This window comes from Haloterrigena sp. KLK7, assembly GCF_037914945.1.
In the GTDB taxonomy this organism is placed as follows: Archaea; Halobacteriota; Halobacteria; order Halobacteriales; family Natrialbaceae; genus Haloterrigena; species Haloterrigena salinisoli.
Genome location: NZ_CP149789.1, coordinates 1 through 57,671 on the forward strand (window position 1 = coordinate 1; position 57,671 = coordinate 57,671).

Below are 57,671 nucleotides of genomic sequence, written 5' to 3' on the forward strand. Positions count from 1 at the left end.
TACTGTCGACCGAACGAAAACAGCGTTACAGCATGGTGAATGTTACAGATATATGTTACAGACATCAATTTCAAGAAACCTCATCATCCTGATCCAAAACCACAGGATGGCACCGAGACAGACAGCTGTTACAGATATATGTAACAGATTTCTGTATCAGAAATATATGGTAGGTGAGGGTTCCAGTTAGCTGAAACAGAGATATGTAATTGAGGACCGGGACAGCTGTTGATGATAACTGTTATCGTCTACTCCGAATCAGGTGGGGTGCCAAAACCACAGGCCAATGCCGTCACAGACAACTGTTACAGACATACGAAACAGGCTATTGTAACAGAAGGGCGTGACAGATTTACGTACCAGTCAATTGAAACAGATTTATGTGGTAGAAGACTGTAGCGTCTGTTGATGATAACTGCCGTCGTCTACTCCGAATCAGGCGGGACGTTCAAAACCACGACTACAGCGAACCTCGCGGTCAGTCTTGAGCGAATGGGGTTCGACGTGTGCGTGATCGACCTCGATCCCCAAGAGGGTAATTTAACAAGCCTGTTCGACGTGGGCGAACACCGAAGTGATCCAGACGCCGATAACTTCGTGAAACACATCCTCGAGATGCCCGACGGTGATTTCGAGGACCTCATCGAGACCTCGAGCGAGGGCGTCGACGTAATCCCGAGCCATGACATGCTCGGCGATTTCACGTCAAATCTCGAGCAGAAGATTGCCTATGAAACAGGCATGAAGAATATGTCCAAAGAGGAGTTCCCGCGGTTCGAGCTGCTATACGATCTGCTATGGAACGAACAGCAACTTCACAAACAGTATGACGCTGTCCTTATCGATCCGAACGCACGTGCCGAGGACCTGTTGTATAACGCCATCTACGCTATGCGGACACTCGTGGCCCCGGTCAAGCCTGCAGGGAAAGGAAACCTCAGTCTTGACGGACTCGAAGAACTCGTCACGAACATGAGCAACTATCTAGATATCGAGGTTGGCCTGTCATGTGTCGTTCCGTCCGGCGTTGGCCAGACGAACGCCCATCAGCAGTACTCCAAGCAGTTCCAAGACACTGACGAGTACGCAACGCCGGTCGCAATCCCCGCCCGAGAGAGTCTCATGGACACGATGTGGGAAGCCCGGGGATCTGCATATAAAGTGATCGAAGAACGGTGGAAGACGTTCGAGAAAGACGGCGAGATGGTCAGCGAGCCTGGACAACGCCGTATTCGCGACCGGGAGCTCGAGACCGCTCGTGACATCTACGAGCTGGCTGCGTTCATCGCAACTGAGACCTTCGACGCCGAGATCGATCCGACGCTCACGCTCGATATCGACGGCTATGACACGCGCACATTCGAGGTTTGTGACGACGCCGAACGCGAGGTGACGGCCTGATGCCGATGAAAAAGGGTTCAGGGAGCCTCGATTTCGGCGAAGACGGCGACGATTCGAACGATGAGTCCGATGACTCTGAACCGCGAACGGAGGACTTGAGCGAAGAGAGGTCAACCGACCAGAGCAACACAGAACAAACACCAACGCAACCAGAGAGCACTGAATCCGAACCGAAATCCGACGACGAAGCAGAATATCCGTACTTCGTCCGCCGGAGTAAGGTTGGCGACGAACGCGATGAGCGGATCGAAGTATATCTACGGACCGAGGTCAGCGACCAAGAGTCGGCGTTTCGAAGTGACCTCGCCGACGCACTCGAGACTGGCGAAGTTTCGAAAACAGACGCCCGCGAGTTCGCGTTGAAATATGCATTTGAGAATCCTGAGGGTGTCGCCGAATTGATGCGCGAAGAAGGTCACGGGATCACAGACTAATTTCTGCATCTTGCCGCTTCCTATCTAGCGTGCCTAGCTAAAGCCGTCTTGTATCACCCTTATCATCACCAACCCATCTCACAGACCATCCCAGTCATCATCAGAGTCACTTAGACCTCCTCTTCTTGTGCGATCCGCTCGCAGTTTTAGAGAGGTCTTGGTCTCTACAGATGCAAACCGATTACTAAAGCCTGCATCAAATCATATTTGCTTCCGGGTGATTATCGATCATTCGATTTGCCAAATTTGGATTTCCCAATTTGGGTGATCGGCCGTCGTTTGAATTTTTAAGCTACCTTCTATCCCGACATCGTTAGCTTCTGCTTCTTCTAAGATCGTTTGGAAAGCAGAACGAAGTGATTCGATGTCATCTACTGGTTGGATGTTTCCCATAAATTATTCTGTAATTATTGGCTGTACTGTTGCTTTACGTTCCGTCTAAATTAGAGACGTGAACATAATTGGCGGTCACCGCTACGCGATAATTTGCGTAAGTAAATTCCAGATACACTTCATCTGGATCCACTTCATCACTGGAGCGGGAGTGGAATAGAGTGTTCAGGGCATCAGGGTCAATATATTCGTAGAGCGGATCCAACTCAATCGGATCACGATTTGATGCCTCTGCAACAGCCTCGATAACTGCTTGACTGACGGGGCTATCCTCACTGCAGGTATACTCGATAGGGGAATCTATGCTTGACATCTATTCCTTATTGAGCGCTCCATATGTCTAAGTCTCCACAGTCACCATCTACGTGTTTAAGTCCCCTCCCGTTTCATTATCAACTATTGATATCCTCGGTGTCTGACCGGACCGTCTGTTCAATGAGAGTATCTAGTGCTCGCCGCAGCCGCCTCCCAAGCGCAGATGAGGTAACCTCAAACTCCTCAGCTAACTCTTCGAGCGTGATGCAGCGCGGTTGCTTAAAGTAGCCGCGTTCATGTGCTTCAACGAGTACATCATACTGAGCAGGAGTTAATTCGAACCGCTCAGCCGGGTTATCAGGCTTTTCCTGATAGAGACGGTGAAGGTGAAACGGAATTCCTTCCTCTTCGCAGGCTTCACGGTACGCTTTTAGCGCCTCCAAAGTTGGGATGCGAGCACGGAAGCGGGACCTCTCATGGGTAGTTGTAATATCGAGATACACTATATCATATTCAGCCGCTTTTGGATACAAAAACTCCTGTACAGCGTCTTCGGGGTACGTCACACGATATAAACGTCGATCGTCGAGTTCAGTGAGACAGGTATACTCTTTGGTGGTGGGGTCAGCTTGAAGTGCTGATTCGAAGGTGTCGAAATCGCCACCAGAAGCCCAGAAGACGTGTTTCCCCTCCCCCATCTGCGTCATATGTATATCCTCAGTGTAAAACATCATCTCTGGGACTTCTTCGGCTTCTCTCATCAGCGGAGAAACAATGCTGAACTCAGCGATCAAGCTCATTTTTCACCCTTGCGTCAGAACAACAGGATATTGATAGTTTAATCACGCTAGACAAAGGGGATGACAACTTCGGACTACATCTACCCCTTTCAATAACACCTGACTGTGTCAAGACCTCACTCAACAGATGCTTTTTCGTCATGAGGATTGCTTACCGAATATCACACCAAAGGTATTGAATCCCCACGAATCCTGTTAGACTGAGCACAGAACCATAACTAAGGCACTGTTTAGTTAGAAGGGTAATATAATTAATAGGTAGGGGAGTTTGTTTGTGAGACCGCTCACAGACCCGCTCAGCGAAAGCTATGTGGCGGAGTGTATTCTACTCATCTCGAGATTCTATCTCGAACTCGTCGTCCCTGTGCGTCGTCAGTGGTCTCTCGAGAGGTTGCGGCCGACGATGATGCTGTTCACAATCTTGAGTCCGTCAGAACGACGCCTACAGGTGGAGTCTCGGCGACCGACGACTAACTCTTTTATTAATGTGGTCCAAGGATACGTAGACGGGAATGAGTAATACTGACCGACAGATAGTAGTATCTCGGCCAAGTAGTACAACTTAGAATGTCGGGTAGTACTCGAGAGCCAGAAATTGTTCGCGTCTCTCAGAAAGGACAGACGACGATTCCGAAGTCGTTGCGCGAGAAATACGGGATCGACACACCTGGTGAGGTGTTCATCTATGAGGAAGGTGAGCGCATTGTCGTCGAGCCTGTCCCTTCGCTTGAGGAACTGGAAGGAATCCACGCGACTGGCGACCGCAACCCGGGCGATGTGATCGAGAAAGTCCGGGAGGTAAAGCGTGAGGAACGTCAACGCGAGAAAGAGCGTGCCGACCGTCTCCGACCGAAGGATGCTGCCAACGAATGACCGAGAGGTATGTATTCGACACTGAGGCGATTATCGCGTATCTCTACAACGAACCGGGGAAAGATGTCATTGCGAAGTACCTCATGGACGTCCGAAACGGTGCCGCCGACGGGCTGTTGACTGAGGCGAACGCCGCCGAGGTGTTCTATCTCGTTGCCCGCTTTGAAGGTGTAGACGACAAGCCGACTACCGACTCCCTTCGGACCGCCGATCGTGACGTCCGAGCACTCGAGCGGTGGGGGCTACAGCTTGAGTCTGCTGACTGGCGCGTAGCTGCTGAGGTGAAAGCAGACGGACAGATATCGCTAGCAGACGCTCATGCCGTCGCACTCGCCTCTGAGGCGGATGCTACTCTCGTTGCCGGCGCCGACGACGATTTCGACGAACTACCAATCGACATCGATATGATTCGGTTCCGCAACGAGGGTGTTTAGCTCCTCGATTCAGCTGAAAATCAGATTCACCGTTATCTGAAATCGAAAAATAACTTAAATGATTGGCTAGTAATAAAATTGATGACTGACAAACTAGTGGTCTGTCAAGTGTCGATTGATAGGCTCATCATTTAAGCAGTACCGGACGCCGAAGTTATTGTTGCCGCTGATCTCGCGGACACGAATTCGGTCTGAATCCGGGCTAACTTCTCTTGGTAGATAAGCAATCGATCATCGCGGGAGATATCGAAGAGAGCGATCTGCCTGACGTGACCCAACAGGTCGTAGTATGGACGTACGGGCAATTCGTGTTCGGATCGAATCGATCTCCGCACCGGTACGATCTGCTTCCGATGCGCTATCGAAGATACGGCTACCGACAGCGCCACCATCCAGGATAGCGAGAAACTGCGACACGTGAACTCGGGCAGCGGGACTCCAGAGACCGCGTAACGATAGCGACAGCGCGGCTGGAGGACAACAGCGGACAGTCTCTCCCGACGAAAGTGAGGACAGTCGGCGCTGTTGGAACCCTCAACTGGTGACAGGTTTGGCACCCTCAGCGATAAGTACAGGCGAAGTAATGATCGAACTCATGCTTCACAGCGAATATTGGTGGTCAGCTTTCAAACGGAAGATTTCCAAGGAACTCGTCACTCTGATAATCAAGATGATCTAATCGCGGACCGAGCAGCTCACGGGTCAGGACCACCAAGGGGTTGGTCGTTCCTTCACCAACCATTGCGATCTCCGTTCTCGTCCCATCAGCAGCTTCATCCCAGAGACCGACAACGACTTCCGCTCGATCAGCAACAATCAGCCGACTTACTTTGGGATAATTCGACTGTTCATACATCCAATCCATCTGGGGGTCCCATATCGTTGCTTCTGGAAGACGATCCCGGAAGAAATCTCGAGCGTCTCGGCTTTTTGTTCCGGCATGGAGTTCAACTCCTCGCTTGATAGCTCTCTCCGCATAGGGGAGACACTCTTCATCAAGTAGTTCGTTGGAAGCGTAAATCAGAAACAGTTCATCTTCGGCGTTATCAGCCAACCCCCGGCAGTAGTCGTACACCTCTTCGCGCCCTTCAAGTCGTCCAACAGTGCTTTCGTCCGTTCTGTGACCCGACCGGAACTGTGAGAGCAGGTCGTCGAGTACGTCTAGATCCATCCACTCGACGTCACTTGTCAAGTAGTTCGCGCCGGTGACGATGTTTTCATCGCGGTCGTAGTTGATTAGCCCTGCTTCGTCAAGTCGAGGAAGATGGTTGTGATGGAGAGAGATAACCGTCTGCTCGATGTTCTCGTCGTCCTCCGAAACGAGTTGTTCAGCAATCTCGGATACAGAAAGTCCGTGTGAAGTATCAGTGAGAAGAGTCAAAACCGCCCGATTAGTGGTATCTGTGAGTAGCCGAAGGAGTTCTTCGTTCTGCGAATCCATTACCATTGAATACTCCTGTTGGATAATAAAGAGAAGGTCTTAACCCACATACAATTCCTAAATATTTATATATTGATCATTGTTGAACTAATACTTCCCGCAACGATATTAATCGTCTCTCTGTAACAGCTGTTTCAGACAACATCGCGTCTGGAGAATAGGATTTCGATAGGGCTGGACCGTCCTCTTCTGCCGAAATAGGCCAACAAAGACGCAAAGCGTCAACGCGGGGGTGCCAGCCGGTGGGACCGGCATCTTGGGTGCCGACGTGAGCGACACAGGTTAATTCACCTCGTCTTGATGCACTGCCGGGGTGCCAACCGTACCACGCACGATTAGGGTGCCAGTGTGATGAGATGGGTGGTGACCAATGTAAACAGCACGAGAGCACAGTGGGGTGCCAGCATCAACGCGCCATCTGGGTGCCACCGTGACCGCACTAGTTGGGTGCCGTCTTGTGCGAACCACTACGGTTCCAGCAACAGCGGATCACGTGGACTCGAACTCACTCATGAACTCGACAGCAATGGGGACTGTCGATTGCGAGTTCCAGTTCAGTGAGACGCTGTTTACATTGCATCTATGAGAGACACAGCGCCGCGTCGGCCAACACGCGACAGGGGGATGTCAGTCCTGGCAGCAAGCGGATCACTGAACTCGAGCAACAACAAGTGACTGTCCATCTTGCTTGTTCCAGAGGGTGTTAGAGAACGATCCGCAGGACGTTCTTTTTACCCAATCTGGAGCGGACTATCCGTTCACTACACAGGCGGATGTGAGTAGAAAATGCAGAGCATGTATCTTCCGAGAACGCTGGCTGAATGAAGCTTTATCCGACCCACGTACCATACTATTGCGTGTATGAGTGAACCAGTCGGGTCTTCTGGTCCAATGTTCTGGGGAGACATCGATGACACAGAGGCCCTCCAGCGGTATCGGGCGCTCGTGACTGCGATCGACGATGGACTCTACCAACTCGACGCCGAAGATCGATTCATCGCGGTAAACGACGAAATCGTCGAGTTAACGGGATACGCACGTGAGGAACTTCTCGGCGAACACGTCTCTCTGCTACTCGACAATGACGACTCGACTATCGAACCGTCCCTCACGAATCTTACCGATCAAAGCGAACAACTCGAGTGCGCCGTACAGACTGCCGAGGGAGACCGCGTTCGTTGCGAAGTACGGGTCTCCCTACTCGAATCGGACGGCACGGTACAGGGAACCGTTGGTATCGTTCAAGATATTACCGACAGCAGTCGACCGGATCAGCCACTCGAAGAATCCGACCAGCGGCACAACCATGAATCGACCAACGAGTGCGAACCGAGGTTCCGTGAGACGAAAACTCAACTCGAAGTCGCCAAGGCCGCTGGGTCTGTCGGCACGTGGTCATGGGACATTCAAGAAAACACTGTAACTGCGGACGAATGTCTTGCTAAATCCCACGACACGGCCCCAGAGGAGGTCACTGCGGGCGTACCAATTGAGGAATTTTTCGCCTCGGTTCATGAGGTAGACCAAGAACGAGTATGGAACCAACTCGACGAGGCAGTTGAGGAGGCGGGTGAGTTCGAGGCCGAGTACCGCATTACTGACGCGGAGGGCGACACGCTGTGGGTGGCGTCCCGTGGCGAAGTCGAGTACGACGGCAACAGTGAGCCGTGCCGAATAATCGGTGCTACCGCTGACATCACTGAACGCAAGGAAGCGGGGACAGAGTTGAAGAGAGCGACCGCCGAGGAGCAAAACCGGCTCTACGAGACGATTATCTCCAGCACGCCTGATCTCATCTACGCCTTCGACCTTGATTACCGCTTCACGTTCGCCAACGATGCGGTGCTGGAGATGTGGGGCCAAACCCGTGAGGAAGCCATCGGGAAAACGCTGCGGGAGATTGGCTACGAACCGTGGCACGCGGAGATGCATGAGCGTGAAATCGACGAGGTCATCGAGACGAAAGAGCCCATTCGCGGTGAGGTTGCATTCCCACACGCCGAACGTGGCCGTCGCGTCTATGAGTATATCTTCGCACCTGTGCTCAACGACGACGATGAAGTCGAAACCATCGCCGGGACATCACGCGACGTCACCGAACGCAGGCAGGCCGAGGAGAACCTCCAGAAGAATAAAGAACGATTCCACGCGCTGGTCACTGCCAGTTCAGACGTGGTGTATCGCATGAGCCCTGATTGGAGCGAAATGCACGAGTTCACGGGCAAAGAGCTCCTCGCCGATACAGACGAACCGACCAGTGACTGGCTCGATAAATACATCCATCCGGACGAACAGCCGCGCGTCACGGAGGCTATCGACGAAGCAATCCAGACGAAGAGCACGTTCGAGTTGGAACACCGGGTGGAACAGGACGACGGGAGCACGGGCTGGACGTTCTCGCGTGCGGTACCGATGCTGAACGAGGACGGTGAGATCGAGGAATGGATCGGCATGGCGAGCGATATCACCGAGCGGAAACGACGCGAACAGGAACTCGAGCGGTCCGAGCAGCGCTACCGGACCCTTGCAGAGTACTTCCCGAACGGACTCGTCACGCTGTTTGACCACGACCTCGAGTACACGCTGGCGGCCGGCCAGGGCTTCGATCAAATCCCGTTCGAGCCCGACGATCTCGAGGGGCACAACTTCTACGACGTGTGGCCCGACGAAACAGTCGACGAATTCGAGCCGGCGATCCTGGCCGCGCTCGAGGGCGAGCAGCAGTCGGTCGAGTTCACATACGGCGGCCGCGAGTGGGTCCTCCACGCGGTCCCCATCACCGACGAACGCGGCGACGTCTTCGCCGGCATGACGATGGCTCAGGACATCACTGAGCAGAAGGAGCGCGAACAGTATCTCCAGGACGCTAAGTCCCAGCTCGAGGCGGCGACGGAGGCCGGCGCGGTCGGGACATGGGAGTGGGATGTCCAGAACGACGAGATGTGCGTCAGTCCGTCGTTCGCGCGGACGTTCGGCGTCGATCCGGACGCGGCCCAGCAGGGCGTCTCGCTTGACCGGTTCATCGACGGCATCCACGAGGACGATCGCGAGCGGGTGGTCGCCGCGATCGAGGACGCCGTCGAGACCTGTGACGAGTACAAATCAGAGTACCGTGTGTGGAACGCCGACGGCGAGCTCCGCTGGGTCGTCGCCCGTGGCCACGTTGAGTGCGACGACGGCGAACCGATCACCTTCCCTGGCGCGCTGACCGACATCACCGAGCGCAAGCGCGCCGAACTCGAGCGCCAGCGCAACAAGGAGCAACTCGAGACGCTGTTTGAGGTCCTGCCGATCGGCGTCGTGGTTGCCGACGCAGACGGGTCGCTGATCAGAGCTAATGACACGGCCAAGGAGATCTGGGGTGGCGACGTGTTCAACGCAGAGTCGGTCGCGGAGTACGACAAGTACCCCGCGGTATGGGCGGATACGGGCGAGCCGATCGCTCCGGACGACTGGACGATGTCCCAAGTTCTCCAGGGAACCGAGGTTACGGAGCCGAACATCTACGAGATCAGTGCATTCGATGGTGAACAGCGCATCATTATGGAGCACGGCATGCCGGTCAGAGACGAGTGCGGCGACGTGAGCCACGCCGTCATCACCCTGACGGATATTACCGAGCGCCGTGAGTACCAGCGTAAACTCGAGGAGTCCAACGAGCGGTTGGAGCAGTTCGCCTACGCGGCCTCCCACGACCTGCAAGAGCCCCTGCGGATGATCACGAGCTACCTCCAGCTACTCGAAAAGCGCTACGACGACGCCTTTGACGAGGACGGCGAGGAGTTTCTCGAGTACGCCGTCAATGGGGCTGAGCGTATGCGCGAGATGATCGATGCGTTACTCGAGTACTCGCGGATCGAAACGCAGGGTGATCCGTTCGAACCCGTCGACCTGAACGAGACTCTCGAGGACGTGCTCGCGGATCTCCAGGTCCAGATTGTGGAGAGCGGCGCCGAAGTTATGGTCGAGGACCTTCCCCACCTCGAGGGCGACGCCAGCCAGCTCCGACAGTTGTTCCAGAATTTGCTCGACAACGCGATCACGTATAGCGGCGACGAGCCGCCGCTGATCCACGTCGACGCAGATCGACGCGGCGACAAGTGGGTGATCTCGGTCGAAGACAACGGCATCGGTATCGAGCCCGACAAGCAAGAACGGGTATTCACGGTCTTCGATCGGCTCCACAGTCGCGAGGAGTACGACGGGACAGGCATCGGCCTCGCGCTCTGCCAGCGTATCGTCAAGCGCCACGGTGGTGAGATCTGGGTCGAGTCCGAGCCCGGCGAGGGAGCGACGTTCTCGTTCACGCTCCCAGCTGGAAGCGAACACGATCTATGAACAGCCTGTATTGACCGCTCACCGTTTACACCAGCTGAGCAGTTGAGTTGCTGAATACAGGACAGTATTCAGCACGCTTCTTTTGGCAGCTGTCGGAGAGATAGATAGTCGCTTCGGTAGCACCTTCATCTGTACTTACCGTTTGTTGGGTAGTCACAGAGAGGGTATGGGAACTTTTCTATGACAGCCCGTGTTCCAGCGTATCACTGAACTCGAGTTCATGCTTGAACTCCACATTAGTTGTTGAATTCTACATTTACCCGGTCTGACCCGCCTTCTTGACCTTGAGAACGTTATCTCGGAGGGACACTGCCTAGTTACGATTCTGACGCAAAACGGTGTTTCAGCGGCTGTTATCCCTCTTATGATGGGATCTGTGACTATCACCTCTCAGGCGATGTGGACTGAAGCAGTCGAATTTTCGCCGCTCAGAGAACAGCGCCCCTTTGTATCAGGTTCCCACGTCTTGCGGTTTCCCTTACCTAGACAGTGCGGCAGATGGAGCTGGATACTCAATCGCATCAGCTCGTGCGGTGTCGCCTCGCGGTCCACAATATCTAATTGAATGCCGCTACTAGAGCCGTTGAGCAGGTGAATTCTGGCCGGGGCACATAGAATTCTAACCACCTCGCTTTTCAGACCGTATCTGAACAGCGCCCAGATCCCAACGGACTTAAACGGATTACTCACCAAATATCAATATGTCATCGATCGATCTCACAGCGAGCCAGAAGAAGATTCTGCGTGCGCTGACGAACCTCCACAAGAAGTCCGAGGACACAGTCAAAGGTGAAGATATCGCTGAGCAGGTCGACCGTAACGTAGGGACGATTCGTAATCAGATGCAGAGTCTGAAGGCACTCCAACTAGTCGAGGGTGTTCCTGGACCGAAAGGTGGATACAAACCGACGGCGACAGCTTACGAGACTCTTGAAACCCAGCAGATGGATGAGCCCGCAGCTGTTCCTCTCGAGCACAAGGGCGAGCGCCTTGAGGATATTCTCATTGAAGAGATCGACCTCTCGAGTGTCCACCATCCTGAGCTGTGTCGAGCGGAAGTCCACATTCAGAGCTCGATCGATGCCTTTCACGAGGGTGACACGGTCACTGTCGGCCCGACTCCACTCTCAAAACTCACGGTTGAGGGCACCGTCGACGGCAAGGATGACACAAACAATATCCTCATTCTGAAGATCGACAATATGGCCACGCCGACCGAAGAATTGGCCCACTAAGACATCAGGCGCTACAGTTCTGTCTAGATAACAGGAACGCTTGTCGGCTTGAGGTCACTCTTCTACAATGGATTGTTTAAGCGTGAATCCGCACTCGAGATCGAGAAAGAGCACCTTTTGCTCGCTTCCGTAGCGATCTGAATCGTGGTCCCACAGTTTGGCGATCCCTTCCCGGAGTTCGCGTCGCTGGGTCGGTGAGATGTTTGCTGTTTCTTCGAGCGTACCTTCGGTCAGTTCTGTGCTCTCGATTGCATTGGTGATCGCTACTGAACTAGACAGTACCACCGATATTCTGCATAGTATATTTAAAATAAAGCTGTTCACTCTGGGTTAACAGGATTACAGAAGACAGGAGGAACAGAGGTGTTACTCGATGTTAAGGCTGTAGAGGCGCTTGCGGGCGTCCGAGAACGAGAATCGAGAGACGACGACGTTCTCATCGTCGAGCCGATTCAGGGCGTAGCGAACCGTCCGGGCTGGCAGAAGCGTTTCGTCGGCAATCTGTTGCTGGGTCATTGTATCGTTGTAGTCAAGGACTTTTGCGACGAGTTTGGCGCTCGGTGGGAGGTCGCGGATGTCGTCCCAGGACCCTTTTTGAGTAGTTTTCTGATGCAGCGGTTCTAACGTATCCATTCTATACACTCCATTCCAAATGCAGTGTGATAATATTTTCTATCTTCTTGTATACCCACCAGTTATAAAATAGGCACAAGCTCATCTATCTGAAACCCCGTGAAGCAGGACACTGCTAGGTTGAGGCTGAACTGAGTACGGTCACGAGCGGCGCGGAGGACGAAATGCGGCGAGCGGGGCGGACCGTCGAGAAACACCCGGCCATTCAGTTCCGACGCTCGATGACCCTCCCCACCTCCTAGTAGACTCAGAAAGGGCGAGGCCGTCTCGGTCGTCCCCTGGCCTCGTAAGCACCGAGCCACGAACGTCTGGGCGGCGACCCCGACGAGCGCTGGATCCGCACGTTCGATCTCGGATTCACCCTTCGTTGACGATATCGTCGTCATCGATCGTAAAGCGCTTGCCCCAGTCAATCTGCTCGAGCATCAGGGCGCAGCCTCCTGAACCACGTCTCGAGCGTCCGCTTGCAGGTGTCCGTTCTGGACCTCACAACTGTCCGAACAGAACCGGCCAGCGTATCCTGCCCGATCACGAGTGAGTGCCGAACAACTCGGCATCCGGCACGCGTTGCGCTCGGTCATCTGGCGATACCTCACTTCAGGGACTGAGTCGTCTCTGCGTCTGGCGATGTTGTTGCTACATCAGTTGTTCGCATGGGTTTCTGCGGTGGGCTTCAGTCGAACCCCCGTATGCCTCGCGGGGGCGACAAACCATCTTGAGCGACCGGCTGGTTCATCGCACAGTTTATCGATTGAACGTCCCATCCGGAGCGAGGATGATCCCAGTTCGGATCTCGATATCAACATGTCTGAGATGTTTGCAGCCACCGGCAGGCTGGCGTTGTTCATAATCCGGACAGGGGCACGTCTCTGCCTCGACATCGACCGTGTAGGTGTTCCCGCTTTCGCTGACGACCTCGTAGGTTGAACCCACACTGGCGAAGCGAACGTCCATATCCTCGCTCAGTGCCCGACGGGTTCGCGGCTCGTCGATCGAGTAGCCACCTGTCTTGAGCTGAGTCAGTGGATCTGGTGTCTCACAGTGGTCGCTGCACTCGCGACGACGAGTTCGTTCTTGGCCGCAGTTCCGGCAGTGCCAGTAGCGCATTCGGTACTCAAAACCATTGGTGAGGTCGATCTCATATAGTGTTGGTTCGGTTCCGGGTAGCCACTCGTCGACGGCAACGAGTTCGTACCCATTCAGTCGAGCGACGTCGCCGGAATACCGTCGCTCTCGGTCGCTGGTGTTGTTGCAGTCATGGCGGTGTTCTTGGTATTGCTCGCGCTGATCGGTCGATCTGTACTCATGGATAATCTCGAGCCACATGTGGTCGCGCTTCACCCCTTAGACGCGAAAAAACGATTCCCGAACTGGGCGATCGATAAGGGAGCGCAAGGACTGACTGGAAAGAAAGAGAGTCGTTCGTTCGAAAGTGCTTGTCGAGTCCGTTCGTTGCCCCGCGAAGCCGGTTCAACTCCCACAGTGGGGTATTCTTAAGCAACTCGATACTGAAGAATCCAGGTACGAAGACGAGATGAACGACAGCACTGATCCACGGCCGCCGCTGTCGGAGTGGATTTTAGACGCGTACGATGTCCTTTGCACGCACAGTCTCAATTCGGACGATCATGAAGATGTGCAGTCGGTCCCTCGAGAGCAAGCACTCGAGATCCTTCTTAGAACTAATGAACTGGCCCTTGAACCTGAAGAGGCGAACTATGCGCTCACTCGGCTGCTCGAGCGAGGCTACTTCTACGAGGTCGACGATGAACTCCGTGTGACGGCGCTGGAAAATTGAACAGTAGCTGAGGCTGATCGTCTCAATGCATGTGAGATTTCTAAGGCTGACTACAGGTCGGTATCGAATAGATATCTGATCACCTATAATAGGGCCACTGTGAGACGCCTCGAGGAAGACAGAATAAGCGATAAAGCGTTCGAAAGGCCCTATCTAACCCTCTTCGTCAATGGCATCAAATACGTTCTCAGAGGCTGGAAACACACCCTCTTGAACGTCATCCACGTAGGATTCTACCGCATCGCAGATCACCGAGTTTAAATCAGCATACTGTTTCGAGAGGCGGTATGATTCTTCGCTCAGACCCAGCACATCGGTGATCACGAGAACTTGGCCGTCCACATGTCTTCCTGCTCCGATACCAATCGTCGGAATATCAACTACTTCAGTGACTCGCTTTCCTGTCTCTTCGGTAACAGCTTCGAGAACGAGGGAAAATGCGCCGGCTTCTTCAATTTGTTCTGCTGTCTCAATAAGCGCCTCAATAGTGGCCGACTTCTCGTCGCCCCGTCCCTGCACGTATCCTCCACCGATTTGGTTCATACGTTGCGGAGTTAACCCGATATGTCCCATTACCGGGATCCCGAGTTCAGTAAGTCTATCGATTACCTTGATGGATGTTTTCCCAGACGGCGCCGTTTCCAATTTCACGGCATCAGCTCTTGCTTCCTTCATAAACCGACCGGCGTTCTTTACTGACTCTTCCATAGAACTACCATACGACAGAAATGGCAGGTCAGCGATCACCATCGCATTCTCAACGGCTCGATCGACAGATGCTGTGAGTGATAGTGCCTCGTCAACGGTGACGGGGATTGTGTCATTATACCCTAAATGGTTATCTCCAGCACTATCCCCGACGAGAATCATATCGACACCACCGTTATCAACTTGGCGAGCAATTGGCGCGTCGTATGCGGTCAGCATCGTTAGATTCTCCCCGTTTTCATACTTTTCACGAATATCTGGGATTGACATGCGGCTCATAGCAGGTAGTTTGTAGGGCTCGACTTTAAACCCGGCAGACTATTGGCTGTGACATTCGGTACGTGCTTCATCTGTACTGAGCGATCACTGCCCTTCGCAAATCGAGCCAAATTCGTGGGAGATTCGCGCTCTGTATTTAGCAGTTGCTGAGCCTTCTACTCGAATCCTGTCAGGAATTGCGTGCGAGATACAGAGCATGGATTCAGCATGACAGGAGTGATCGGACTACATCCGTTTGATCATGCTGTGTCCATGTCCAGCGTCTCTTGGAGAGGCTCGACACGAAACACGTAATCCGCGTAACTGCCATCAAGATTCGTGGGACTCTCTTCGTCGGCATGCTCTTGACAGAGAACGGCCTCTGCCTCAACGGCACCGTGCCCGGTTCTTCCTGATAGCGTTCGAGGACGACAAACGTCGCCATCTCGGTGCAGCCGCGACGGTGGCACTCAGGAAGCGAGTCTGGAACTCCGTCCTCACGTCGGTTCTCGTCGTCTGCTTGCTTCTCTCGTCCGTTTTCTGTGTCTGCCATCCTTGTTCCCTAGGGAAGCGAGCGGAATAATGCTGTGGTCGTTCGTGATCTCGTGCCGCATTCGCGCTGTGGGTTCAGCAGGGAAAGTCCAAACTACTCGACTCCTATCAGGAATAGCGTGACCGACTCAGAGAATGAGTCTAGCACGGTGAGAGCTATCTGTTCAAAAGTGTATGGTTGAATAATCCTCAGAACCATTATTTCTATAACTAATTACATATAAAATATAGCTATTAAAGCAAGGAAGAAGAGAAGTATTATGACTATTACCCAAGGGCTATCCGAGCCCTTACTCGACCCGTCGAGAGGAATAAACCCGCCACCTCCGTCCATACGAAATAATATATGGGATTTCTCTAATATGTTTCGGTTATTTCATTCTATTACGTCTGGGAATTACCTATATGAGACACTCGAACTGCCATACACTCGGTCGCTGCCCGCTTGGTCCAGAGGATCGACCGTCGTGGTGGACTCCGTGACTGCTATCAGCGACGCACTTCCTCCACTCCGTCGATGTCGGCCGCGATCATACACCGGCTCAGTTGGCTCACTGATTAGGGCTCGTTTTCCCGCAGCTGTTCGGAATCAGTATCCTCATTTGGGTGGGAATCGTAGGTTGACATGGTCGTTCTCTCCGGCCACGCTCGGGCGGTGCTGTAACACCGCTCGGACTTTTCCGAAACGTCCGATCGCGTAGCCTATGCCCTGTGACGGAACCAGCTGAGATATCACACCGAGCCCCGGTCCCCCGACCTACCGAACCAGCGAGCACCGAGGTGATCGACGACGTCTACCCCAGCCGAGACACTCGAGGTCAATCACACCGAACCATCAAACCTCTCTGTCAATCTGGTAGGTTCGATAAAGACAACCCAGAACAGCGTGCATTTTAGCGATCACGTATAAAGGCCGGCGGGAGAGCCAGCTGATCACACTTGACTTCCCTGTAATCAAGCGTGGTGATTCAGAGGCCGGGGATAGATGGTAACTGGTGGTGCAGTTATGTCCCGTGAGTGCGGTCAATCCCCGGCAGGAAAGCTACACTCGCCAACCAAATAAAACAACCACCCGTTCTCCCTGCTCGAACCCCTACCTTCGCGTATCTAAATCACGGCCATAGATACGTCTCTCCGGTCGATTATGGTCGAATGAAGGTGGATGGAGCGTGTGACAGGTTTCAACCATCAAGCCCCTCACTGTCCCTATTTCTATTATATTACTTAACTTCATATTCCCCTGCATCAAACAATAGGTGAGTTACCGATACTGAACACGAGTTTCATGGTCAAATCAGATAGCAGTTCCTTTCGTAGCATTGAAGCCGGACAGGGCCTGCAATTCGATACTATCTACACTTGATTTTCATGTGAGCAAGTGTGTTCTACCAATTGTAGATCTGCATTCCGGGGATCTGGTTCTCTCACACTGGAAACACTGTTTCAGTTACATAGTGTTTATTGATATCGAGTGACAATATATACTCGCAGGGATTGCCAGACATCTTCCGTTCCCCCTCCCTGCTTAGTGACAAGAAATGGGTTTGGCTGGTCCCTGCCGGCCACCATTCTCTAAAACAGGGACGACGAGATCGCAAAACGCATTGACGAAGACCCGCCGGACGCCGACGAATTTGAGCAATTAGACGACGATGAAGCCATACTACACCAACTGATCATCAAGAGACCAGAGGCGCTGACCGTCGCCCACAACCCTGCCTACCCAGCCCACGACGCGCTCGAGATATCTTCTTGTACGCGCCGACGCTGGGGAACGTGACTGAGCGTGATGGCGTATACGTCAAACGAATCATCGACAGTGAGCACTATCGTCTTCGCGTTCCTGAAGGGAACGATACCACGGGTAACGGCGGAAAGCCTCGAGACGCCTATCTTCCGAAGGACGTGGAAGGTGACCTCCACCGCTATCAGAACGCCAAAGATATCGATAGCGTGAACCGCTGGTCGATCTCACCGCGCGTGGTGTGCGAGCGTCATAAAGCGTACAGTAGAGCGCACAGCTGACGAGACGGATGACGGCGACTATCAGCACGTAAGCACTCACGATCTCCGACGCCAGTATGCAGAGCGGCTTCTCGTCGATAAGCAGGGAAACCCTCGAGTTGTCATGACGGTCGGTGGTTGGGACTCATTCCAAGCGATTGAGCGTACCTGAATGCTCCAACTGCCGATGTAGTCAATGAGGCTTCGAGGACGCTGGCTTAGCGTGACATTCGATCAAGGATAGGAACTATCCGCTGACCTGGAGCGACCGATCGTCTCTTGCTATTTTTCGTCGTTCTCGTCATCGTTTTCCTCGTCACGATCGCGGCGCGACTGTCGGCCGGTTTCGGTATCAGGCCAGTCGTCGCGCTGGTACTCACCGGCGTGCTCAGTGTTGATGTGTTCGGTTAGCTCCGGAATCGCGCTGAACGTACTCGAGCAATCCGATCGGTAGCGAGTTCGACGAACACGATGTTCACGAAGCGATGCTCATTGCAGGAATGCGCAATATCGAGGATGTTGAGGAGGTTCTTCGGGATTGGAGTGACGATGGACGTCTTGACTCGAAACAGTCAGCGACTCCGATAGAGAAATAATACGATATACCAATACAGGATATGAGTATTGAATACGATTAGTACTCACCGGTCAGATTCTGCTGGCCCCCTTCTCCTGCACTCGCCGATCCCGTGCGGCGGGGACGTTCTCCGGCGTGCACACGGGAAACCGTCGACTTGGCCTTCTGATCGGCACACCGGTCGCAGGAGGAGCCTGCGACGCTAACGATGCTGATGACGGTCATGGACGACAGGCGAATACCGAGATCGTAGCTTCATACCCAGTCAAGTAAGACTTTTAGCTGTTACCGGATTATTAGTAACTACCAGATGTACGAGGTTCTTGACGACACGGCAGCACAGATCATTCTCGCCATCGAGAGTGGTGACTCCATCCGTCGTGTCGCCCAAACCCTCCACACACCCTACGAGACAGTGCGACAGGCCGTCAACCGTCTCGAAAACGCAGGATACGTCCGTTATGACGACGGCCTCTCAGTCGTCGACGACCGCGTGAGAGACGCAGCACGCGAGCTAGTCGCTGCCAGCGCCAGCGTTAGTCCGCCCGCCATCGAAGAGGCCTACGTCCTCCCCCAGTTCGGTGACTGGCCGTTTGCGTTCACACGGATCGACGCCGTCTATGTGTGGACACAGGGTGGCTACCAAGTCGGTCGTGATCCCGACGACTATCCGCTGTTCCTTGCTGTCCGTGAGCAGGACGTCGACGCCTGGGAGGCGTTTTTCGAGTCGTTCGACCTTCCCACCGCGTTCGACCGGCTGCCCCGAGACGAGCTGGCAGGACCGCTGCAGATCGTCCTCGATCCACAACCGGCACTCGAAATTGAGCACGTCGAAGGCTATCCAGTAATCCCGAGAGCAGAGACGATCGAGTATATGCACGAGCACTACGCCCAGTTCCAGTCGGCGCTCGCGATGCTCGACCGAATGTACGACGACCTCGACCTCGGCGTCACTTACCGGGAGACGGAACGGGTACAGACATGAGTTTCCACAACCGGAGTGACGCGCTCATCGAACTGCTCGAGGAACTCACTCAAGATGGGCACGAGTACGTCCTTGTCGGCGGCTACGCTGTGTCAGCATTCAATGCACGCTTCTCCACGGACCTCGATATCGTCGTCGCACCTGACTCCAAGGCTGATTTCGCCGAGTTCCTCGAACAGCGGGGCTTCGAGGAAACAGACAGCCATGCCAAGGAATGGTTCTACGACACCGAAGTGATCGAGTACGAGAAGCGGCTCACGCCGCAGCAACCGATCGGCTTCGATCTGCTGGTGAACGGACTCGGCTGTCGCCAGACCGAGGCACAGTGGTCGTTCGACTACCTGTACGACCATAGCCAACGACAGGAGGTCAGCGGCGGGACGGTAACGACAATGGCTCGAGTCATCGATGGAGCAGTCCTCGTGGCGGCAAAACTCCACAGCGGCCGTGAAGCAGATCTTCGGGACATCCTGGCGATCGCAGAAGAGATCGACCTCGAAGCTGTCACACCCCACCTACAGCGAGGAGACGAAGCTGCGCTGCGAGCACAACTTGAGCGTGGACTGGAAATCTTAGAGAGTGAGGAGCTCAAGCACGGGTATCGGAGTGATTTCGGGGCATCAGCTGTCTCGACGGAGACAGTCACAGCCCTCCAGAAGTATCTGTCTGTGCAAGTCGAGCAACTTGGCTATTCCACATAAGTATATACCTGTATGAGACACTCGAGCCGCCATACACTTGGTCGCTGTCCGCTTGGTTCGGGGGCTCGACCGTCGTGGTGGACTGCGTGACTGCTATCAGCGACGCACTTCCTCCACTCCATCGATGTTGGTCGCGATCCATGCACCGACTCGGTTAACCTCACTGAACAGATATCGGTCACTCCCGCGCTGGTGGAGTCGAAGCGTCGGGCGGTCGTCGAATTCGTTTTCCCGCAACTGTTCGGAATCGTTACCCCCATTCGAGTTGGCGTCGTATGCTGACATGATCGTTCTCTCCGGTCAGACTCGAATTTCTCAACCAGCATCAGCGAGTCTCGTCACCTCGTCATCAGTCATCCACCTCTCATCGGTACGTCCCATCCAGTCGGAGACGATGCCAACTGTCGCTGGCGCATCGTACGTCTCATGCGATAGAAATGCCTCTTCTAGATTCTCGATCGGGCCATCGTCGTAGGTGAATGTGATCGCACCCTTCTCGAACCATTCATCTTCAGCTGCATCTTTTGACGTATCGTCACCATCATTGCTGACCTGGTCAGAATCAGTCTTGTCGGGGGAAGAGTCAGAGTTGGCTTTAGTGGTGTTCCTTTCGGGAGTCTCTGACCGAAGACACCCAGCTATACCGGCAGTTCCGAGAGTCACAGTCCGCCGCAGAACTGTTCTCCGTCCCACCGGATTGGAGTCAACCATATATGAATATAAGTTCACATGTTCCCTCATGAACCTTGCGACTGATTACCAAATAATGAATTCAGGGCTAGCTATTAGTAGAACTGGTAGCTGATTCAATTAGTGAGGACGTTTGTGAATTCGCTTCTTCTCTCTTCTGCACATATGATATGATTTTCTACCTTCAAATATTCCTCTAATAAGAGGTGGATTGTTGAAAGCAAATGCCATTTAAGTGACTTCGCTGAGAACTAAATAACAAAATACAATATAATATGACCGTTTCTGCGGACAACCTCCCACTGCCGTACGAAACTGTGGTCGCTCTCAGCTAACTTGTCGACGTACTCTTTCGCCTCGCTCTCGAGCCGATCATAGAACTTGTCGGGATCGTCATCTGTTATGCATGGCCGAGTGAGCATTACCGGCTGGTGCCCCACCGCCCGAATTGTCCTTTGCGAAGTCGTTATTCTTCAGTGGACTTTGTCGCTTGGTCCGGTCGATGCGCTACCGTGGAACTTACAGCGTTGTCCGCCGGAGCCTGGCGTTCCCTAATTAGCTATTTATTTCGTTGGTCTGTGTTGGTCATGTCGTTATTAACACAACGCTATTCATCTATAGTGGTATTTCTATTTCTCCTATCTATGCATTAAATCTGCAACCGTATCTGTCATTCACATGGGACTCTGAAAGACTTCCAGTGGGTAGAAGCTACCCAGTATCAAAATGACTGACGAGAGATCAACCAGCACCCGTCGTACCGTTCTCCGATCCACAGGAGCAATTAGCCTCAGCGCGATCGGACTTACTGGCGCTGCTTCTGCGCATGGTGACTCCGGCAAAAACGGGGACGATCACAACGGAAACGGTAAGAACGGCCACGGCAACGGAAACGGCAAGAACGGCTACGGCGACGACAACGGCCACGGAAACGGCAAGAACGGCTACGGCGACGACAACGGCCACGAAAACGGCAAGAACGGCTACGGCGACGACAACGGCCACGAAAACGGCAAGAACGGCCACGGCAACGGAAACGGCAAGAACGGCTACGGCGACGACAACGGCAACGGCAAGAACGGCCACGGCAACGGAAACGGAAACGGCAAGAACGGTTACGGCAACGGTAACGGGAAGAACGGCCACGGAAACGGCAACGGCAAGAACGGCTACGGCAACGGTAACGGGAAGAACGGCCATGGAAACGGCAACGGCAAGAACGGCTACGGCAACGGTAACGGGAAGAACGGCCACGGCGACGGTAACGGCAACGGCCACGACAACGGCAAGAACAGCTACGGTAACGGCAAGACTCCCGATCCTGTCACTGAAACAGACAAATTTATCAACTACATCAAGAGAAAAGCCTTGCGTGGAGTTAAAGAATAAGATTATCTAATTCGTATTTCACTTTTTTGCAGATCGACGTGGAGATCGAGACAAAGAAGGCTGATAACAAGGTTCAGGTTTTGACGGTGAGATGGAGTAAGGTGGCACTGTCTAGATAAGGGAAACCGCAAGACTCAGAGACGATGACGTTGCAGTATCAGCTGCAAAAATGCGATTTTAATAGTTGATAATGAGGATCATAGATCCCAGACGCTAAACTTCGACGAGCAGGGGCTAAATGCAACAATTTCTGGGAACCTTGAAGAGAATCCCATTGAAACAGGGCCTTTGTCGGTCAATTGCTAATATAATTCGAAATAAGGGAAAAGTTCGAGGTCGCACTGCATGTACGAATCCACGCGTTTCGATCAACCAGAGCGGAATGATGCTCGAGGTCGCGCAGCGTATCGAAGACGAATGGGACATCGACGTTCCGACCGGAATGGCGAGCAAGAATATCGAGGAATCGGATGAGGGTGTGTAGATGCTGCGAAACGACCGAGAAGATAATGTCGAGAAGTACAAGCGACCGATCTTCTCTTGCTATTTTTCGTTGTTCCCGTCGTCGTTTTCCTCGTCACGAGCGCGGCGTGACTGTCGGCCGATTTCGGTATCGGGCCAGTCGTCGCGCTGGTACTCACCGGCGTGCTCAGTGTTGATGTGTTCGGTTAGCTCGGGAATCGTGCCGAACGTCCTCGAGCAATCGGGAGACAGACACTCATGCGTCTCGGTAACGTTATCGCTCATGTAGCGATCTACCGATCGACTCGGGAAAATCCTTGCCGGTCCTAGTTAACCAACAGCTGCCGATGATACCCCCGATCGTTGGTTAAGCCGTCACTCCTCGAAATCGTCGACAGAGATGCCGGTGAATCCCCACTTGTGTCGCTGTCCGAGTGTCGCTTTGCGCTCGCGGCGTGCGCGATAGTTCTCAATCTGGCGCTGCTCCTCGACGTACTCGACTAGCTCCTCCTTCTCTCGACAGCGGATACGGCACGAATATCAGACGTTAGCGGCCTTTGAACCGCAGAGTGTGTAAGTGCGCCCAGTAGACCGACGCGGCGAAGATCACGAACGCCACCTGCCCGAACGATGGGGTGCCGATGACACCGATAAGCACGGGCCGAGCCATCGCCCAGAGGAACACGGGGCCAAACATTCGAGCCATTCCGCCAGGCATGGCTCGAATCAGGTTCCATATCGCGTTCGCGTGCCCTTTCGCTGCCTCTCGGGCGGGATCGTCAGCCGTCATCACTTTCCTCTCGCGGGTCCTTAACGAGCTCCCACAGCGCAGTGTTCTCGTGGAGGTTTTTCGCATACCCCATTTTCCCGTACATCTTCAGTCGTTCGTGGATTTTGTACCGCGGGAGGTCGGTCTCGGTGACGAGGTACCCCTGCGTACATCGCCCTTCTGCGAGCATATCAAGGAGGATCTCGTCGGTCTCGTCGACTTCCATATTTGCTGGATATTGCGACGCCATCACTTTATCCTACGGATTGTGGACCATTATTTCTAGGGTTCGTAGCGCTATATATACTATAAATCATTCTACTAATCCAAAAATTAATTAGAAAACGTATCGTAGTATGGTTTGTAGATGTCACAAAACGAGACGACTGAGGAGGAAAAGAACGGTGTGACGAGTACGCTTCGACAGGCGCGCCGCGGATTCCAGAACCTTCGCGAAATACTGTTCTCATCGCCCATTCGGCGGGCAGTTGTGACAGTCACGGCGGTGAATCTCACTATTGGGACGGCAATGGCACAGCAGGCCAGCGAGGCAGCGGGGATGATGTGTCAATCTGGGCTCGGCGAGCTCGTCGGTCTCGGACTCGGTGCTGCGGTCGTGTTGCTACTCCTACTCGCCGCCTTCCGGGGAACGATGGCATTCAAAGACCTGGGGCAGGGCCGGAGCGAGAAGAAGCGTGAGGGCCGCGAGAAGATGATGGGCGCGGGGATTACCGCAATTGGGGCGTTCTTCCCAGCGATCTTCGGAATGGCGCTTGACCGCGTCGGCATCGGCGCGTTCTCGTGCATCGAGTGGAGTAGTATTGTTGGCATGGCCGTGACTGGTGTCCCGTTCTAAGCGGGTGGTTTGATGGAGAGTATCAATGCTTTCAGACACACAGGATCGACGAGCGGCTGGTATCGCTCGCGTTGCAGTTGTCCTCCTCTTGATCACGGCGATCGTCCCGATCGGGGTGGCCGCACAGATGGACCAGCCCGAGGACGAACTCGGAAACAGCACGTACAACAACGAGTCCTTTGGCAACCAGGCGTCTGGAAACGTGACGCTCGGAAACGAGACACTCGAGGTCGAGTCGGAGGACGAAGGTGGCGGTCTTCTCGGTGGGACATTCAATCCGTATTCGTGGCTGAATGGCGCCCTCGAGTGGATGATGAACATGGGCGCCGGAGCCGTGACGGCTGGCCTCAACTTCGTAAACGCGATCATCGCGAACGTCCCGGCACCGGGAACACACGACGATCCGACCTCGTGGACGAACCCGCAAAACGGCTGGTGGCCAGGGATATGGGAGATGACGATGTGGACGACGAGCCTCGGCGTCGTTCTCGTCGGTGGCGCTGCGACGCTCGCGTTTCGGCACAACGATCCGTTGCGCCGACGCCAGAAGTTACGGACCGCGCTCATTGCGTTCGTGATGATCATCTTGACGTGGCAAGTGACCGGCTTTCTCTTGCACTTCGGAGGTCAGGCGTCGGCCGCGTTCGCTCCGGGCGGCGAGGAGTTACTCGGGACACCTGCTGGGATGGGAAAAATCCTGTCAGGCGGGATATTGGCGTTCATCTTGCTCTATGCCTACGCCGGCGTGATTGTCCTTGGGCTGTTCGCGATAATCGCGCAACACGTCTTGATCCATCTGTGTGTGGCCTTCTGGCCGGTTGCATGGGGCTGCAAGGCGTACGGCGAGGGGACGGTCGCAAGCCTCGGCAACTTCGTCGTCTGGCTGTTCGGGCTCCTAATCGGCGTCAATATCACGCAGGCAATGTTCTTGCGGTTATTGTACTTACTCCCGTGGGATGCGGGAGTCTCGGGGCCGGTTATCGGACTGATTGCGACGACCGTTGGACTCGGATTCGTCGGCGTTTATCTCCCGTGGTCGGCGCTGCAGACAGCCGACCGAGCCGCCAACGTCGGCCTCGGAATGAGTTCCATGAGCCCGCGCAAGGGTAAGGAACACGCGCAGAGTGCGAGCGAGCGCGTCGGTCACGTCAAAGAACGCGTCGAGAAGTGGCGCGGCTCGAATACGGACACCACGACCGGAACGCCACACTCAAGCGACTCTCCGGGTGTCTCATCGGCCTCGCGCCGGAGTATCGGCCAGGTAGGATCGATACAGTCGTCGGACAGCACGGGACGTTACTCGACCGATGGCAGCCGCACTCGAGAGCAGTTTGAGCGAGATCGAGACCGCGGCTTCCAGTAATTCGCTCTTTTTCGGCTTCGTTCTGCACTACGAATCCCAACAAATATTATTATTCATACTGTAGTATAATACATACTATGGATGGTAGTGATGAAATAGACCCGTCTCAGATCACGCTCCCGTACGTGGAATCCGGAATGAAAATCGGCGACTACCGAGCTCGAGACCTCTGGTACGGCACACCGGGATTCGTCGCTCTCGGCGGGGCGATCGGCGCGCTGACCGTGGGAGCGGACGACCTCATCATTCCGCTCACGGCAATCGGGCTGCCGGCGGCGGCAATCGGCCCGGTATTTGCGAGTCGGGCTGACGACACCACGACTGGACTCGACAAAATGCGCTCCCCCGTTCGCTACTTCCGGCAGAAACGACAGCATCCGATCCCCCAAGAGGACGCCGCTGACGACCTCGTGCATGGCGTCCGGAAGATTCGCCGTGACGGCGCGGCGGTCATGACTGATGGGCGGATGGTTGGCTTGCTTCGGATCGAGCCACGGAATACGGACACCGAGACACGCGACGAGCTACAGGCAGTCCTCTCGTCACTCTCGACCCGGATCGACGAGACACTCGAGCACGGCTTTCGATACTATTCGACGACGACCGAGTTCGATCCCTCGGAAGTGGTCGGCAAGTACCGTGAGGCCGCGTTCTCGGAGCACCTCGCCGGCGACGACTGGGCTGGTGCTCGCGAACTTTTGCACGACGTCGCCGACTGGTATGAGGGAAGCGAGGCACCACGCTGGGACGCGAAGCAGTGGCGTCATTACGTCGTTGTCGAGGTCGACAGTGAGGATGTCGACACAACCGGCCTCGATATGTCCGCATCTGTTCTCGACGGGATTAAGGAAGTCTTCGGCTCCGGCTCTGATGCCGGTGTCGACGACGAGGAGTGGTATAGTCGGATGTCTGCTGCCCTCGAGAAGCGTCTCGAGCGTGTTGCGACAGTCTTCGGCGCTGTGACCGGCGTCGAGGTCGAACGCGTTGGTCCGGCCGAAAACGCACTCCTCCACAGCCGCTATTGGTCTGGCGTCGATCACAACTTCGATGACGTGACCGAGATTCGAGAGGGACGGCTCGAGGAGATCCTCTCGGCGCCAAGCTATGACATCGACTCTGATCACATCCGCGTCGGCGATCAATACTGCAGAACCTACTGGATAGCCGAGTGGCCGGTCGAACCCGATCCTGGATTCTTGCAGGGTCTTGTGACGATGAGCGGCGTCGACGTCGACGTGGCGCTCCACGCCCAAGCACGGGACAAAGAGGATACCGAGTACGAACTCGAGCACGCGATTGCCGAGATCGACGCCGATATCGAGGAGCGAGAGGAGGCGACCGATATCTCGGCGATGACGGTCGGTGACGACATGGAGGCGTACGTACAGGCGTACAAGCTCCTCCATAACACGTCCGTTCGTCCGTGGGACCTCAACGGCTACATCACTGTTCGCGCCGGGACGAGAGCCGCACTCGAGCGGGCAGAGAAGACGATTGAGAACGGCGCGACCTCGGACGATCTCAACTTCGACGTCGAGAAGCGCCGGGCGCTCGAGGATCAGTGTGAGGACATCCGCGACGTCGCCGAGTCAACGCCCGCGAGCCTCACGCTACTCTCGCCCGATACGCGACAGCGCGACCTCTACGTCTCCGGGAGTCCGACCGCGCCTGACGTATACGATGACGTCAGCCATCGCGACCGTTATACGATGGTCTTGGGCGGCGTCCTTGGCGCTGCATTCCCGGGACTCTCGGCCGAGATTCGTCACGAGAACGGCGTCGAGTGGGGCCGTAAACTGCAGGATGGAAGCGAGGTCTCGGCGGATCCGGCCGGCGTTGGTGGCCCCGCACACGCGCTGTTTATTGGCGACTCCGGCTCCGGGAAGTCGTTCTCCACCTTACAGAAAATCGTCCGCTGGTATCTCGCTGAGGACGATCGAACGGTCGTGCTGTGCGATACCTTCGGTGACTTCGCTGGGATCGTCGAACTACTGAACGGGACGCACGTCGTTCTCGGCGGCAAGGACTCCATCAATCCGCTGAATATCTCCGAGACGCCCGAGCGCGTTCGTCAGACCGGGATCGACCCATTCGGGATGAAGATCGACGGTGTCAACGCATTCATCTCGGGTGTACTCCGCGAGCAGGGTGTCGACGCCGGCGAGTACACGACACTGATCAAGGAGACGGCATACGAGACCTACCGGAAGGCAGGGATCAAGCCGGACGACTACTCGACGCACGGCCTCGAGAGCCCGACGATGGCTGACTACATCGACACACTTCGCGAGATTGCGAACAATCCCGAAGGCCCTGCGCTCTCCGAGTCGACAATGGAGGTCACCGAGATCGAGAGCAACGCGGCGACGCTACTCCGCAAGCTCTCTGGCTTCCAGGAAGGTCGTGAGTACTCCGAACTCGCCGGGACGGGCAGTGCCGAGATCACGCCCGGCGGCGTCTCCTACCTGGATCTGCAACAGATGGAGAACGAGGGCGCGGTCGGCAAGTCCGTCATGCTGCAGCTGATGCTCGACAGAGTCTATGAGGCTGTCCAGAACGCACCCGGAGAGACGCTGTTCCTGATCGACGAGGCCCATTACCTGCTCGAGTCTGAGGAGACTGTCGAGTGGCTGCAGCGGGCGGCCCGTCACTGGAGACACTACGAGGCTGGCGTCTGGTTCGCCAGTCAGTCACCCGCGGAGTTCGTCTCCAGTGAGGACGAGGACGACCACAAAGACACGATCCGCAAGCAGGCAACGACGATCCAGTTCACACAGACGGACCTCGATCCCGAGACCGCCGAACTCTTCGATTTCAATGACCAGCAGTATGAGTTCATCAAGAAGCGGGCCACTCGAGGCGACTCGGGACAGGGGTACTCTGAGGCCTTGATCAACTTCAATGCGATTGAGGGGTGGTTCCGGACTCGAATTCGGGCATCAGACTTCGAGACGGCCGTATTGACGTATGAGCCCGAGAGCGACGTGAGCCTGGAGGAGCACATTCGCGCTGAGTATGGGGAGGTGACGGCGTAATGTCACTTCTTTCTCGGCTGTTCGGTGACAATGCCTCAGATCCGAATCCATCGAACTACGCCTCGACACGGCTCACGAGTTCGCACACACAGACCGCAGACGAGACACCTGGTGTCCTCCTGCAGATCCAACCACATGCCGAGAACCAGGGTATGGTCGACGCTGCAGGCCTGCTCCAGTCGGTCCACGACGTAACGACCAACTTCCGTGGCAAGAACACGAGCGACTCGCACACGTACGAACTCTGGTTCGACGGCGAGCGCATTCGGTTCTTCATGCATGCCGCGAACGAGGCCGCGGCCGACAAGTTCCGCCGGCGCGTCGGCAACAACTACGCCAACAGCGCCGTTTTCGAGGCCGGCGGCGAGGGCTTCCCGCCGCTCGAGGCAGGTGAGTACGTCGCCGGTGCTCGCCTGAGCCTTGCGCGACACTACTACTATCCGATTCATCACTTCCGCGACGGCGAGGGGTTCGAGCGCGACCCCTACGGCGAGATCACCAGCGAGATGCTCTCGACCGAGGAGACGGCCGTCGTCGTCCAGGTCGCATTCCGCCCGGAGCCGGCGAATTGGACCGACGGCGGATGGCACGGCGAATCCGTCGATGATGTCGCCGAGGGCCTTCGCGACGGTCACGTGAAGGGCTGGATCAATCCCCGCGTTCGGGACGCATCCTCGAAAGAGAAACAGTCGGCGAAGATTGTCGAGCAACAGCGCGGGCAACAGGCCTTTAGCACGAATATCCGCGTTCTCGCGGCCTCTCCAAACCAGACCGAGGCCGAAGCTCGCGCTCGAGGGGTGGCGGGGATGTTCGTGAAGTACTACAACGCGACGACGGAGCAAGGATTCGTCGCCGAGTCGGTCTCTGATGCCCGGACGCTGATCAACGACGTCCACTCGAGGGCATGGTCCGATCGGGAGATGATCTTGACCGTCGACGAACTCGCCAGCGCTGCACACATCCCGAACGAGGAGATCGAGACGCCACGGATCGACTGGAAACATACGCAAGAGGGCTCGCGTGTTCCTGCGGACTCGAACAAGAGTGAGACTCGATGAAGCTGTTTGGATCAAGCTCTACTGACGACAGCGACGAGAACGAGGACATCCAGGACGACGAGACGACCGTCACGGGGGAGACGTACGATATCACGCCGACTGGTGTGGAACGTATCGGCGGCGTCGAGGCCATCACAGAGACCGAAGCGGAAGGCGTCGTCGCCGGCCCTGCTGTCCGTCGGATTCTCGAGGAGGGCCACAGCAATCCAGAGAAGGACTTGTGGGTCGGATACACCGAAGATCCGCAAGAAGGGTTCCGCGAGGCCGGAATTCCGTTCGGGTCACTTGCCCAACACCTCTGGGTAGCTGGCGTCTCTGGCGCCGGCAAAACGACGGAACTACTCAACTGGATGATCCAGTTGGCGTACTCTGGACACGGGTTCGCGTACTTCGATCCCAAGGGCAAGGACTCACGGGAACTACTCCGGAAACTCCCAGAACATCGGCTCGATGACGTGGTTTGGATTGAGCCGGGGACCGAGAAAGACCAGGAGATCGGTCTGAACCTGCTTGATGTCCCAGATACAGACAGTGAAGTTGAACTCGAGACGGGAATTGAAAGCCGACTCGAGAACCTGAAAGCCGCGTTAGCCGCGAAAGGCGAACTCCACGCGACGATGGAGTCAGTGACCGAATCGATGGCTCGAGCCATGATGAAGGCGAACGCCGACCCGGAGCGGCCCAACTACGGCGTCATTGACTTCTATTTCATCCTCTTGAACCAGGAGCGACGGGAGACGTTCGCTGAGGAGTGTCCCGATCCATACGTCGGCGAGTTCCTCGAGCAAGTCGCCGAAATGGACGAGGAACAACTCCGTCCGCTCATGAAGCGCGTGAAAGCGTGGGTTGAGAACGGCGTCGTGCGTCGGATCATTGCCCGGCGAGAGTCAACGATCGACTGGCGTGCCCTCATCGACGAGGACCGGATTGTCGTCCTTCGCACGCCTGTCGACAGTACAGACGTGAAACGACTGACGACACTCGCCGCGATGCGTGGGATTTGGTCAGCAGTGCAAAACCGGTCGTACGAGACGATGGACCCGGATCCCTACTTCATATTTGCCGACGAGTTCGACGACATCGCCAGTGAGCAGCTTGATATCAAATCGATGCTCGCGAGAGCGCGATCGATGAACCTGAGCGTCACTGCTGCCGTCCAATACCCGTCACAACTCGACGAGAGCGTGTTGAAGCCGTTCAAGAATAACGCTGACAATCTGGTCACATTCAAGGCGAACGACGCCGATGACGCGAGAATCTTGACAGACCGGTTCAAGGGGTACAATCCAGAAGACCTCATACAAACAGAGCAGTACAAGGTGTGGACTCGACTCCCAACCGGCGGCGGCGAGTACTCAAGGCCGCTGAAACTCTCGGCGTTCGCGCCCTACCCGCCGCTCCGGGACAAAGACGCCGTCGACGAGATTATCTCCGACAGTCTCGAGCGGTACGGCGAGCAGCCACTCACTGACGAACAGATTCAGCGCGAGCTGCCGTTTGGTGGACTCGCCGAGTCGGGGGTCGATCTCCTTACCGACGAGAGCACGCAAGGAGACGTCTGCAAGGCCGTCCATGACGAAGCACTCCGGTCGGACCGGGATGACCTCTCGATCCCACTCGAGGAGTGCGAGGACGCGATTCGGGCCGTGCTCCCGGCACATGACGAGACTCGGACAGACAGCCGAGAACGTCTCTGGCGGAACGTTCTGCAGCCGATCCCCGAGTCGATGCTCTCAGAGACCGAGCGAGACGGTGCGCTGTGGCTGTCCGTCGGCAACGAGACTGTATCGGCCATCCAGGACGTAGGCGACGACGAGAGTTCCGGTGGCGCACTGCACGCGCTCGTTCTGCAGGACGCGTACCCCGCGTTCAACGAGCTCGGTGCCGACGTGGCAATCGCCCAGCAAGGCGAGGGCACCAAGAGACTTCCAGATGGGACGCTTGATCCGATGCCGCTGCTCGAGGTCGACAGTGACGCTGATCCAGTGGCGATCGCCGAAGCGCTCGAGGAGTTCCGCGAAGAGTATCCGACGGTCGACGCTCTCACTGGTGGCCGAGAGGCCGTTCTCGAGGCCGAGAAGAGCACGGGATCGACGAAACAGGGACAGACCGTCCGCAACCTTGCGAGTGCGTTCAGCGAGGGCAAGACGTGTCTATTCGTCTGCCGAGAGGATGTCGCCGAGAACGTCTGGAAAACGCTGGCCGAGGAGCCACGAGGCGCTCGAGAGCAACACTCCGTTTCCGGAGAAACTCGGTTCTACAACCTTCGACCCCTGAGTATTGACGGGGAAAGAGTGTATCGTCCCGGCGCTCGCGAAGACGTCTGGGTCCGCGACGAAACCACCGACGAGATCATCCTCCGAGACGGCGCCGGCGAAGTGCACGCTCGGTTCCCCGACGCCAAAAGTGTCTTTACCGACGTCGATCGCTATCCTGCCGTCGGCGATCAGGCTGGCGACGACATGCGGATGATCAAGACACCGATCATCCCCGAGTTCGAGTTCGATGGCGAGATCCCGGAGCCCGGCAAGGACTGGTACATCGTCGTGGTGCCGACGCCCGACGAGGACGAAACGCTGTCCGCTGACGACCTCAAGGTCTACGTTGACGGGATGACCGTCCCGCTCTCGAGTCTCGGTCGTGACGATCGTGACGGCCAGGATGACAGCGACGACACCGCCGACGAGTTCCAGGACGACACGGACGACGGGGAACAGTCGGTGGATCAGAATGGCGGCGAGAGCGGCTTACTAGAGCGATTCTAAGCGGTCATGATGATCTTCGACGATATCAGCCATACGATTAAACTCGGTCTTTATCGCCTCGAGGTCGGTCTCGAGTTCGTCGATTCGGTTGTTCAGTCCCTCGAAGGTCTGCGGTCGATCCTCGCGTCCTTCCTCAACGTCGATCCTCTCAAGGAGGTCAGCACCGGCGTCTGTCAGAGACCACACAATCGCATCATCTCCTCCGCCAACGTTCTGGCGACCGACGTCCTCCAAGAGAGACCACTCCTCAAGCTTTCCGAAGTGCCAGCCAAAGCTACCCTCAGGGACGTCGGTCCGCTGGCGGATCTCTGCTGCGTTAGCTTCTCCGCCGAGGCCACGGACCGTCTCGAGGATCGATCGGCGGTGATCGCCAAGCTGATCGAACGACACGGACTCCTCGCTTTCTTGAGAGTCGGCCATGGGAGTGATAACGGGCCATAGAGTGATAGAATTATCGCCTTTTATCCCTACAACCGAATACATAGAATGGGAATCAACCGTCGGCGGGACATAGGCCGGGCGAAACAAGAAATCAGAATGTATCAGTCTCTCGAGCAACGCGACGAGAGCGCTACCTAAGCAGACAGAGTCCGACACGAGTGGAACGAATCACGCCACGAGTTCAAAAGCGAGAGTGTCGGGACTGGTCAGTTATTCTACTTTGTCGTACTTCCGACGAGTGCAACAGCAGAGGTGGCACCCGAATAGATCGCAGTAGAGAGGGAGGACGAGATGACGCGAACAGGGGCACCCCAGCGGGCGCACAGAGCCGTCAGAAACTCGAGTGAGCACCAGGTATCCAGAGTAGGGAACAGCCAGCAGTGGGACAGTCCACTCGAGAGCGACGGCGAGGAAGACAGCTGGAATGAGACTGTGGGACAGTCAGGGCGTGCCGGACCCAGAGCAGAAAGACGCAGAGACGAAAGGGGAAGAGGGACAGTCCAGCAATGCGAGCAGCGGCCCGGAGAGCAGAGTGTATCGCCCAGCAGGACAGTCAGCACCGAGAGCGCCGACAGCGCCGCCATCCAGAACAGCGAGACACTGCGAACACGTGAACTCGAGCAGTGGGATTCCGGAGACCACGTAACGATAGCGACAGCGTGGCTGTAAGACAACCGAGGACAGTCGGCTCTGTTGAATCCCTTAACTGGAGACAGGTTTAACACCCTCAGCGATAAATACAGGGGGTTCACTTATCGGTGCAGGCAGTACATTGTTACTCTGTATGCCCGAAGAAGTTCTGTTCAAATCAGAGAGCAGCCAGACTCGAGAAGAAATCGCATCGTATCTTCACAGTGTTGCTGAGAAGCTTGAACAAGGTGATGCGGTCACACTAAAATCAGGTTCCGAATCCGTGACGATGGAACCGCCAGCCCGCCCGACGTTTGAGGTCAAAGCCGAACGCGAAGGACCGACGGACGGTCCCGGTGAATTGAGTATCGAGTTCGAACTCGAATGGGAGGAGAACGGCGGTGAGGGAGACGGCGAGAGCGGCCAGTTAGAAATTGAGTGATCAGTTCGCATCTCTCTGTAACAGCTGTTTCAGACAACATCACATCTGAAGAATATGATTTCGATAGGGCTGGACAGTCCTCTGTCGCCGAATAGGCCGACAAAGACACACAGCGTCAGCGTGGGGTGCCAGCCGGTGGGACCGGCATCTTGGGTGCCAACGTGAGTGACACAAGTTAATTCACCTCGTCGTGATGCACTGCCGGGGTGCCAACCGTCCCACGCACGACTAGGGTGCTGGTGTGATGAGACGGAGGGAGACCAATGTAAACAGCACGAGAGCACCAGTGAGGTGCCAGTATCGACGCCCCATCTGGGTGCCACCGTGACTGCACTAGTTAGGTTCTGTCTTGTGCGAAACACTGCGCTTCCAGCAACAGCTCACGTGGACTCGAGTTCAAGATTAAACTCGACAGCAGTAGGGGACTGTCACTTGCGAGCTCCAGTTCAGTAGGACCATCCACGAGCGACACGGCGCCGTGTCAGCCAACACGCGACAGGGGGACTGTCAGTTCTGGCAACCAGCATGTCCTGGACTCCGGCGGCTTCCAGCCGAGTGGACTGTCAGCCCTTACGATCAGCATATCACTGAACTCGAGCAACAACAAGTGACTGTCCATCGTGCGTGTTCCAGAGGGTGTCAGAGAACGATCCGCCTGCCGTTCTTTTCACCCAGTCTGTTGCGAACTTATCGGTTCAAACGACAGGTTTAGAACGCTTGCACTAGTTCCGTGAGTGCGTACACAATAGCGACGATCCCGACTAGAAGCCCTATCGTACCCAGAAGTTGATTTCGTGGAACAACGGTTGTTTGAGACACGACCAGCAAGGCCATTAGTATGACGAGAACAGCGAGTAATCGGTCGGTGCGGTCGGACATATGACAACATCATATCCGTTTGATGTGAATCGTTCGGTTCCTCACCTGTACTTACCGTTTGTCGGGTAGTCACAGAGAGGTATGGGAACTTTTCTCCGCCATCATATATTCCAGTGTATCACTGAACTCGAGTTCATGCTTGAACTCTACAGCAGCAGGGACTGTCAATTGCGAGCTCTGTTCCAGGTCGACTGTCCACCGGTCGCCAGCAACGGCGGCCACGGTGTGGTGCTAGGCGTTCGCCACGATCCTGTCCATTCGGGCACCGGTCGTCCGTCCGTTGCCGCTGCCTTGTGACCAGGCTCGAGGGATGATAGATCGATAGTGATAACGGAGCTATTTTGGATAAGGATCCTAATAGAACAGATATCATGTACGATTTAACTGGATTCCAGCGAGACCTGCTGTACGCTGTCGCTGGGTTTGACAAGCCTCACGGCCTTGCCATCAAAGAAGAACTGGAGAATTACTACGAGAAAGAGATTCACCATGGCCGACTGTATCCGAATCTGGATACCCTTGTTGATAAAGGATTGGTTGAGAAAGGTGAGAAGGATCAGAGAACAAACGTATACAGTATCACCAGACGCGGCCAGCGGGAATTTGAGGCTCGTCGAGAGTGGGAAGATCAGTACGTCGACCTCTGATCACTCAGAAGGTGCAATAGTACAGACTTCGGCAGAACTGAGATTCTTGCAACTGCACTCTCCATCGTCACGGGATTCCATACTCCTCCAACTATCGTCATCGTAAGCCAGATCCGCTAATAACCTGGTTCTCGCCTAACTGAGTGGATTTGCGGTATCGTGTGACGCTGCTGAGCGCTTCCAGTCGATGATCCGTCGCGACGGCTGGGAACGTGAGGAGCACCGTCGAGTTGAGGAGGGGCTGGTCGAGGTCCAGTACTGGCAGGCGATCGAGCCGTACAAGGCCGACTTTTGGGAGATGTTCTGGGTCGGGATGATAGGGGTCCACTATCCTGAGTGGCAGTGGCGACGGCAGCCACGGACTGGACTTGCGGAGTTTATGGGTGGGGTCAGCGTGAGCGGAAACACACACTCTACGGGCGGTACTGAACGTACTGTCGGTGATGAAGGGATGGTGATCATCGAACCATCTCGTGATTGGGCCAGTGACTCGGTTGATGACCGCCACTCTATGGGAGGGGCTGGAACCGAGTGTAGAGAGGGGTTGTATCTACTACCCCATTCATATCGACAGTGGACTATTCAGTCAGCGTTCGCTTCTCCAGTTTCGTCCGAGAACGCTGGGAGCGGCTTGAACACTGTTCCACCACAGGATGCACACCCCTTCCGATTCCCGATTGGTCGTATATCTCCGTTTGGAAGCTTGAAAGCCGCATACATCGACCCGCAGTCTTCGCACGCTGCCACGAGTCGAGTGCGTTCCCTACCCTTCATTTCCTCTGAATTGACTTACACCACAGAAAAGCATGCTGTGAGGACAACAGTAGTAACCAGACTCCTTGTTACAGCAGTAGTAACAGAAGATCGCTCAGTAGACACGAGAAAACAGCGTCGTGACTCAGGGGGTTCGGCGTGAAAGAAAGTGATGCCCGCGGCCTCGAGCGTCCTTCCAAACCGGATGGAGCGATTAGCGGAACACTCTGGAAGTTCGACTGCCAACTCGCCCGGACTCATGCGACATTCGAAGGCCATGATGTGCCGCTACGCGCCGTATTCGAGGGCTACGACCGCGTGTTGCACCCGTTGATCCGTAGCTGGCGAGTCGGTGAGACTCGGGAGACACTCCGGTCGAAATTCGCGGGGATGCTACTATGAGCATAGATACCTCGGAACTCCGAATGCATACCTACGGCTGCGGCGGGATCGACGTTCGACCGGCCAACGATCATCCCGAGCGCTGTCCGTACACCTCACGACGATCCGGATCTCGAGTACGACGTGATGCGCCTGTACGACCGAACTCGAGACATTCGAGATCGCTCGAGCGCGTGCGACGTGTGTTCCCGAAGAGGGGCACGATGAGTAGCAACTGTCGGAATTGTGGCGCACATCATTCAGATCGGTACAGTCGTGTGTTCGGGGAGACCGATGGGATCTTGCACGCCTGCTCGAAGTGTCGTGATCAGCGGTTGATGTACCATGGCGCAGGGGTCGTCCCAGATATCTGACAATGGTGACGATTCTCTTGGAGGATGGTGAAGTAGAACGGTTCGACTCGTACCAGCCACTCGGCAATGGCTGGATTCGCTGCCGTTGTTCGGACCCTTCACCGCGCAAGAAACTTTCCGAGACGACGGAGTACTACAAGGAATCTAAGATAGCTCGGATAGAGATCTAGCTACTCTCATTTTGGGCTGGAATTGGTGGATTTGAATGTCGGAGTTTGTGTATGACTGCGACATCAAGAATCAACCGCGAGTCTAGGCCGATTGCAGCATATACCCAAGATCAGTCGCCATTGATCTTGACAGCGGTCTCATCAATAGCGACCCACGACGGCTGCGCCGTCGGCGGGTCTGGAACGCTGTCAGCCAGCCAATGTACCCACTGCTAGATTGCTTGATGAGACCGTTCAACGCCGAGCAAGCGAAGAATCACTTGTGTTTCTCGAAGCGAACAACCGGTCGCGTGGAGCCGGACGGCGAACGCCCAGACGGGCGTCACCGTCCGTTCCCGCTCCCACGATTCATCAAATTCCGCCGCGTAGCACTCGCTGAGCAGGTCTGCGAGTGACATAGCTAAACTAACTGGGCGAGCAGACTACAATGCGGTGTGATGCCGTGCCAGTAGAAGAGAGATGCGATGCCCTAGATCGGATGGAGCCTACGATACATCTAATTTAGTAGATTATCCTGTCTTGTTCGTAGGCCAGATCAATCGCCGCCGTTCTCGAGGATCTCGTCGACAGCCTGCGCCATCTCACTGGCCTGAATGTCCTGGTAGGACTCGTCGGTGACGTCCATTGACGTGCGCCGGAGCGATTTCTGTGCGACCTCCGCGTGGCCCTTTTTGTACAGTTCGTGGCCGATTCCACGGCGTGCGCCGTGGGGTTTCAGATACTCACCATTGTCCGGATCGTACTCAAGGCCGTCATACGCGACGTCCAACTGCTCCGAGAGCCGTTGCAGGATCGATCGGGTTCGTCGACAGGGACGGCGGCACTTCGTGTTCGCGATAACTACAGGTGCGAACTGAGTGTTGGATTCATTCGACCATATCAAATCATTTTATAGAAGAGATTGACCGTTAGCTGCTATTATTGCTCTTCAGTATCAGCACGAGGGAGTCGAGCAACTGATAACCAGAAAGTTTCGAACGCTTGGATTATTTTCTTGAGTTCCTCGGGGTCTCCAGGCTTCATTAGACAGCCGTTTGCATTTTGTTTATATATTTTGCGGACTTCTTGTTTGGGTACTGAACCAGTTGTTACAATTACGGGAATGTGATTGTGGGCAGGGTCACTGTTCATTTCCTCCAAAACTACTTCACCAGCCATGTCTGGAAGATGCCAGTCGAGGATGATGAGGTTCGTTGATGGAGCATCAGTGTACTCGCCACGCTGATTCACGAAATCAAGCGCGTCCGATCCAGTTGTAACAATAGAAAGTAAGTCTGCGAGTCCCAAGTCCTCGCTCACCTCCTTGACGAGACGCGCGTCACCCGGATTATCCTCTACAAGCAGGATGGTTGAGTGGGAATTTACGTCTGTATCCCGATCAGCGCCGGGTGACATTGCAAGCAAAATCATCATCCCCTTGCTTATAAATCTAACACAGACAACACTTGATAAACTATTGGTGAATTACCCTTTCTAATTCAAAACGGTCGCTGCTCCGTCACCTACTTGTCCTCTGTGTAACAGCTGTTTCAGACAACATCTCGTCTGAAGAATAGGATTTCAACAGGGTCAAATCTGGTGTCTTCCTCGCGTGATCTCGAGTGGACTGCCCATCTTGCGTGTTCCAGAGGATGTCAGAGACCGATCCGCCTGCCGTTCTGTTCACCCACTCTGGAGGGAACTATCCGTTCACTACACTTGCGTACTGAACAGTCCGTACTCATCACCGAACTTGTCGAAATTCGGTTCCGCCACAGGGACAGTCAGCACCGGTTCCAATCAATCGGATTTTCCCATCTGGCCAGAGACGAGCAGCGTATGACGAACTGCAATCAGTATAGATGGCTACGATTCGGTTAGCATCCTGTGCACTTTGCATATCTCGCTTTGAGCCAGCTATCGACTTCTCTGTGAGACCTACCCAGTTAGGATTGCTTTCTGTTCGATCACTAATTTGAATAGAATGAATGCTGGTAGCTTCGATAACTATCTCACATGACATCGAAGTTACCGGCTATTGGAAGTGTGCAATAGGGACGGCAACTACGAGGTCCTATTTTTTTGGAGGGAGTATAACGTGATCGAGCCAGAAATCTTCAATCGCTTGTGCGAGTCGCTCAAAACGTTCCGGTGACTCTGGTTTTCGAACATAAGCGTTCGCGTGGAGATCGTACGTTTGAGCAACCTCCTCCGCTTCGTCTGACCTCGTTAGTACGATTACAGGTATCCGTTTTAACTCAGTGTGATTCTTTATCTCGGCAAGGATCTCGAGGCCGTCAGTGCTGGGGAGATGGAGATCCAGAAAAACAAGATCGGGTCGTGAAGCGTCCTCGTATGCGTCGCATCGGTTGATGAAATTGAACGCTTCATCGCCACTGGAGACAGTTGTTACTCTATTCGTGACTTTAGTCATCTTGAACGAGTCGATGAAAGGTGAGATACTATCGGGGTCTGATTCGATAAGGAGGATGTCATATCCTTTACCTTCCCGTGAAGATCCCTCAACCATCTCTAAGTACCATTATCTGGTAAAGGAACTGTACAGAGGATAATTTCTGTCCCCCAGAAATTTGGTGTATTGCTTCTTCGCTTCCCCATGCTGATCGGTATATGTGCATCCTGTACTGAACGGTATGTGCTTCACCTGTAGTGTGCGGCTGGTTCACTGGTGTTGTCGCGAAATAATCGATATCGGACTGCTGAACTCATCCTCTGTATTCAGCGCAGTGTTTTTGACGGGTGTCTGTGATATCAATTGCGGCTTCGTTACCTACTTGACCTGTACTGAACGGCAACTGCGTGTGCTTACTGATCGAAATCCGCGATATTACCAACTGAGATCTTCTCTCTTGGTAAGCGTGATACAACTAACTCGTCCTCCCGTGCGGCGACGAAATCAATTCCAGTCACGGTTGTTGCTACGTCATGAATGGGGTGATTGAGGCGATATGCTGGGCCACTGTTGCTACCCGGAGGATAAACGCTATTAGGAGCGCAAGAGGGATGAGACCAACCACAGCCGTCAGGAGAGCGAAAACGAATAGCATTGGCATAGGGGCAGCCGCCGTGGGAAAGGTAGCGAGCTGGACGAGTAACGCGACTGGGAGCGAAATCGCCAGCACACCGACATACAGGAGTGAGCGAGAGAGCTGTGCGAGTTCCTCCTTCATGAACGCGGTCGTAAAGTACTGCCGAGCAATGTCGAGATTCTTCAAATCCGCGCTCAAGGAATCGAGCGTGGAGAGCAGCTGGTCATGCTCATCCCCCTCGTAAGCCGATTCAAGTTGATGACATTCATGAATGTGAGTCGCGTATTCGATACCGAGGAGGGGAACGATCACCGAAGAGAGTTTATCCGATCCTGACCCGAGTTCCTCGCTAATCTGGGCACATTCCTCCGGTAGCTCATCGATAAGATGGGTATCTGGTTCATTGCTCGAGTCAGGGAGAAGGTCCTCGAGCGAACCGGCGCGTTCTTGGGTCTGCTGAAGGAGCTGTTGCAGGAAGTCGGCTGGATCGGTCGGTGGTGCGGGCTGGTCAAGTGCTGCCTGCCGATAGTCGTCTGATTGGTCGATCTCGTCTCGGAGCGACCCCGGAGACTCTAGTTCCTGGGAGAGAATTACTTGGTTAATCGCGACCACAAGGGTGATGAGCGTGATATTCCCCCCGATCAATGCGCTCGCGATATAGATCACCGGCGTGAGATTGCGGATGGCGAACTGTGAGAAGAGAGGGATAAGCACCACCACAGCCATGGTGAAGAGTATCCCAGTGGCGACCCTGAACCGATCCCCTGAGAGGAGCAACCATCGACTGAATCGGTCGTCCATTCGTTGATTGGGACTTTGCCGGTCAGCCGGAAAAGGTGTGGTGCCTCTCTCTACCTTCTCTCTGTATCAGGATTTGATCCTCCGATTACGAACGTTCTTTGTGTCCCCTATACTGACCGTGATATTCTTAGTAACAAGTGAATCAGAGATTCGGGGTTGCAGAGTGTGCCTATATATCGCTTAATACCGACTCTAGTAATCAAAATTTGATAGCAGTATGGGGTGATGGTGTATACAATCCCTCTGCATAACCGTCTTCAGCCACTCTCATAGAATGGCAGACATCGGCTGTTTCACTGGCCCAACCACAAAGCAGACTGATGGCTGTCGTTACTTCATCCCGACCTTGTGTTCAGTACTTCACCTGTATTGAACGATTCGAGTAGTTCGAAATAAAAGTCTCCACAGTCTACATTCACGCCCTCTATTCAGCACAGTTCCGCCAACATCATCTCCACCTGAGAGTATACACTTGATTTTCCGAACAAGTGCCGAGATGGTCGTGTATATTATATAGTTCTAAACCAATATTCATATGGGATGGAAGGGGTTAAATGTCCGAATTGTAAGGAGAATAGTGGTCGAGAAACCGCTGGAGAGCTGCTCGGGCCAGATATTAAAAGAAAATTTGAATGTATGAACTGTGAACACACATGGGAGAAGGTTATCTGACGAGACTATTCTTGATAGAGTATTAAGCGACGGATGCTTCACCTGTACTGAACGGTAAGTATATATATATGAAACGAACGGTAAAATTCTATTCAGTTATTAGATGGTGCTATTCAATTCGGTATGAGACCAAGATTCGGAAGCAGTTGTCATTTGTACATCTGAATACTCTCCCAAGGGTTACCAAAATGTCTTCATGCTCCATCGGTTTTCCACATCTTGAACAGTTTTCCTCAGATTCTGTCCCACAATCTTCCATGTGGAAATCTACGACCCCAAACACGAAAAACTATGTTGGGGAGTGATGAAGAGTCGAATACAGGCATCACAGAAGCTATGGAAGATGTTGAATCTATTGTAGTCCACCCATTTGGCGATGGGTTAATAGTAGAGATTATTGGTGTCGGTGAAAAGGGAGATATTTCGATAGATTCTCTCGAGTTCGATATTATTGAAGATGAGAGAGAAGCAAGCGCACGTGGAGATCTACCTTCAAACTATAAAGGAGATATTAGAACAGCGCTTTCTAAGAAGGGATATTCGCTTGTAGATACCTAAGGCCGTCATCTGCTGCATGAGTTCCCTGTACTTACCGTTTGTCAGGTAGTTACAGAAGGGGTATGGGAACTGTTCTATGACGCCCTGGACTGTCAATTGCCAGTTCAGTGGAACCTTCCACGAGCGACACGGCGCCGTGTGCGTCGGCCAACACACGATGGGGGGACTGTCAGACCTAGCGACCAGCGAATCACCGAACTCGAGGAGATAGAATGTGCACGGGCTACGTGCATGGAGGGCGGCCGCGAGGAGACCCCCGACATTTTCGACAACTACGAACCGTTCATTCGCGAGAGCGACCAATGAGTGAACCTCGGCCTCGTGGCTGTTATTTGCCGGTACAGGAGTCTACTTATTATCTGACTCACTGTCTCTTCATACAATCCAGGGTGTTGCCTAATGGCAGAGTGTTCAAACTGCGGTAGTCACGTCACAGACCAGTATCGGCGCGTCTTTAGCGACAACAGCGGCGAACTCCACGCTTGTTCGAACTGTCGGAACACCACTGATATGCTCGGTGGTGCGGGAGTTGGCGAGTAACCACAAGACAGTTACCTAGAGGTCCAAATTATATCGCTTGATAATGGGTGTGGGCTATATTCTATGACGCGCACCCCACCAGAACCTATTCAGCGAATTTGAGACCGCGTTCGAAGCGTGGTGTGACAAAAACTGTGCCTCTATCCTACGGAGTTGTCTGAGAAAGCGCTTGCTGCTCGAGCAGTGGACCCATCTGCACTGCCCAGTTGTTCCCGGTAGATCCTGTTGCTGTGAGCGCAGCTGCTAGTCGCAGCCACGGGCCAACTCGCTGGTGATCAAGTAATCGCTGGGGGTCTGGCGGCCAGAACAGTACGCTACCAAGTGGGTCGTCAGGATCACCGTATCGCTCCGGCGGGAGGATTGTCTCGAGAAATGCGTCGGCGGCGTCGAGAAGTGTCTGGTTCTCCTCGAGGACAGTTGGAACAACGGAATCGCGGCGTTCGGAGGTAGTCTGGAACGATAGTGCTAGGCGGTATCCAGTCTCGTCAACCTGGATGAGATTGAACGCCTCAAGCCAGTTGCGATAGTTCCGGATGGTCCGTGCTGAGACGCTCGCTCGGTCGGCGAGGTCCCGCTGTGACAGGCGGTTTTCGGCTGTGAGAAGCGTCTGAACAATTCGGCCAACCGTCGGTGGGAGATCGGGGAGCAACTGCTCGGGATCGAGTGTTCCTAACGCGTAGCGGAGTTCGTCCGGCCGAAGCTCTCGACTCTCGTCTTCGGTGGCGAGTTGCTGGAGTGCTCGGGCAGCAGCGTATGGCGAGCCGGTCAGCGCGTGGAGCAACGACACAATCTCTCGAGTCGGTCGGAGGGTCTTGGTCTGCAGGATGCGTGTTGTAGTCGCTGCATACGCCGTCCGATCGACCGTTGAAAGAGAAACATGGACCGCGAACTCGGGAGCGTCGTCAGCGACCGCTGTTGGCGTCTCGAGCGATTGCTCGAGCGTGGGGCGGAGTCGGTGGACATCAGCTCCGCGAACGACCAGGGAGCCAATGAGAGTCCCTAACGGGTCGTCGGCATCGACTGTCGGTGTGAGTGCGGTGCGACGCTTTTCCTCACGAGACTCGAACAGTTGTCGGTACGAGGCAAACACACCGTATTTCCCCTGAATCGCGGCCGAAATACTGATCGAGGTTGCGAGTTCGTCTAGCGACTCGGTCTCGAGTCCCGACGGGATGCGAAGCTCTCGAACGATATCAATTTCGAGAGCATCGAACAGATGCACAATCGAACCAGCAAGGCCATGAGCTGAGCGCATGATCGATCCACGGAAGCGGTCGCGATCTTCATAGTCGCCGGCTGCGAGTTTCGCGGTGAGATCCTCGAGGTCGGTTCCCCACTCGATGAACGCCTCACGAAGCGTCTCGGGATCTTCGAGCGCTTCGTCGGAAAGGGCGCCGATACAGCGAGCATCTCGCAAGATTGCCGGCGGATCCTCGAGTCCCTCGAGACGGCTATCAATGAGTGCTCGGTTGAGCAATCGCGGCGAGGCTAACGCCGTCGCGAGACTCACCACATACTGCAGGGGTCCACTTGCCCGAACGGCAACGACGGCTTCCTCGCGATCAGCGTCGAAACTTACGTATCGAGTATGGTCGGGACCGTCCGTACGATCCTCGAACGGGGCCTCAACAAGGGTGATCCCGCCGTTCTCTCCACAGCCAGCGGCGGCGGCATGCCCTGGACGATCGAGGTAGGCCGTTCGGTAGGGGTTGCTGTCCTCTCTGCCGTCATCCCCCTCCCCTCGTGTGCGCGGGGTTACACGGCACTGTTGAGAGGATGTTCCGGTGTCGCTCACGGCCTCGGTCAGTTCCTGTTGACGACCGTGTTGGGCGTCGAGTGTGGTGAGTAGCTGTCGACCGGCCTCGAGCAACTCGACAGTCCGATCATCGGCAGGGCCGAACTCAGCGACCAGGCCGAGCTCAGTGAGCGAGTTTGTCTCGGAGACCAAGAGCTGGGAGATCCGACTGCGATCGACGTCATGCATCGCCCGCAACGCGTGTCGAGAGAGTGTTTCAGCGGGTTCGTTGGCGAGTTGCCGGAGGAGTTTGACCTTCCGACCGTCCGGATCCAGCGCCTCGAGGGCGTCGTCGACGCGGTCCCCAGTAGGGTGGTGTGTCTCTCGCCATTCGCTCACGCCGGGAAGGTCTTCGCGGTGCTCTCGAGCGAGCCAATGGTGGGTTCTCCCAGTGGCGACAATGCGGACGTCGAAGCCAGTCGCGAGGACGGCGAGCAGTCGACAGATCGACTCTCGTTTTCGCCGTGGAGCATCTTCGAACGCGTGGTCGATAATGACTGTGAGCGTCGGTGGGTGGTCGTTGGGGACGTGGGCAGCGAAGAATTGGGCGGTCGCGAGCAGATCCTCGAGACTTGCATGGCCCTGTCCGAGCTTCGGGACGAGATCAGCGGCCAGACGCCAGGCTTCATGCCGGTTGCCGCGGGCGACCTCGAGGATCCGGGAGCGTAACCAGTAGGGAACGTTCTGCTCCTCGAGGGCGTCATAGCAGTCTGGGACGGTGCGGCCGTCAGCGAACCGGCGCACGGCGCGGATGAATTGGTCTCGGATCGACTGCTGGGCGAACAGCTGGTCCCACAGCTCTGAGACAGGATCGGTGTCGATCTCGAGGGTGGCTTGTGGGGACAGCGGCGGCTGCTGGGTCGGTGTGAGTCCCGCGTCGGTCACGGTAGGCGTACCTCGAGTGCGAGCTGAGGGCGTGCTGACTGGCGAGTGGAGTGGCGTGCCATCGAGTCCTGGAAGCGAGTGCAGAGAGTGCGGACAGCCGAGCGCAGTGGCTCACCGACTGTCGGCGTGAGTGCGTGTTAGAGGCTCACCGACTGTCGGCGTGAGTGCGTGTTAGAGGCTCACCGATTCGGGATGGGGATCGCCTCTGGTTCGGTGGCCCTGTTTGAGGGTGGACTCGAGTCTGCGAGTTCGGGCTCGAGAGCAACTAACCGTGTCTGCTGGGTGGGTAGATCAGCGCGGGTGCCGAGCCGGCACTCGGCGAGGAGTTCCGTACAGCCAAGGGTTGGCTCTGTGATGGTGTCAGGACTGCAGGCCACGCAGTAGGGGCGATGGATCGCCCAGCGGTCGGTCTCGGCTGGGCGGGAGGCGAGGATGGTCACGCGGTCGCCTTCGTACAGTCGGTACTCGCAGTGTTGGCATTTGGTGGTGTCGTGGGGACCGACCGGGAACCCCTCGAGGAGTTGGGTAGGGGTGGTGACGACTTTCATCGGTCGTCACCCTCGAGTGCATCGAAGAATGAGTTCGTGAGGCTCGAGTAGAGGTGTTGGGTTGTGAAGCCGCGTTCGGCGTTGACGTACTCGATCCAATCGTTGATGTGCTGGTCGCAGGTGTTGAGGTTGTAGCGGTAGGTACGTTCTGTGTTGTGGACGACGTGGACGGTTTCGTCTGTGGTGCGGTAGACGTGGTGTGCGCCCTCGGTGTCGATGCCGACGAGGATGTAGTTTGGTCGGGGGTCGGTGCGACTGCGAGCCGAAACTGTTTCGGTTGTGCGTGGTTGAATTGACATTGGTCTTGGCCTCAAGACCGAGGTCGGCTGTCCTTAGCAGCCGGCCGAGATTTTCCTGGCACCCTCGGTCTCTACATCATAGTCTACAAGCCACGCGCATAAATGTTACTACTTGTGCGATCTATCTGAGTGGTTGAGTAGTACTAAGTTCGGTCGGAATGTACTACTTGTGTGACCAAGGAATGGAATCTGTGACGCTGAAAATCACGAACGCTACTGAACAAATTCTGGATGTACTACAAGAGGGTCGTGCAACACCAGGCTATATCCAGCGTGAGACCGGCTTAGCTCGCAATACCGTACACAATCAGCTAAATGCGCTTCTTGCCGCTGATGTTGTTGTATATGTTGATGAGCCGACTGGGTTATACGAACTCGTTGAGGATCCCCGCAATGATGACGACACCGCCTAATGAGGTTTTTGAGCGAAGCGCGAAACGATCTTCACCGGAGCGACGGGGAGCCAGCTGACCGTCAAAACTCCATCCACACGCCCTCAGGCACTCGCTGTCGAACTATATGTTAGGAGACTCCGACACCAGGCTTGTGGACGTGCGCAATAGGCTTCGCCACCGTAGCGTGTCTACGACAGAACGAGTCTACGAACACTTCCAACGTTGGTGATAGCTGATTTAGGACTCAGACAGTCACTCAATTGGATCATTGAACAAACTAGACTGCTTCACCGGCACGTCAAGACAGTAATCAGATGTCACTTGCTCCACTAAATCACAAAACCAACTATCTGCGAATGGATGCACGTAGACTTCCTGGATCAAGGAATCTAATTCACACTCAATATACTTACCAGAGGGGGTACGTCCATTATCGGATTTCTCGTGGTCCCGAACAACGATACGATACTCGTCTTCATGACTGAAACTTTGTCTCTTATGAAAAATCACAGAAGGATCTTCGTTCGGTATTGCGTCCTCATCATAGTTCTTGTAACTGACTAATCCAGAGTAGAAGTCGTATCTGTTGGGCTCAAGTGCGGTAGACAGGTCTCCTACAGTTGTTTTTATTGCTACCCCCTCGTTCTTGTTAGTATATAGGTCCCAGAGTGCAGCGGATTGATGATCTTTGTGTGTCCAGCAATTAACGAGGTAAATCCCGATGTATTTGTTGATTGTATTGACGATCCTGGTCGCGTAGGACTCTCGTTTCCCCTGATTTTCCATAAGACGTTCAATCAATTCTTGTTTGTTTTCTTTAGGAAGCAGTCCTTCGTAGGGGTCTGTGAACTCCTTGGTAGAATTAAACCAGAGTTCCCCTCTTGAGAGCAGAGAAACATACTTTGAGAAACTCATATATCGCCATAGAGTCGCTTTAGGGTCGGCCGACGGTGGCTTCCAGTCAGATACCTTCTCATCCTCCATGAGGACAATCAGCGAAGTCTACATCAAATAGATTTGGTTACGATTCAGGGACTACCGATTTCCTGAGCAAAGGGAAACTCTGACTCTACGATAGTTTTATGTCGGTAAAGCATAGTGACCACCACATCCAGGAGAAGGTCACTGAAAAAGAAGATGCTGGCTCAGAAGAACAATCCAAAAGTGACCTTCGGGCGGAAATCTACGAGCAATTTGATGTGAATTGTAGGACAGATGTGGACAGTTCATGTTATCTCAGTCAGAAATTTTCATTTAGACCACAGACGCATAGACAGGTATGTCCGAGTCAGATGATGTGGATTGCACAGTTCATCTCGTTTTCACCGCGTCTCACTCAGCTTGAATACTTAAAACGCGGTAGTCGCTCGTGAACAGAAGAACCAAGACAATAACACGGCATCTATCTTAAACACTACACATGACACGTCCATTTCGTCTTTTTAGCCAATACGACTTCTTCAGCGTGTTTCTCCCAGGTCTAGCCACTCTAATGAGCTTCTATATGGTTATACCTCAAGAGATCACATTTGGTCCAATAGTTGCGATAATCCCTGTTCTCGTCTTAGCATTCGTTCTTGGTCAAGCACTTCACTCACTTGCTGCAGGACTTGAGAAACTAATTGCCAAATCCTGTTTAGTCACTAGTCACAGAACATTATTTGCGGAAAAAATACTTAATCCCGATAACGCAGAAAAACGCATTATAGAAGAATTCAAAGTAGAATGCAGTCGTCTACTTCATGATCCTTCTCTACTGATAGAATCAGAAGAAAATACCTCTCACTCATCGGAGGAATGGAAGGAACTCTATCCAACAATCCAGAGCTACATATACAATAGTGAGGTCGGCCGGTCACGAACCTTCCAAGCGATCTATGCCTTCTCACGAAGTATGTCCGTCCTCTTCGTAGGACTCCCTCTTTTCTATATAACTTATTATCTTTTTCAGAAGAACGGTTTCTTCTTCGATAGACAGTCAAAATATCTGTTATACTTCCCAAACTTCGGAGAATTCATCGAGGTAGCCTGGCCACTTTGCTGGCTTGGTGCACTGCTATTCCTCTACTCTACATACACCTACCGAAAATTCTTTGTACAATATCTGATCTCAGACTTTGTAGCTCTTCGAACAGTTGACCATTGACCACTACCCGACTCTCTATATCACCTCAATTTCAGTGTTATCACTCCACTCCGTTCATATCAGTGCAGATACTGAAACTGTGGTTTGTCGATGTGCCCGTCTCATGAACCGAAATACGATAGAGGTCCAGTCACACCCATTGCGAGGAGGACTGTGAGTACAATCGCCGAATCCGTGTAATTCAAACTGCTACTACTACTAAATCAGGAGACTCCTTCTCAGGGTTGTCACTAGAAGAGACAGCGATATCGACAGGAGAGCCGACGATCAAGTCCGTCTATATCTGTGTTCCTATCTTGTAGTTAGCTTTCTCGCGTTCACACACCGCTTCAGCGGTTGGCCGGGTCACAACAGGTGTGGCGCCTCCTACACTCACTGTACTCTCCTCGAGCAGATCAAGGTGGCAATAGGATCTTCGAACAGTCCGGTTACCGTCTCGAGCTCCATTGTCAGAATTTGTTGGCTGTTTTGAACTCACCTGTCGGGTGCGTTCCTCAAGATCTCCTCCACCAAGTTCCGTCATTGCCTCCCAGACGCGCGTAATGGCGGTTTCGTGAGGCTGTTCGCCCATGATCGCAGTCAGGGCCGCTCGTACGTCGTCGCGAGTGAAGAACACACCATCACCAGTAGTTCGCTTGGTAGCGAACTCCTCCCAGTGTTTTGCAACAAGCAACGTACGGTAGGAGTTTGCTCGCTGCGCTCATCGACGAAGCGTTGCTTGACCTTGTACTGGCGGCAGTTCGCGAAGAAGTGCAGCGCGAGGGTCAGTCGCCACTGGGCAGCTGTGATGTCTCGTTGGCCATGTCGTCGCCTCGTTCTCTTCGTGCGTGGCTTTGACCTGGCAGGCTTTGACGCTTGCAGAGCGGGCGATCTCCTTCTCTTCTTCAGCGTCTGACTTGACTTGAGTAGTGTTCTTCGCGAGGTCCTTGCGCGTCTGATCGTTCTTATCGACGCGCTCCTCGAGGTCGGCGATCTGTTCGGATTGGGTTTCGACCTGACGTTTGAGCATCTCGTTTTCGCTCTCAAGCAATTCGACTCTCGTGCGGAGTGCTCGAAGCTCGTTCGTCAGCGTCTGGATGGAGACTGTGCGTCGTCGCTGTCAGTGGGAGTCAAGAGCTATCAGCTGAAGGACAGGATGCGGTTTCGAAAGATCACTTGTCCTATCATCCGAAAGTGATAATCTTAGTCAATAAGTCGATGAATGACGACGAGGCATGGGCGTGGGCCGATCGCCACGAGGTGACCGAGCAGATCGAGGAGACGCTCTTGAACGCTCTCCATTGGGAAGACATTCCGCTCGGTCCCGACGGTAACAGCGTGTACCTCCCAGACGATCACTTCGACGCTGTGGCCTGTGACGATCCGGTCGAACTCTACGAGGATCCAACCCCGCGCCTTGAGGCGAAGTCGGACCACCTGTTGATGACGACGCTGCGAGACATGGGCGAGACGGCTCGCGACGTCACTGAGACAGTTGCGACCGACGGCGGTACAACGGTCGACGGTCTCGCCGACCAGCTGGGGAAACACCTCGCGACGATCTACCGGGCGATAGAAGATCTCGACGACGTCCTCGAGCTCGACCAGAGCGACGCCTCGTTACGGGCGCGGAAGTACCGCGAGGAGTTGCGGGCGCTCGTCGAGTCGGTCGAGTATACGATCGAGAGCTACGCCGACCGGATGCAGCACCTCATCGGACTGGCCGATCACGTCGCCGAGTCGTCGCCGTTCCAGAAGTGGCTTGCTGAGAATGGCGCCGACCTCGAGTTCGACGAACAGGTCGAACCACGGCGAATGCGGATCGATACGGTTCTCTCGGGTTGAAGGCCGATAGCTTCGAGAACGTCGGCACGATAGCCGCCGAGGCCCTCGAGAAGTGGTCGAAGTCAGGGAACGATCCGACGATCCTCTGCGGTGCCGAGTTGACCTAGAGGACTCCCGGCGGCGGAACGGAAACCGGATTCGTCGGTGCCGTCGCTGATCGGTGAGCCGGCCTGAGTAGTGGCAACACTACTTCGTCACTTTATTTAGACAACCACAGTTTCGTTAGTAGCTGATTTTCACAAGTTCCGTTGTATTTGCCCTCTCGAGGGCGGGATTGGCACTTGCTGTTGAGATCGCGGATCAACAGAGTTCCCAGTAAGCGATGCGATTTGCCAGCTCGAATAGATAGCGTCTCCAAGGCGACAGCATCAAAAATTCCGCCTAACAACTGCTGCACGTTAATTCGTTATCGAGAAGGGATTCAACTCCGATCATGCAGAACTATTACTATGACAAGAATACTAAATCATATACAGCAAGGTTTGATAGGACATCACAAGATTCAAGATACTGCTATGAATCACCTGAAATGAGGACTATACCAACAGAACATGGTTTCATCTGATCTCGCAATAGGCGTTGGCGGATTATTACTCAGTGCCCTAGGTATTATAATAACACTATTCGTAACCTCATTTCAGATTGGTGGGAAAATTAAGGATTTTGAGAATACAATTGAAAATGGATTGAATAGAATAGGTAATTCGACAAAACGAAACACTGAGGAATTGCGAGACATGTCTGAATCATTGACGAAAATTGAAATATATCTCCAACAAAATAATACGGAAGAAATTGAGAATGATGGTGGTGAAATACGCAATCTGGAAAGGGAGGAGAAAGAGGATAGAAGTACTTTGGAAGATAGGTCCGAAGGCTCGGAATTAGCAACTGTACCAGATAGTTTGGAGTTGCCAGACACGCCAGAAGGTTTGGAGTTACCAAACGCAAAGCAAGATAACAGAGGGAATAGTCATGGCCAGGTTATGATAAACAATATAGTTTATCAGGTAAAAGTAATAAGAAGAACCTTCTTAACTGAAATTGATATCTCCCCCGAAAAGGATCACTATATCATTGACCCATCCGCTAATGATTTGAACGATCTAAAGGGTAAACTAATGAAAAAGATTGAAACCAATACCGAAATCCAATCTGATGTAGAGGTTTCTCCTGGTAGCATTAATATCATTGTCCCATCCGTAAGTAGTGAAGATATTGAAGAAGTTCGTATTGAAGTTTTGAATATACTTGAAGATAATCCACCTATAACAGCTTCTCTAAGTATGGCTAATAGAACAATACATGAAGATAGAGAGAATGCATCTCCTAGAGATCTTTCTGGAGAAGACTTTGAAGATCTTGGCGACAACAATAATACTGCAGACGATAACTAAAGGGGTACTATCATTGTCGGTAGATTCCCTTCGACCGAGATAGTCATAGATCTCGCCGCTGATCGAGATCGATCTAACGTTAATGGCCACATCGTATCACCGATCAGCCCGTCCTATTGACAAACCACTATTGGATGGGGAGATCCGATGTCGGTTCGCCCTTGACGCCTTCTGAGGCCCGAAGACGGCGCCACCGAGTAGCCCACCTCAGACACCGTCATGTCGTCGGCTTTGACCACGACCGATAGTCCGTCCCGTCCTCGAGTGGCAGGGCAGCTATCGCAAAGCCGAGGAACGTAGCGCGACCATCTATGCCGGCGGATACTCGGTTCGGGTGTCGTTCACATATGCACATCAGAAGCTCGGCGTCTACTTCGGTGACCCTACTGACGGAGCTCTGAACGACCTCGAAAACGACGAATTTGAGTGGCTCACAACTGGTTACGGCGCGTACATCTAGGCGTCATATGTCGATATTCGGAAAGATAACGGCAGCTTTGATAATCCACCTGTCGCCGTTCCGTCAGAGACGTGAATCACGGCGAAGGCCTATGATTCGGTGATGATGTGCTCCCGCTATCGGTCGGATTCGACGAATCATCGACCTACTACCGGGTAATCCACAGTACAGGAACGGATACGTCGCCAGCGTATACTTATCCCAAGTACCCTCTGACCGGTTTCTGTCTTTCGAGATTCCGGCGCGTGGGAGTGACGTGATGTTCGAGGGCGACGTGCGGGCCGACTGGACGTTCGACCTCTATTGACCGATGCTCGAGATCCTCGGGATGCTGGTTTACACCGCCCTCACCATGGCGTTTCTCAGCGCCTACGCCGTCGCCGCTGTCTGCGACCGTCTCGTGTTCGACCCCATCGAGGAGGCTATTCCCTTTCTACCAATGGACGAAGACGAGAGTGGACTGAGAAACTCGTAGGCCAGATCAGTCGCGGACTTCGTCGATACTGTCGGAGACGTCCTTCATCTTGGTATCCGAATATGCTTCGTGTGTTGTCTCAATCGATTGGTGGCGGAGAGCTTCTTGTGCCTTTTCGGACAAGCCACTCGCGTACAGGTCACGACCGAGCGCCCGTCGTGCGCCGTGGAGTGTGAGATAGTCGTAATCGCCGTCCGGCTCGATACCGGCCTCTTTCGTGAGTCGTTTCATCAACCGCCGAACTCCCTCTTTGGAGATCGACGGCGGTGGGACCTCATGCTCACGGTGTAGTCGGTCAAGAACCTCGGTTTTCCCCACGTCACCCCGGTCCTCGAGTGCCGCAGAAACCGCCTCTTCACCGATTGATTCGACAAGTACCTCGCGTTTCGACTGATAGTGGCCGGTCGGGAAAACAGGCCACGACTCGGTCGGTGGATCAAGGAGTCCGCACCATCGCTCGAGGACATCGTGAACGCTCTCGGGGAACGGTGCGGTTTCATAGTCTCGTGACTTCCCATAGACCTCGATCGACCGCTCCTCAAAATCGACGTCAGACCAGCGGAGACCATCGCGTTTCTCGTCCTTTGGATCCGAGAACAGTTCCGCTCCACGCGCACCCGTTCCGTCGAGCATAACTACGATCGCCCGGTCGCGGAACGCGGTCTCTCGATCGATCCGGATCGTTCCCTCGAGCGCCATGTCGACGCGCTTGGTAACGTAGTTTATGAACTGCTCGCGCTCGTCTTCCGACCAGTACTGCGTTTTGCGCTTCCCATCGTCCTCAGGAAGAGGATCCATCGCCTCGGTCGTGTCCGCTGGATTCGTCTCGAGGAGTTGGTCTCGAACACACCAGGACAGGAAAGCACGGACATACGCGAAGTATGTCTGTGCCGTCGACGCCGAGATTTCCTCGTCGATCTTGGTTCGGTCGTATAGGTCCTCACTGTATCGACGGACGTCTGCCGGCTCGAGATCTCCAATGTCATCGATGCCGAGTTCGTCCCGACAGAACTCGGCGAACCCCATCAGCGGCGAGCGCATCGTCGTCCGGGAGCCTTCCGCTTGGATCTTGTAGGTGAGGTAGCGTTCGACCGCGTCTTGGACGGTCTTCCCCTGGGAGTGAGCCCGTCTCTCGCTGGGAGTAGACATTCGTATGTGGGGTACAGTATCGACCCTAGTAAAGTCCCTTGGTTAAACTGGGGTTTAGACAAGTGAATCCTATACCGGTTCTATACCCCATTTAATCCACTCTCGAGACCTGTACCGACAGTATCTGAATATATGTATTCTATATCGCTATACGAAATTTGGTTCGTTCTCCTAGATTCAGTACCTGCGAAAACCAACGTCAGACTCTCCCTAGATACCGGAGCGTCTTCAATCTCGAGGCGCCGGTAGTCTCACTATCGTCCCGCAAAATTCCTTTGAGAGGCGATTTGGGCTACTCCTTGACGACCACCAACTCAGACTTGTACTCCGACAACTCGATTTCCGCGAGCGAGACGGGGTTCGGGTCGATTCGGGCCCTGAGCTGGGATCGCACTTCGCCGGCCGCGTCGTCAGCGACGGCCGCCGGATCACGGTCTGTCTCCGGATCGATCACGACGTTGACGGGGATCGGCTCCTCGAAGTGGACTTTCCCTGTCTCTGGGAGGACCACTCTGACGTGTGGCAACGCACCGTCGACGTCCGAGATGACGTCGCGAATCGCCGACGGAAACACGTTCATCCCCTTGTAGATGAGCATGTCGTCGGTGCGGCCGATACACTGCATCTTCGGCGAGGTTCGGCCACAGGAACACGCCGTGCTAGTGATCCGGGCGTAGTCGCCCGAGCGGTACCGGAGCAGGGGCGTCGCTTCCCGACCTAGCGGGGTGTAGACGAGTTCCCCCTCCGAACCCTCCTCAAACGGGATTACCTCCTCCGTGTTGGTTCGATGAGTTCGACGTGGGCGTGACCCTGCGCACAGTAGTGCATGCCGTCTTCGGCTTCGCACTCAGCCCACATACAGCCGATAACGTCACCGAGTCCCATGAGTTCTCGGACGGAATCGGTGTCCCACGCGTCGTACAGCCGGGTTCGAATCTCGGGGTTCGCGATACCTGGCCCGCCGCCGCCGATGAGTTTCGTCACTGGGAGTTCGTCAACCCTGTGGTCCAGCGTCTCAGGAGCATTTTCCGTGAGGTACTGTAGGTGCGACGTCGTGCTGAACAGCACGTCGGCGGCGAGGTCAGTCGTGGCCGACAGCAGCCGATCAGTCGAACCACCGCCGGCGGGGACGACGTTCGCTCCTAACTCGGTCAGTGCCTCAAAGTACGGCGTGCCACCCGGGACCATCGTCTGTCCCACGCCGAAGATAACCGTGTCGTCGGGCCGGATCCCGGTCGCATAGAAGCAATGCTGGATCACTTCATTCCAGTGCTCACGGTCGGCCTCAGTCAGCCCGAAGTACGTTGGCTTGCCGGTCGTTCCTGATGAGGAGATCGTTCGCTCTCGCTCAGGTGCGTGATCGTGTCCTCGGGTTCTCAATGCAACAAGCCAGCAAGGCAGTCGTGGAAGCGATCCTCGGGTTCGTCGATTGAACCTGAAGTCATCTAATTTACACTGAATCTCTCTGCCGAACTCAGCCTCTGTGTTGAACGCTGCTTCACGATTGCCTTTCCTGCTCTCTCAAGATATCGGACACGGAGATCCACCTCACAATCAGCTGTCTCACATTGTCTTTTATCGGGGGTTGAATAGTGCGCAGTTTGGACACCACATGGATCCATCAGTCCGTATAATCTTCTTTCCAGTACATTCGGCGCAGGACTCCTCAGCATAACAAACCATATAATATCTAGGTATGCGATAGAATGATTGTGTTAAGTGGTAGTGTTGGTCGCCGAGTATTACTGGCGTTCGCGGCCGTCAACGGGGTCCAGAGAGATTCAGTTGACATCGGCAGTGGGGACGGCGTGCGTCGACTGAATCCAGGCAGTCGGCTGGTGTTCGTCGTAGACGACAAGTCCTTCGTCCTCTATGTTGAACGCGACAACATGATCGACTGGGTCGCTCGCACCAGCGTGTCCGTTGACATTTGAATTTGATTCATTCCTCGTCACACTTCCTAGTGAGTACTACACACTCATGAGGTTCGCCAGTCAGTATCTACGGTTTAAATGGCGTCTATTATTCGAGGACGTTGGTAGCTAAGATTGTAGCAACCCTCAAACTCGAGAATTCAGAAGAATGGCTTACTCTCTTTGCACACGCTATCCCCTCAAAGCGCCCATGCAAAGGGCGGGTCAACCACTATGCGATAGACTATCAAACAGTCAACTGACCTGCCTTCGGTGCGATCCCATGATTCCGAAGGTGGGTCAAATCCATCCATTGATCACTCTTGAAGGGGTATTGGCAGGCCCGCAATACCCTTATGGTGGAGGCGTGAACAATGCCGACGAACCCGTGGCGTTTCCCGACGACCGTTCCGAGGCGGTTCGGCCGGTGTCGATGAACTGCACCTCGACGACAACATCGCGCTCGGTCTGCTGGGTGAGTCGGCGGTCAAGCTCCGAGGCAAAGTTCGGCTGTGTGGTCCCCATTGGCCGGTTAAGCGTCACAGAGACGTTGATGGCTCCACCGCCGTCGACGTCAGCTTCGTTGAAGGCGATGGCTGTCTCGCTCGATCCGATCGAGAGATCAGCCAAGGCGAGCTGGCGATACGGTTGCTCGTCGATCATGTCGCGCACCTCGTTTTCGGCTTTCTCTTCGAACTGGGCGGACTGGTAGGTGATGTAGGTAACGCCGGCTAGGAACATCGAGAGCACGACGAGCGCAAGCGCGAGCATGAGGATTCGCTGTCGAATTCTGGCTTGCACTGCATTGAGCTGGAACGAGTTTTGTGGCCGATAGCCGATGAGCCAGATGACGACCAGCGCGATCAGGTTGATGGAGAGCACGTTCACGAGGAGCAACACCCCCGAGCCGAAGCTCACGAGCGGCTGGCTCCAGGCGATGCCGAGACCAACTGTTGCGGCCGGGGGGATGAGTGCAACCGCGATCATCACACCGACGAGCGCCGCGCCGCTCCCCGTTGCGAGGCTGATGGCACCGGCGACGCCCGCGCCGAGCGCGACGGCCAGTGAGAGGAAATTCGGCGCAAGCCGGCTCTGAACCTCCGGAATCGCGGTGATATCGGTACCCGGCGGCATCAATCCCACGAACCGAACGACTGCGGCGAAGGCCGCCGCGCTCACGACGGCGAGACCGAGACCGAGTACCTGCAACGCCAACCCGCGCGTGGCGAGATCGCGGTTGTCGATGACCGTTCCCGTGGCGGCGGCCATCGCCGGTCCAATCAATGGTGCGATGACCATCGACCCCACTACCACTGCGGCCGAGTTCTGAAGCAAGCCGACGACGGCGACGACGGCACTCACCACGGTCATTACGACGTACGACCAGCGTTCTGAGCGTCCGGGAGCGAGATCCGAAGCTGCCGTTCGGAGTTCATCGCGCGCGATGAGACCGCTGGGTGCGTCCCGGTTGTCGTCTCGTTTCTCGTCTCCTTCGAAACGGTCAGAGACGACGGTCTGGGCATCGACCACAACGGTCCAGGCGTCCGCGCTGATACCACTCTCGCGGAGTCGGTCGAGCGTTGGCTCGACGTTGTCCTGGGAGAGCGGGAACGAGATGACCGCCTCGTAGCCGCCGTTGTCGCTGGATTCGTCGGTGATGACGTAGTCGATATCTTCCTCGGAAAGGATATCGAGGATCGCGCTGCGCTTTCCGGCCGGAACCGAGAGTTGGACAAATCGCATACGGAGTCTCCATCATCATCGTCAAAAGTACTGTCCACGAACTTCTGACGTAGAACGTGATTTCGTCACTCAAGCACCACGAGGACGCTTACTCGTCGGTTTCGAGGGGCTCAGTCGA

General features: G+C 54.7%; 45 protein-coding genes and 6 pseudogenes. 24 read left to right on the forward strand and 27 right to left on the reverse strand.

The features are described from left to right. Nucleotides 1-408: 408 nt before the first annotated feature. Nucleotides 409-1,401 carry a ParA family protein gene (locus tag WD430_RS20720; protein WP_339106255.1) on the forward strand — a complete coding sequence of 331 codons (993 nt, stop codon included), beginning with the start codon at nt 409-411 and terminating at the stop codon, nt 1,399-1,401. Further along, a complete protein-coding gene (locus WD430_RS20725) occupies nt 1,401-1,835 on the forward strand; it encodes an acyl-CoA dehydrogenase (RefSeq protein WP_339106256.1) in 435 nt (144 codons plus the stop codon). Before WD430_RS20720 ends, WD430_RS20725 begins: the two co-directional genes overlap by 1 nt. 228 nt (nt 1,836-2,063) lie before the next feature. On the opposite strand, the gene WD430_RS20730 is transcribed toward WD430_RS20725, so the two are convergent. The 3 genes from WD430_RS20730 to WD430_RS20740 form a co-directional block, all read right to left on the reverse strand. Further along, complete coding sequence (locus tag WD430_RS20730; RefSeq protein ID WP_339106257.1) at nt 2,064-2,228, reverse strand: hypothetical protein; 165 nt, start codon at nt 2,226-2,228, stop codon at nt 2,064-2,066. A 34-nt stretch (nt 2,229-2,262) separates the two neighbouring features. Next, entirely contained in the window at nt 2,263-2,541 is a 279-nt protein-coding gene (locus tag WD430_RS20735) for a HalOD1 output domain-containing protein (RefSeq protein WP_339106258.1), read from the reverse strand. Nucleotides 2,542-2,620: 79 nt separating this feature from the next. Further along, on the reverse strand, nt 2,621-3,283 hold the full coding sequence (locus tag WD430_RS20740; protein WP_339106259.1) for a helix-turn-helix domain-containing protein: 663 nt from the start codon (nt 3,281-3,283) through the stop codon (nt 2,621-2,623). Nucleotides 3,284-3,850: 567 nt separating this feature from the next. Here WD430_RS20740 and WD430_RS20745 point away from each other — a divergent pair. Both WD430_RS20745 and WD430_RS20750 read left to right on the forward strand, forming a co-directional pair. Then, nucleotides 3,851-4,156 (forward strand): AbrB/MazE/SpoVT family DNA-binding domain-containing protein, encoded by a 306-nt coding sequence (locus WD430_RS20745; RefSeq protein WP_339106260.1) that lies wholly within the window; start codon nt 3,851-3,853, stop codon nt 4,154-4,156. Continuing rightward, complete coding sequence (locus WD430_RS20750) at nt 4,153-4,590, forward strand: PIN domain-containing protein (RefSeq protein WP_339106261.1); 438 nt, start codon at nt 4,153-4,155, stop codon at nt 4,588-4,590. The genes WD430_RS20745 and WD430_RS20750 overlap by 4 nt, the downstream gene beginning before the upstream one ends. 619 nt (nt 4,591-5,209) lie before the next feature. On the opposite strand, the gene WD430_RS20755 is transcribed toward WD430_RS20750, so the two are convergent. Then, the gene (locus WD430_RS20755; RefSeq protein WP_339106262.1) at nt 5,210-6,031 is read right to left on the reverse strand and encodes an ArsR family transcriptional regulator; all 822 of its coding nucleotides are present in this window, start codon (nt 6,029-6,031) and stop codon (nt 5,210-5,212) included. Nucleotides 6,032-6,892: 861 nt separating this feature from the next. Here WD430_RS20755 and WD430_RS20760 point away from each other — a divergent pair. Next, entirely contained in the window at nt 6,893-10,369 is a 3,477-nt protein-coding gene (locus WD430_RS20760; protein WP_339106263.1) for a PAS domain S-box protein, read from the forward strand. 495 nt (nt 10,370-10,864) lie between these two features. On the opposite strand, the pseudogene WD430_RS20765 reads toward WD430_RS20760, so the two are convergent. Next, nucleotides 10,865-10,966: pseudogene (locus tag WD430_RS20765) on the reverse strand (IS6 family transposase); the annotation flags it as partial. Nucleotides 10,967-11,070: 104 nt separating this feature from the next. On the opposite strand from WD430_RS20765, the gene WD430_RS20770 reads away from it, so the two are divergent. After that, on the forward strand, nt 11,071-11,604 hold the full coding sequence (locus WD430_RS20770; RefSeq protein WP_339106264.1) for an Rrf2 family transcriptional regulator: 534 nt from the start codon (nt 11,071-11,073) through the stop codon (nt 11,602-11,604). Between the two features lie 54 nt (nt 11,605-11,658). Here WD430_RS20770 and WD430_RS20775 read toward each other — a convergent pair whose 3' ends face one another. The 3 genes and pseudogenes from WD430_RS20775 to WD430_RS20785 all read right to left on the reverse strand — a co-directional run bounded on the left by WD430_RS20775 (nt 11,659) and on the right by WD430_RS20785 (nt 13,544). Continuing rightward, nucleotides 11,659-11,889 carry a hypothetical protein gene (locus WD430_RS20775; protein WP_339106265.1) on the reverse strand — a complete coding sequence of 77 codons (231 nt, stop codon included), beginning with the start codon at nt 11,887-11,889 and terminating at the stop codon, nt 11,659-11,661. Nucleotides 11,890-11,970: 81 nt separating this feature from the next. Then, nucleotides 11,971-12,237 (reverse strand): helix-turn-helix domain-containing protein, encoded by a 267-nt coding sequence (locus WD430_RS20780; protein ID WP_339106266.1) that lies wholly within the window; start codon nt 12,235-12,237, stop codon nt 11,971-11,973. A 744-nt stretch (nt 12,238-12,981) separates the two neighbouring features. Beyond that, nucleotides 12,982-13,544: pseudogene (locus WD430_RS20785) on the reverse strand (hypothetical protein). 227 nt (nt 13,545-13,771) lie between these two features. On the opposite strand from WD430_RS20785, the gene WD430_RS20790 reads away from it, so the two are divergent. Then, complete coding sequence (locus tag WD430_RS20790; RefSeq protein ID WP_339106268.1) at nt 13,772-14,035, forward strand: hypothetical protein; 264 nt, start codon at nt 13,772-13,774, stop codon at nt 14,033-14,035. Nucleotides 14,036-14,188: 153 nt separating this feature from the next. Here WD430_RS20790 and panB read toward each other — a convergent pair whose 3' ends face one another. After that, complete coding sequence (gene panB, locus WD430_RS20795) at nt 14,189-15,022, reverse strand: 3-methyl-2-oxobutanoate hydroxymethyltransferase (RefSeq protein ID WP_339106269.1); 834 nt, start codon at nt 15,020-15,022, stop codon at nt 14,189-14,191. Between the two features lie 239 nt (nt 15,023-15,261). Further along, nucleotides 15,262-15,554: pseudogene (locus tag WD430_RS20800) on the reverse strand (hypothetical protein). A 1,796-nt stretch (nt 15,555-17,350) separates the two neighbouring features. Between WD430_RS20800 and WD430_RS20805 the strand changes: the two are divergent. The 3 genes and pseudogenes from WD430_RS20805 to WD430_RS20815 all read left to right on the forward strand — a co-directional run. Further along, nucleotides 17,351-17,784: pseudogene (locus WD430_RS20805) on the forward strand (site-specific integrase); the annotation flags it as partial. Nucleotides 17,785-18,444: 660 nt separating this feature from the next. Further along, nucleotides 18,445-19,119, forward strand: a complete 675-nt coding sequence (locus WD430_RS20810) for a helix-turn-helix domain-containing protein (protein WP_339106270.1) — start codon at nt 18,445-18,447, stop codon at nt 19,117-19,119. Further along, nucleotides 19,116-19,820 carry a hypothetical protein gene (locus WD430_RS20815; RefSeq protein ID WP_339106272.1) on the forward strand — a complete coding sequence of 235 codons (705 nt, stop codon included), beginning with the start codon at nt 19,116-19,118 and terminating at the stop codon, nt 19,818-19,820. The genes WD430_RS20810 and WD430_RS20815 overlap by 4 nt, the downstream gene beginning before the upstream one ends. A gap of 315 nt (nt 19,821-20,135) precedes the next feature. On the opposite strand, the gene WD430_RS20820 is transcribed toward WD430_RS20815, so the two are convergent. Continuing rightward, a complete protein-coding gene (locus WD430_RS20820) occupies nt 20,136-20,531 on the reverse strand; it encodes a hypothetical protein (protein ID WP_339106273.1) in 396 nt (131 codons plus the stop codon). A gap of 705 nt (nt 20,532-21,236) precedes the next feature. On the opposite strand from WD430_RS20820, the gene WD430_RS20825 reads away from it, so the two are divergent. Continuing rightward, nucleotides 21,237-21,899 (forward strand): hypothetical protein, encoded by a 663-nt coding sequence (locus WD430_RS20825; RefSeq protein WP_339106274.1) that lies wholly within the window; start codon nt 21,237-21,239, stop codon nt 21,897-21,899. Nucleotides 21,900-22,442: 543 nt separating this feature from the next. On the opposite strand, the gene WD430_RS20830 is transcribed toward WD430_RS20825, so the two are convergent. Together WD430_RS20830 and WD430_RS20835 are read right to left on the reverse strand one after the other, a co-directional pair. Beyond that, nucleotides 22,443-22,646: a hypothetical protein gene (locus WD430_RS20830; RefSeq protein ID WP_339106275.1), complete on the reverse strand. Its 204-nt coding sequence runs from the start codon at nt 22,644-22,646 to the stop codon at nt 22,443-22,445. A 494-nt stretch (nt 22,647-23,140) separates the two neighbouring features. Further along, complete coding sequence (locus WD430_RS20835) at nt 23,141-23,356, reverse strand: MarR family transcriptional regulator (RefSeq protein ID WP_339106276.1); 216 nt, start codon at nt 23,354-23,356, stop codon at nt 23,141-23,143. Between the two features lie 141 nt (nt 23,357-23,497). Here WD430_RS20835 and WD430_RS20840 point away from each other — a divergent pair, with 141 nt between their 5' ends. The 5 genes from WD430_RS20840 to WD430_RS20860 all read left to right on the forward strand — a co-directional run bounded on the left by WD430_RS20840 (nt 23,498) and on the right by WD430_RS20860 (nt 32,207). Then, a complete protein-coding gene (locus WD430_RS20840) occupies nt 23,498-23,986 on the forward strand; it encodes a hypothetical protein (protein WP_339106277.1) in 489 nt (162 codons plus the stop codon). 25 nt (nt 23,987-24,011) lie between these two features. Then, complete coding sequence (locus WD430_RS20845) at nt 24,012-25,349, forward strand: hypothetical protein (RefSeq protein WP_339106278.1); 1,338 nt, start codon at nt 24,012-24,014, stop codon at nt 25,347-25,349. 77 nt (nt 25,350-25,426) lie between these two features. Next, nucleotides 25,427-28,384 carry a hypothetical protein gene (locus WD430_RS20850; protein ID WP_339106279.1) on the forward strand — a complete coding sequence of 986 codons (2,958 nt, stop codon included), beginning with the start codon at nt 25,427-25,429 and terminating at the stop codon, nt 28,382-28,384. Continuing rightward, nucleotides 28,384-29,442, forward strand: coding sequence for a hypothetical protein (locus tag WD430_RS20855; RefSeq protein WP_407067160.1), 1,059 nt, complete (start codon nt 28,384-28,386; stop codon nt 29,440-29,442). Before WD430_RS20850 ends, WD430_RS20855 begins: the two co-directional genes overlap by 1 nt. Continuing rightward, nucleotides 29,439-32,207: a type IV secretion system protein VirD4 gene (locus WD430_RS20860; RefSeq protein ID WP_339106281.1), complete on the forward strand. Its 2,769-nt coding sequence runs from the start codon at nt 29,439-29,441 to the stop codon at nt 32,205-32,207. Before WD430_RS20855 ends, WD430_RS20860 begins: the two co-directional genes overlap by 4 nt. Here the strand turns inward: WD430_RS20860 and WD430_RS20865 are convergent. Next, a complete protein-coding gene (locus tag WD430_RS20865; RefSeq protein WP_339106282.1) occupies nt 32,193-32,627 on the reverse strand; it encodes a hypothetical protein in 435 nt (144 codons plus the stop codon). The genes WD430_RS20860 and WD430_RS20865 overlap by 15 nt on opposite strands. Before the next feature lie 805 nt (nt 32,628-33,432). Between WD430_RS20865 and WD430_RS20870 the strand changes: the two genes are divergently transcribed. After that, the gene (locus tag WD430_RS20870; protein WP_339106283.1) at nt 33,433-33,720 is read left to right on the forward strand and encodes an amphi-Trp domain-containing protein; all 288 of its coding nucleotides are present in this window, start codon (nt 33,433-33,435) and stop codon (nt 33,718-33,720) included. A gap of 1,250 nt (nt 33,721-34,970) precedes the next feature. Then, complete coding sequence (locus WD430_RS20875; protein ID WP_339105971.1) at nt 34,971-35,246, forward strand: PadR family transcriptional regulator; 276 nt, start codon at nt 34,971-34,973, stop codon at nt 35,244-35,246. Between the two features lie 1,791 nt (nt 35,247-37,037). Here the strand turns inward: WD430_RS20875 and WD430_RS20880 are convergent. From WD430_RS20880 to WD430_RS20900, 5 genes and pseudogenes are all read right to left on the reverse strand, one after another. After that, a pseudogene (locus tag WD430_RS20880) lies at nt 37,038-37,322 on the reverse strand (IS6 family transposase); the annotation flags it as partial. A 137-nt stretch (nt 37,323-37,459) separates the two neighbouring features. Continuing rightward, a complete protein-coding gene (locus WD430_RS20885) occupies nt 37,460-37,693 on the reverse strand; it encodes a hypothetical protein (RefSeq protein WP_339106284.1) in 234 nt (77 codons plus the stop codon). 149 nt (nt 37,694-37,842) lie between these two features. After that, nucleotides 37,843-38,319, reverse strand: coding sequence for a response regulator (locus WD430_RS20890; protein ID WP_339106285.1), 477 nt, complete (start codon nt 38,317-38,319; stop codon nt 37,843-37,845). A gap of 658 nt (nt 38,320-38,977) precedes the next feature. Next, complete coding sequence (locus WD430_RS20895; protein WP_339106286.1) at nt 38,978-39,433, reverse strand: response regulator; 456 nt, start codon at nt 39,431-39,433, stop codon at nt 38,978-38,980. 409 nt (nt 39,434-39,842) lie between these two features. Continuing rightward, nucleotides 39,843-40,754, reverse strand: a complete 912-nt coding sequence (locus WD430_RS20900) for a hypothetical protein (protein WP_339106287.1) — start codon at nt 40,752-40,754, stop codon at nt 39,843-39,845. 1,008 nt (nt 40,755-41,762) lie between these two features. On the opposite strand from WD430_RS20900, the gene WD430_RS20905 reads away from it, so the two are divergent. Further along, nucleotides 41,763-41,984: a hypothetical protein gene (locus WD430_RS20905; RefSeq protein WP_339106288.1), complete on the forward strand. Its 222-nt coding sequence runs from the start codon at nt 41,763-41,765 to the stop codon at nt 41,982-41,984. 685 nt (nt 41,985-42,669) lie between these two features. Here the strand turns inward: WD430_RS20905 and WD430_RS20910 are convergent. Beyond that, nucleotides 42,670-45,204, reverse strand: coding sequence for a hypothetical protein (locus WD430_RS20910; protein ID WP_339106289.1), 2,535 nt, complete (start codon nt 45,202-45,204; stop codon nt 42,670-42,672). Between the two features lie 544 nt (nt 45,205-45,748). Further along, nucleotides 45,749-46,051 carry a hypothetical protein gene (locus tag WD430_RS20915; RefSeq protein WP_339106290.1) on the reverse strand — a complete coding sequence of 101 codons (303 nt, stop codon included), beginning with the start codon at nt 46,049-46,051 and terminating at the stop codon, nt 45,749-45,751. 191 nt (nt 46,052-46,242) lie between these two features. Between WD430_RS20915 and WD430_RS20920 the strand changes: the two genes are divergently transcribed. Continuing rightward, on the forward strand, nt 46,243-46,464 hold the full coding sequence (locus WD430_RS20920; RefSeq protein ID WP_339106291.1) for a winged helix-turn-helix domain-containing protein: 222 nt from the start codon (nt 46,243-46,245) through the stop codon (nt 46,462-46,464). Nucleotides 46,465-46,698: 234 nt separating this feature from the next. Here the strand turns inward: WD430_RS20920 and WD430_RS20925 are convergent, their stop codons facing one another. After that, nucleotides 46,699-47,430 carry a DUF2971 domain-containing protein gene (locus WD430_RS20925; RefSeq protein WP_339106292.1) on the reverse strand — a complete coding sequence of 244 codons (732 nt, stop codon included), beginning with the start codon at nt 47,428-47,430 and terminating at the stop codon, nt 46,699-46,701. Nucleotides 47,431-47,938: 508 nt separating this feature from the next. Between WD430_RS20925 and WD430_RS20930 the strand changes: the two genes are divergently transcribed. Continuing rightward, nucleotides 47,939-48,592: a hypothetical protein gene (locus tag WD430_RS20930; RefSeq protein ID WP_339106293.1), complete on the forward strand. Its 654-nt coding sequence runs from the start codon at nt 47,939-47,941 to the stop codon at nt 48,590-48,592. Nucleotides 48,593-49,292: 700 nt separating this feature from the next. On the opposite strand, the gene WD430_RS20935 is transcribed toward WD430_RS20930, so the two are convergent. After that, the gene (locus WD430_RS20935) at nt 49,293-49,622 is read right to left on the reverse strand and encodes a hypothetical protein (RefSeq protein WP_339106294.1); all 330 of its coding nucleotides are present in this window, start codon (nt 49,620-49,622) and stop codon (nt 49,293-49,295) included. Nucleotides 49,623-49,726: 104 nt separating this feature from the next. On the opposite strand from WD430_RS20935, the pseudogene WD430_RS20940 reads away from it, so the two are divergent. The 3 genes and pseudogenes from WD430_RS20940 to WD430_RS20950 all read left to right on the forward strand — a co-directional run. Next, nucleotides 49,727-50,523 (forward strand): annotated as a pseudogene (locus WD430_RS20940) (DNA-binding protein); the annotation flags it as partial. A 444-nt stretch (nt 50,524-50,967) separates the two neighbouring features. Beyond that, the gene (locus tag WD430_RS20945; RefSeq protein ID WP_339106295.1) at nt 50,968-51,813 is read left to right on the forward strand and encodes a hypothetical protein; all 846 of its coding nucleotides are present in this window, start codon (nt 50,968-50,970) and stop codon (nt 51,811-51,813) included. Nucleotides 51,814-52,583: 770 nt separating this feature from the next. Continuing rightward, nucleotides 52,584-52,748, forward strand: a complete 165-nt coding sequence (locus tag WD430_RS20950) for a hypothetical protein (RefSeq protein ID WP_339106296.1) — start codon at nt 52,584-52,586, stop codon at nt 52,746-52,748. Between the two features lie 6 nt (nt 52,749-52,754). On the opposite strand, the gene WD430_RS20955 is transcribed toward WD430_RS20950, so the two are convergent. The 4 genes from WD430_RS20955 to WD430_RS20970 form a co-directional block, all read right to left on the reverse strand. Next, on the reverse strand, nt 52,755-53,897 hold the full coding sequence (locus WD430_RS20955; protein WP_339106297.1) for a tyrosine-type recombinase/integrase: 1,143 nt from the start codon (nt 53,895-53,897) through the stop codon (nt 52,755-52,757). Nucleotides 53,898-54,189: 292 nt separating this feature from the next. Then, nucleotides 54,190-54,522, reverse strand: coding sequence for a hypothetical protein (locus WD430_RS20960; protein WP_339106298.1), 333 nt, complete (start codon nt 54,520-54,522; stop codon nt 54,190-54,192). Nucleotides 54,523-54,662: 140 nt separating this feature from the next. Then, nucleotides 54,663-55,277, reverse strand: coding sequence for a hypothetical protein (locus WD430_RS20965; RefSeq protein WP_339106299.1), 615 nt, complete (start codon nt 55,275-55,277; stop codon nt 54,663-54,665). Between the two features lie 887 nt (nt 55,278-56,164). Beyond that, a complete protein-coding gene (locus WD430_RS20970; protein ID WP_339106300.1) occupies nt 56,165-57,553 on the reverse strand; it encodes a TIGR00341 family protein in 1,389 nt (462 codons plus the stop codon). Nucleotides 57,554-57,671 lie beyond the last annotated feature (118 nt).

Excerpts from the sequence above, each read along its gene's own strand:
- WD430_RS20720 (WP_339106255.1), top strand. The coding sequence starts at position 409 with ATGATAACTGCCGTCGTCTACTCCGAATCAGGCGGGACGTTCAAAACC.
- WD430_RS20725 (WP_339106256.1), top strand. The coding sequence starts at position 1,401 with ATGCCGATGAAAAAGGGTTCAGGGAGCCTCGATTTCGGCGAAGACGGC.
- WD430_RS20730 (WP_339106257.1), bottom strand. The coding sequence starts at position 2,228 with ATGGGAAACATCCAACCAGTAGATGACATCGAATCACTTCGTTCTGCT.
- WD430_RS20735 (WP_339106258.1), bottom strand. The coding sequence starts at position 2,541 with ATGTCAAGCATAGATTCCCCTATCGAGTATACCTGCAGTGAGGATAGC.
- WD430_RS20740 (WP_339106259.1), bottom strand. The coding sequence starts at position 3,283 with ATGAGCTTGATCGCTGAGTTCAGCATTGTTTCTCCGCTGATGAGAGAA.
- WD430_RS20745 (WP_339106260.1), top strand. The coding sequence starts at position 3,851 with ATGTCGGGTAGTACTCGAGAGCCAGAAATTGTTCGCGTCTCTCAGAAA.
- WD430_RS20750 (WP_339106261.1), top strand. The coding sequence starts at position 4,153 with ATGACCGAGAGGTATGTATTCGACACTGAGGCGATTATCGCGTATCTC.
- WD430_RS20755 (WP_339106262.1), bottom strand. The coding sequence starts at position 6,031 with ATGGATTCGCAGAACGAAGAACTCCTTCGGCTACTCACAGATACCACT.
- WD430_RS20760 (WP_339106263.1), top strand. The coding sequence starts at position 6,893 with ATGAGTGAACCAGTCGGGTCTTCTGGTCCAATGTTCTGGGGAGACATC.
- WD430_RS20770 (WP_339106264.1), top strand. The coding sequence starts at position 11,071 with ATGTCATCGATCGATCTCACAGCGAGCCAGAAGAAGATTCTGCGTGCG.
- WD430_RS20780 (WP_339106266.1), bottom strand. The coding sequence starts at position 12,237 with ATGGATACGTTAGAACCGCTGCATCAGAAAACTACTCAAAAAGGGTCC.
- WD430_RS20790 (WP_339106268.1), top strand. The coding sequence starts at position 13,772 with ATGAACGACAGCACTGATCCACGGCCGCCGCTGTCGGAGTGGATTTTA.
- panB (WP_339106269.1), bottom strand. The coding sequence starts at position 15,022 with ATGAGCCGCATGTCAATCCCAGATATTCGTGAAAAGTATGAAAACGGG.
- WD430_RS20810 (WP_339106270.1), top strand. The coding sequence starts at position 18,445 with ATGTACGAGGTTCTTGACGACACGGCAGCACAGATCATTCTCGCCATC.
- WD430_RS20815 (WP_339106272.1), top strand. The coding sequence starts at position 19,116 with ATGAGTTTCCACAACCGGAGTGACGCGCTCATCGAACTGCTCGAGGAA.
- WD430_RS20820 (WP_339106273.1), bottom strand. The coding sequence starts at position 20,531 with ATGGTTGACTCCAATCCGGTGGGACGGAGAACAGTTCTGCGGCGGACT.
- WD430_RS20825 (WP_339106274.1), top strand. The coding sequence starts at position 21,237 with ATGACTGACGAGAGATCAACCAGCACCCGTCGTACCGTTCTCCGATCC.
- WD430_RS20830 (WP_339106275.1), bottom strand. The coding sequence starts at position 22,646 with ATGAGCGATAACGTTACCGAGACGCATGAGTGTCTGTCTCCCGATTGC.
- WD430_RS20835 (WP_339106276.1), bottom strand. The coding sequence starts at position 23,356 with ATGGAAGTCGACGAGACCGACGAGATCCTCCTTGATATGCTCGCAGAA.
- WD430_RS20840 (WP_339106277.1), top strand. The coding sequence starts at position 23,498 with ATGTCACAAAACGAGACGACTGAGGAGGAAAAGAACGGTGTGACGAGT.
- WD430_RS20845 (WP_339106278.1), top strand. The coding sequence starts at position 24,012 with ATGCTTTCAGACACACAGGATCGACGAGCGGCTGGTATCGCTCGCGTT.
- WD430_RS20850 (WP_339106279.1), top strand. The coding sequence starts at position 25,427 with ATGGATGGTAGTGATGAAATAGACCCGTCTCAGATCACGCTCCCGTAC.
- WD430_RS20855 (WP_407067160.1), top strand. The coding sequence starts at position 28,384 with ATGTCACTTCTTTCTCGGCTGTTCGGTGACAATGCCTCAGATCCGAAT.
- WD430_RS20860 (WP_339106281.1), top strand. The coding sequence starts at position 29,439 with ATGAAGCTGTTTGGATCAAGCTCTACTGACGACAGCGACGAGAACGAG.
- WD430_RS20865 (WP_339106282.1), bottom strand. The coding sequence starts at position 32,627 with ATGGCCGACTCTCAAGAAAGCGAGGAGTCCGTGTCGTTCGATCAGCTT.
- WD430_RS20870 (WP_339106283.1), top strand. The coding sequence starts at position 33,433 with ATGCCCGAAGAAGTTCTGTTCAAATCAGAGAGCAGCCAGACTCGAGAA.
- WD430_RS20875 (WP_339105971.1), top strand. The coding sequence starts at position 34,971 with ATGTACGATTTAACTGGATTCCAGCGAGACCTGCTGTACGCTGTCGCT.
- WD430_RS20890 (WP_339106285.1), bottom strand. The coding sequence starts at position 38,319 with ATGTCACCCGGCGCTGATCGGGATACAGACGTAAATTCCCACTCAACC.
- WD430_RS20895 (WP_339106286.1), bottom strand. The coding sequence starts at position 39,433 with ATGGTTGAGGGATCTTCACGGGAAGGTAAAGGATATGACATCCTCCTT.
- WD430_RS20900 (WP_339106287.1), bottom strand. The coding sequence starts at position 40,754 with ATGGACGACCGATTCAGTCGATGGTTGCTCCTCTCAGGGGATCGGTTC.
- WD430_RS20905 (WP_339106288.1), top strand. The coding sequence starts at position 41,763 with ATGGAAGATGTTGAATCTATTGTAGTCCACCCATTTGGCGATGGGTTA.
- WD430_RS20915 (WP_339106290.1), bottom strand. The coding sequence starts at position 46,051 with ATGTCAATTCAACCACGCACAACCGAAACAGTTTCGGCTCGCAGTCGC.
- WD430_RS20925 (WP_339106292.1), bottom strand. The coding sequence starts at position 47,430 with ATGGAGGATGAGAAGGTATCTGACTGGAAGCCACCGTCGGCCGACCCT.
- WD430_RS20930 (WP_339106293.1), top strand. The coding sequence starts at position 47,939 with ATGAGCTTCTATATGGTTATACCTCAAGAGATCACATTTGGTCCAATA.
- WD430_RS20945 (WP_339106295.1), top strand. The coding sequence starts at position 50,968 with ATGGTTTCATCTGATCTCGCAATAGGCGTTGGCGGATTATTACTCAGT.
- WD430_RS20950 (WP_339106296.1), top strand. The coding sequence starts at position 52,584 with ATGCTCGAGATCCTCGGGATGCTGGTTTACACCGCCCTCACCATGGCG.
- WD430_RS20955 (WP_339106297.1), bottom strand. The coding sequence starts at position 53,897 with ATGTCTACTCCCAGCGAGAGACGGGCTCACTCCCAGGGGAAGACCGTC.
- WD430_RS20960 (WP_339106298.1), bottom strand. The coding sequence starts at position 54,522 with ATGCAGTGTATCGGCCGCACCGACGACATGCTCATCTACAAGGGGATG.
- WD430_RS20970 (WP_339106300.1), bottom strand. The coding sequence starts at position 57,553 with ATGCGATTTGTCCAACTCTCGGTTCCGGCCGGAAAGCGCAGCGCGATC.